Annotated in this window: 37 protein-coding genes, 2 tRNA genes, 2 rRNA genes and 2 pseudogenes; 21 read left to right on the top strand and 22 right to left on the bottom strand. The window is 64.4% G+C overall.

Annotated elements, in window-relative coordinates:
- The 5 genes and pseudogenes from KYX69_RS19355 to KYX69_RS19375 form a co-directional block, all read left to right on the top strand.
- Positions 1-317: ribosomal RNA gene (locus KYX69_RS19355) — 23S ribosomal RNA — on the top strand; the annotation flags it as partial.
- 123 nt (positions 318-440) lie between these two features.
- A 5S ribosomal RNA gene (rrf, locus tag KYX69_RS19360) occupies positions 441-555 on the top strand.
- Between the two features lie 120 nt (positions 556-675).
- Positions 676-752: transfer RNA gene (locus KYX69_RS19365), tRNA-Met, on the top strand.
- 99 nt (positions 753-851) lie between these two features.
- Positions 852-1,607 carry a class I SAM-dependent methyltransferase gene (locus KYX69_RS19370; protein WP_300500449.1) on the top strand — a complete coding sequence of 252 codons (756 nt, stop codon included), beginning with the start codon at positions 852-854 and terminating at the stop codon, positions 1,605-1,607.
- A 27-nt stretch (positions 1,608-1,634) separates the two neighbouring features.
- Positions 1,635-2,876: pseudogene (locus KYX69_RS19375) on the top strand (threonine synthase).
- On the opposite strand, the gene KYX69_RS19380 reads toward KYX69_RS19375, so the two are convergent.
- Both KYX69_RS19380 and KYX69_RS19385 read right to left on the bottom strand, forming a co-directional pair.
- Entirely contained in the window at positions 2,865-4,403 is a 1,539-nt protein-coding gene (locus KYX69_RS19380; RefSeq protein ID WP_300500452.1) for an MFS transporter, read from the bottom strand. The pseudogene KYX69_RS19375 and the gene KYX69_RS19380 sit on opposite strands and share 12 nt — an antisense overlap.
- A gap of 19 nt (positions 4,404-4,422) precedes the next feature.
- A complete protein-coding gene (locus KYX69_RS19385; RefSeq protein WP_300500454.1) occupies positions 4,423-5,451 on the bottom strand; it encodes a LacI family DNA-binding transcriptional regulator in 1,029 nt (342 codons plus the stop codon).
- Positions 5,452-5,686: 235 nt separating this feature from the next.
- Here KYX69_RS19385 and KYX69_RS19390 point away from each other — a divergent pair, with 235 nt between their 5' ends.
- The 8 genes from KYX69_RS19390 (at position 5,687) to KYX69_RS19425 (ending at position 18,805) form a co-directional block, all read left to right on the top strand.
- Positions 5,687-8,398: a TonB-dependent receptor gene (locus KYX69_RS19390; protein ID WP_300500457.1), complete on the top strand. Its 2,712-nt coding sequence runs from the start codon at positions 5,687-5,689 to the stop codon at positions 8,396-8,398.
- Between the two features lie 47 nt (positions 8,399-8,445).
- Positions 8,446-9,975: a tryptophan halogenase family protein gene (locus KYX69_RS19395; protein WP_300500460.1), complete on the top strand. Its 1,530-nt coding sequence runs from the start codon at positions 8,446-8,448 to the stop codon at positions 9,973-9,975.
- Positions 9,972-11,789, top strand: a complete 1,818-nt coding sequence (locus KYX69_RS19400) for an alpha-amylase family glycosyl hydrolase (RefSeq protein ID WP_300500463.1) — start codon at positions 9,972-9,974, stop codon at positions 11,787-11,789. The genes KYX69_RS19395 and KYX69_RS19400 overlap by 4 nt, the downstream gene beginning before the upstream one ends.
- Positions 11,786-13,411, top strand: coding sequence for an alpha-glucosidase (locus KYX69_RS19405; protein WP_300500465.1), 1,626 nt, complete (start codon positions 11,786-11,788; stop codon positions 13,409-13,411). Before KYX69_RS19400 ends, KYX69_RS19405 begins: the two co-directional genes overlap by 4 nt.
- A gap of 31 nt (positions 13,412-13,442) precedes the next feature.
- Positions 13,443-15,509 carry a glycoside hydrolase family 97 protein gene (locus tag KYX69_RS19410; protein ID WP_300500468.1) on the top strand — a complete coding sequence of 689 codons (2,067 nt, stop codon included), beginning with the start codon at positions 13,443-13,445 and terminating at the stop codon, positions 15,507-15,509.
- Positions 15,510-15,576: 67 nt separating this feature from the next.
- Positions 15,577-16,044, top strand: coding sequence for a (2Fe-2S)-binding protein (locus tag KYX69_RS19415; protein WP_300500470.1), 468 nt, complete (start codon positions 15,577-15,579; stop codon positions 16,042-16,044).
- Complete coding sequence (locus KYX69_RS19420) at positions 16,041-18,182, top strand: molybdopterin cofactor-binding domain-containing protein (RefSeq protein WP_300500472.1); 2,142 nt, start codon at positions 16,041-16,043, stop codon at positions 18,180-18,182. The genes KYX69_RS19415 and KYX69_RS19420 overlap by 4 nt, the downstream gene beginning before the upstream one ends.
- Positions 18,179-18,805, top strand: a complete 627-nt coding sequence (locus tag KYX69_RS19425; protein WP_300500475.1) for an Isoquinoline 1-oxidoreductase subunit — start codon at positions 18,179-18,181, stop codon at positions 18,803-18,805. The genes KYX69_RS19420 and KYX69_RS19425 overlap by 4 nt, the downstream gene beginning before the upstream one ends.
- A 127-nt stretch (positions 18,806-18,932) precedes the next feature.
- On the opposite strand, the gene KYX69_RS19430 is transcribed toward KYX69_RS19425, so the two are convergent.
- Positions 18,933-19,487, bottom strand: a complete 555-nt coding sequence (locus KYX69_RS19430; protein WP_300500478.1) for a rhodanese-like domain-containing protein — start codon at positions 19,485-19,487, stop codon at positions 18,933-18,935.
- A gap of 114 nt (positions 19,488-19,601) precedes the next feature.
- Here KYX69_RS19430 and KYX69_RS19435 point away from each other — a divergent pair, with 114 nt between their 5' ends.
- Both KYX69_RS19435 and KYX69_RS19440 read left to right on the top strand, forming a co-directional pair.
- A complete protein-coding gene (locus KYX69_RS19435) occupies positions 19,602-21,014 on the top strand; it encodes an amino acid permease (protein WP_300500480.1) in 1,413 nt (470 codons plus the stop codon).
- The gene (locus KYX69_RS19440; protein WP_300500483.1) at positions 21,011-21,877 is read left to right on the top strand and encodes an S-methyl-5'-thioadenosine phosphorylase; all 867 of its coding nucleotides are present in this window, start codon (positions 21,011-21,013) and stop codon (positions 21,875-21,877) included. The genes KYX69_RS19435 and KYX69_RS19440 overlap by 4 nt, the downstream gene beginning before the upstream one ends.
- 45 nt (positions 21,878-21,922) lie before the next feature.
- On the opposite strand, the gene KYX69_RS19445 is transcribed toward KYX69_RS19440, so the two are convergent.
- The 6 genes from KYX69_RS19445 to KYX69_RS19470 form a co-directional block, all read right to left on the bottom strand.
- A complete protein-coding gene (locus tag KYX69_RS19445; RefSeq protein ID WP_300500486.1) occupies positions 21,923-24,496 on the bottom strand; it encodes an HWE histidine kinase domain-containing protein in 2,574 nt (857 codons plus the stop codon).
- Positions 24,471-25,028, bottom strand: a complete 558-nt coding sequence (locus KYX69_RS19450) for a biliverdin-producing heme oxygenase (RefSeq protein WP_300500489.1) — start codon at positions 25,026-25,028, stop codon at positions 24,471-24,473. Before KYX69_RS19450 ends, KYX69_RS19445 begins: the two co-directional genes overlap by 26 nt.
- A 79-nt stretch (positions 25,029-25,107) precedes the next feature.
- The gene (locus tag KYX69_RS19455) at positions 25,108-26,913 is read right to left on the bottom strand and encodes a sensor domain-containing diguanylate cyclase (RefSeq protein ID WP_300500492.1); all 1,806 of its coding nucleotides are present in this window, start codon (positions 26,911-26,913) and stop codon (positions 25,108-25,110) included.
- A 55-nt stretch (positions 26,914-26,968) separates the two neighbouring features.
- Entirely contained in the window at positions 26,969-27,157 is a 189-nt protein-coding gene (locus tag KYX69_RS19460; RefSeq protein WP_300500495.1) for a DUF1289 domain-containing protein, read from the bottom strand.
- An 8-nt stretch (positions 27,158-27,165) separates the two neighbouring features.
- The gene (locus tag KYX69_RS19465; RefSeq protein WP_300500498.1) at positions 27,166-28,560 is read right to left on the bottom strand and encodes a DEAD/DEAH box helicase; all 1,395 of its coding nucleotides are present in this window, start codon (positions 28,558-28,560) and stop codon (positions 27,166-27,168) included.
- 89 nt (positions 28,561-28,649) lie between these two features.
- A complete protein-coding gene (locus KYX69_RS19470; RefSeq protein ID WP_300500500.1) occupies positions 28,650-29,129 on the bottom strand; it encodes a hypothetical protein in 480 nt (159 codons plus the stop codon).
- 78 nt (positions 29,130-29,207) lie between these two features.
- Between KYX69_RS19470 and KYX69_RS19475 the strand changes: the two genes are divergently transcribed.
- Together KYX69_RS19475 and KYX69_RS19480 are read left to right on the top strand one after the other, a co-directional pair.
- Positions 29,208-30,668: an FAD-binding oxidoreductase gene (locus KYX69_RS19475; RefSeq protein WP_300500503.1), complete on the top strand. Its 1,461-nt coding sequence runs from the start codon at positions 29,208-29,210 to the stop codon at positions 30,666-30,668.
- A gap of 30 nt (positions 30,669-30,698) precedes the next feature.
- Positions 30,699-31,481 carry a SapC family protein gene (locus tag KYX69_RS19480; protein WP_300500506.1) on the top strand — a complete coding sequence of 261 codons (783 nt, stop codon included), beginning with the start codon at positions 30,699-30,701 and terminating at the stop codon, positions 31,479-31,481.
- A gap of 374 nt (positions 31,482-31,855) precedes the next feature.
- Here the strand turns inward: KYX69_RS19480 and KYX69_RS19485 are convergent, their stop codons facing one another.
- On the bottom strand, positions 31,856-32,689 hold the full coding sequence (locus KYX69_RS19485; RefSeq protein WP_300500542.1) for an N-formylglutamate amidohydrolase: 834 nt from the start codon (positions 32,687-32,689) through the stop codon (positions 31,856-31,858).
- A gap of 126 nt (positions 32,690-32,815) precedes the next feature.
- Here KYX69_RS19485 and cpdR point away from each other — a divergent pair, with 126 nt between their 5' ends.
- Together cpdR and KYX69_RS19495 are read left to right on the top strand one after the other, a co-directional pair.
- Positions 32,816-33,193 (top strand): cell cycle two-component system response regulator CpdR, encoded by a 378-nt coding sequence (gene cpdR / locus KYX69_RS19490; protein WP_300500508.1) that lies wholly within the window; start codon positions 32,816-32,818, stop codon positions 33,191-33,193.
- Between the two features lie 69 nt (positions 33,194-33,262).
- A tRNA-Val gene (locus tag KYX69_RS19495) sits at positions 33,263-33,337 on the top strand.
- 25 nt (positions 33,338-33,362) lie between these two features.
- On the opposite strand, the gene KYX69_RS19500 is transcribed toward KYX69_RS19495, so the two are convergent.
- The 11 genes from KYX69_RS19500 to KYX69_RS19550 form a co-directional block, all read right to left on the bottom strand.
- Complete coding sequence (locus tag KYX69_RS19500; protein WP_300500511.1) at positions 33,363-33,656, bottom strand: hypothetical protein; 294 nt, start codon at positions 33,654-33,656, stop codon at positions 33,363-33,365.
- A 26-nt stretch (positions 33,657-33,682) separates the two neighbouring features.
- Positions 33,683-34,459, bottom strand: a complete 777-nt coding sequence (locus KYX69_RS19505) for an alpha/beta hydrolase (protein ID WP_300500514.1) — start codon at positions 34,457-34,459, stop codon at positions 33,683-33,685.
- Positions 34,460-34,587: 128 nt separating this feature from the next.
- Positions 34,588-35,391: a phosphatase PAP2 family protein gene (locus KYX69_RS19510; protein WP_300500516.1), complete on the bottom strand. Its 804-nt coding sequence runs from the start codon at positions 35,389-35,391 to the stop codon at positions 34,588-34,590.
- A 44-nt stretch (positions 35,392-35,435) separates the two neighbouring features.
- Complete coding sequence (fsa, locus tag KYX69_RS19515) at positions 35,436-36,089, bottom strand: fructose-6-phosphate aldolase (protein ID WP_300500519.1); 654 nt, start codon at positions 36,087-36,089, stop codon at positions 35,436-35,438.
- Between the two features lie 32 nt (positions 36,090-36,121).
- Entirely contained in the window at positions 36,122-37,378 is a 1,257-nt protein-coding gene (locus KYX69_RS19520; RefSeq protein ID WP_300500522.1) for a metallohydrolase, read from the bottom strand.
- A 30-nt stretch (positions 37,379-37,408) separates the two neighbouring features.
- Entirely contained in the window at positions 37,409-38,728 is a 1,320-nt protein-coding gene (locus KYX69_RS19525; protein ID WP_300500524.1) for an MFS transporter, read from the bottom strand.
- A 3-nt stretch (positions 38,729-38,731) separates the two neighbouring features.
- A complete protein-coding gene (locus tag KYX69_RS19530; protein WP_300500545.1) occupies positions 38,732-38,962 on the bottom strand; it encodes a DUF6385 domain-containing protein in 231 nt (76 codons plus the stop codon).
- A 131-nt stretch (positions 38,963-39,093) separates the two neighbouring features.
- On the bottom strand, positions 39,094-40,023 hold the full coding sequence (locus KYX69_RS19535) for a DUF6772 family protein (protein ID WP_300500526.1): 930 nt from the start codon (positions 40,021-40,023) through the stop codon (positions 39,094-39,096).
- An 84-nt stretch (positions 40,024-40,107) separates the two neighbouring features.
- Complete coding sequence (locus KYX69_RS19540; RefSeq protein WP_300500529.1) at positions 40,108-43,287, bottom strand: carboxypeptidase regulatory-like domain-containing protein; 3,180 nt, start codon at positions 43,285-43,287, stop codon at positions 40,108-40,110.
- Positions 43,288-43,653: 366 nt separating this feature from the next.
- Positions 43,654-45,105 (bottom strand): xylulokinase, encoded by a 1,452-nt coding sequence (xylB, locus tag KYX69_RS19545; protein WP_300500532.1) that lies wholly within the window; start codon positions 45,103-45,105, stop codon positions 43,654-43,656.
- Positions 45,106-45,184: 79 nt separating this feature from the next.
- A complete protein-coding gene (locus tag KYX69_RS19550) occupies positions 45,185-46,717 on the bottom strand; it encodes a mannitol dehydrogenase family protein (RefSeq protein WP_300500535.1) in 1,533 nt (510 codons plus the stop codon).
- A gap of 238 nt (positions 46,718-46,955) precedes the next feature.
- On the opposite strand from KYX69_RS19550, the gene KYX69_RS19555 reads away from it, so the two are divergent.
- Positions 46,956-48,014, top strand: a complete 1,059-nt coding sequence (locus KYX69_RS19555) for a LacI family DNA-binding transcriptional regulator (protein ID WP_300500538.1) — start codon at positions 46,956-46,958, stop codon at positions 48,012-48,014.
- A gap of 197 nt (positions 48,015-48,211) precedes the next feature.
- Positions 48,212-49,423, top strand: a complete 1,212-nt coding sequence (locus KYX69_RS19560; protein ID WP_300500539.1) for a DUF3644 domain-containing protein — start codon at positions 48,212-48,214, stop codon at positions 49,421-49,423.
- A 206-nt stretch (positions 49,424-49,629) separates the two neighbouring features.
- On the opposite strand, the pseudogene KYX69_RS19565 reads toward KYX69_RS19560, so the two are convergent.
- Positions 49,630-49,721, bottom strand: a pseudogene (locus KYX69_RS19565) (integrase catalytic subunit); the annotation flags it as partial.

The following is a 49,721-nucleotide window of genomic DNA, read 5'->3' on the forward strand; positions in this document are numbered from 1 at the left end:
AAGTGGTACGTGAGCTGGGTTCAGAACGTCGCGAGACAGTTTGGTCCCTATCTGCCGTGGGCGTCGAAATTTGAGAGGAGTTGACCCTAGTACGAGAGGACCGGGTTGAACATACCTCTGGTGTACCAGTCGTTCTGCCAAGAGCGCAGCTGGGTAGCTATGTATGGACGGGATAACCGCTGAAAGCATCTAAGCGGGAAGCCTCCCTCAAGATAAGATTTCTTAGGACGGTGGTAGACCACCACCTTGATAGACTGGATGTGGAAGCGCGGTAACGTGTGGAGCTAACCAGTACTAATTGTCCTATTCGCACTTGATGAGTCCCACCATCAATGACAGCTTTGGCTGCTCATTGCGGTTGTTGCCTCAAGCCTTAATTCCCTGAATATTCAGGTGCACGCATCGATTTGAAACCCAATCCACTGCCACCTGCTTCATTGCTTGGTGACCATAGCGTCAGTGACCCACCCGATCCCATCCCGAACTCGGCCGTGAAACCTGACTGCGCCGATGGTACTATTGCTCAAGCACTGGAAGAGTAGGTCGTCGCCAGGCATTGCAGCCGGTGGCCGTGGAAATTGGAAAAACCCATTCACAATGTCAGATACGCAAAACGCGCGTCGCGCTTCCGGCGCGGCGCGTTTTGCTTTTTGGGGCGATTTCGCCCGTTGATGGCGCGGGGTGGAGCAGCCCGGTAGCTCGTCAGGCTCATAACCTGAAGGTCGTTGGTTCAAATCCAACCCCCGCAACCATCACAAACAGCCGCCTTCGGGCGGCTTTTTTGCGTTTGGCGCAGATCGATCGGGCGCACGGCGGTTGTGCCAAGCGCGGCGCTCCGCCAGGTTGGCAGCATGAGCCTCCCCGTTTCCCGCCGAGGCCTGTTGATCGGGTCCGCATCTCTGCTCGCTATGCCGGCCAGCGCGCGGCGTACGAAAGACGTTCCCTATGTCCCAACGCCTCCCGAGGTGGTCGAGGGGATGCTGGATATGGCGGAACTCAAGGCCGGCGAGCGGCTGATCGATCTCGGATCCGGCGACGGGCGCATTCCGCGCGCGGCCGCACGACGCGGTGCGACCGCGCTCGGGGTCGAGATCGACAGCGATCTGGTTGCGCGGGCGCGGTCGCTGACGCGGCTTGAGGGTCTGGAAGAGCGGGCCCGGTTCGTGCGCGACGATTTGTTCACCGTGTCGGTGGGCGATGTCGATGTCGTCACGCTGTACCTGTTGCCGGCGCTGAACGAGCGGCTGAAACCCAAGCTTCTCAACGAGATGAAAGCGGGTGCGCGCGTGGTGAGCCATGCGTTCGACATGGGTGACTGGCCGCATGATGAATTTGGCGAGATCGCGGACAAGCGCGTCTATCGCTGGACCATTCCGGCGATTGCCGGAGGCGAATGGCAGCTGATCCGCGATGACGGCACGCTGGCGCGACTGGCGATCGATCAGCGCTACAGCAAGGTTTCGGGTGTGCTGAACGGCCGTGCGATCGGATCTGCGCACCTGTCCGGGGCAGCGCTGAGCTTTATCGGTGACGGCAAGGCCTATCGTGGATTGGTGGGCCCGCGCACGACTGCAGGTGAGGGCTGGCGCGCGGAGCGGATCGACTAACGCCACCCCCCGCTCTACATCCGCCCCATGCATTATAACGCCAATCTCACCGCCGACCGTCCGACATTCGTGACCCATCTCGAATGCGGGATGACCGGGGAGCGTTACGACGCAGATATGCTGCAGGGTCTGTCCCGGGTCGGTCGCCCGCTTCTGGTGCGCTACGATCTCGATGGGGTTCGAGCGGCGGTGAGCCCCGCGGATCTTTCGCAGCGGCCGGCCGATCTGTGGCGGTATCGCGAGCTGCTGCCGGTGCGGAAGGTGGAGAACATCGTTAGCCTGGGTGAGATCGCGACGCCGATTGTCTCGCTGCGCAAAATCGGCGCGGCGGCAGGCGCGGCGAAGCTTCTCGTCAAGGACGAGGGGCGCTTGCCTACGGGCTCGTTCAAGGCGCGCGGCCTCGTCATGGCGATCAGCATGGCGAAGGAACTGGGCGTCACCACCATCGCGATGCCGACCAACGGCAATGCCGGCGCGGCGGCCGCGGCCTATGCCGCGCAGGCGGGGATCGAGGCGGTGATCTTTTGCCCCGACGACACGCCCGAGATCAATGTCCGCGAGATCGCGGCACAGGGCGCGCGGGTCTATCGGGTCAACGGGCTGATCGACGATTGCGGCAAACTGGTCGCGGCGGGGAAGGAGGCCAATGGCTGGTTCGACCTGTCGACGCTCAAGGAGCCGTATCGGATCGAGGGCAAGAAAACGATGGGGCTGGAGCTGGCCGAACAGCTTCGCTGGGAATTGCCCGACGTGATCTTTTACCCCACTGGCGGCGGCACCGGCCTGATCGGGATGTGGAAGGCGTTTGCCGAGCTGGAGGCGCTGGGCTGGATCGGCTCGAAGCGCCCGCGCATGGTGGCAGTGCAGGCCGAGGGCTGCGCGCCGATGGTGCGCGCGTGGGAAGCGGGCGAGCGCCATGCGACGCGGTGAGAGGATGCCCACACCGTCGCGGCGGGCATTCGCGTGCCGCAGGCGGTGGGCGATTTCCTGATTCTCGACGCGGTGCGCGAGTCGAACGGGTTTGCTTGTGCCGTGAGCGACGCCGCGATCCTGGAGGCGGTCGAGGATGCGGCGCGGCTCGACGGGTTGCTGCTGTGCCCCGAGGGCGGCGCGACGCTGGCGGCGTGGCGCGCGGCTGTGGCCGATGGGCGGGTGTCGCCGGACGAGACGGCGTTACTGTTCAACTGCGCGACCGGGTTGAAGTACCCGATGGAGGATCGGTCGCGCCAGTTGGACCGGCATGGGCCGATCGATTTTTCAGCCATTTAGTTCCCCTCCCGCAAGCGGGAGGGGAGGTGGGGCCAGCTCTCCCTCGCTCTCCCTCACCCGGGTCATCGCAAGCGCCGCCAGCACCAGCGTCCCCGCCGCGAACGCCATCGTCCAGATCGGCTGATCGGGGAAGAACACCTTCATGATCGAGCCCATCACCGTCGCAACCAGCAGCTGCGGGACGACGACGAAGACGTTGAACAGGCCCATGAAAATGCCGAGCTTCGCCTGGGGCAGGTTCGAGGCGAGGATCGCATAGGGCATGGCGAGGATCGACGCCCAGGCAATGCCGATGCCGATTTCGCTGGCAATCAGCCAGTGCGGATCGCGGATCAGGAAGAAGCTGGCATAGCCCGCCGCGCCGCACAGCAAGCCGATGATGTGCGTGCGCACCTTGCCAAAGTGCGAGGCGAGCAGCGGGAGCAGCGTCAGTGCGGCGACCGCAGCGACGCCGTTATAGACAGTGAACAGCACGCCGACCCAGTTCGCGCCCTCCTGATAGCGCGGGTCCGCCGCGTCGGGTGCGCCGAAGAACACCTGTGCCACGACCGGCGTCGTGTTGATCCACATGATGAACAAAGCCGACCAGCTGAAAAATTGCACCACGGCCAGCCGCTTCATGATCGGCGGCATGCCCGCGAAATCGCCGACGATGCTGGCGAGCATGCTGGTGCCGCGCCCCGCTTTGGCCAATTGCACCGCGATCAGGCTGGCGATGCCATAGCCGGCGAGCAACCCGCCGAGCAGATAGACCTCTTTTTCAAGATCGAACCAGCCGACCGCCGCCGCGACCAGCGCGCCCGCGCCGATCCACGCCAGACTGGTGAGCGGGCCGCGCGCGGCAAGCACGCGCACGCTGTCCTGCGCCGCTTCCTCACGGGCGCCTTCGAACGCGGCGAGCTGTTCAGGGCTGTATTCGCGGGTGGTGAGGATCGTCCACAACACCGCGAGGAACAGCGCCGCGCCGCCGAACCAGAAGGCGTAGCGCACGGTGTCGGGAATGCTGCCCAGCGGCGCTTCGTTGGACACGCCGAGATGCTCCAGGCCCCAGGGGAAGATCGATCCGACCACCGCGCCCGCACCGATGAAGGCGGTCTGCACCGCATAGCCCGCGCTATGCTGATCCTTGCGCAACATGTCGCCGACGAAGGCGCGGAACGGCTCCATCGAGATGTTGAGCGATGCGTCGAGCACCCACAGCATCACCGCCGCGACCAGCAGCACCGGCGCGAGCGGCATCACGAACAGCGACAGCGCGGCGAGGATCGCGCCCGCGAGGAAATAGGGGCGGCGGCGGCCGAGGCGGCCGAGCCAGGTGCGGTCGCTCATATGGCCGATGATCGGCTGAACCAGCAGGCCGGTGAGCGGGGCGGCGATCCACAAGGCGGGCAGATCGTCGATGCTGGTGCCGAGCGACTGGAAGATGCGGCTCATATTCGCATTTTGCAGCGCGAAGCCGATCTGAATGCCGAAGAAGCCGAACGAGATATTCCACAGGCCCCAAAAGCCCTGGCGCGGTTTTTCCATCATAGGTCCTTGAAGGCGGTCAGGCCGGTTCGCCGCACGAGCGGCGGACGACGAGTTTGGCGGGCAGCAGCACGTCATGGACGCGCTCCTCACGGATCCGGCCGAGCAGGGTTTCGACCAGCATCCGCCCGGCGGCGCGGGTGTCCTGCATCACGGTGGTGAGCGGCGGATTGGTGAAGCTGGCTGCGGCGATATCGTCAAAGCCGACCACGGCGACATCTTCGGGCACGCGCAGGCCGCGCGCGGCAAGTGCGCGCATTGCGCCGATCGCGATCAGATCGCTGGCGGCGAGGATCGCGTCGAACTGCGCGCCGCGGTCGATCAGCGCCTCGGCGGCGGCGGCACCGGCTTCCTCCGATGTCAGCGCATCGACCTGCAGCGCCGGATCTGCGGCCAATCCGGCATCCTTCAGCGCCGCGACATGGCCGCGATAGCGGTCGTGAAATTCGGGATAATGGCTCGACGCATGGCCGAGAAAGGCGATGCGCTTGCGGCCAAGATCGATCAGATGCTGGGTCGCCGCGCGCCCGCCGCCGTGATTGTCGCACCCAACGGTCAGGCCCGCTCCCTCTGCCTCGACCGATCCCCAGCGCACGAAATGGGTATTCTGCGCGATCAGCTCGCTGATCTTGGCGCGGTAGAGTTCATAGTCGCCATAGCCGAGCAGGATCAGCCCGTCGGCGCGGCGCGAATCCTCATAATCCTGGTGCCAGTCGCTGCCGAGCTGCTGGAACGACACCAACATATCCTGCCCATGATCGGCGCAGGCACGCATGATCGAGCCGAGCATCGAGAGGAAGAACGGGTTGATCGCACTGTCGTCGGCGCTTTCGTCCTGAAAGATCAGTACCGCGAGCGTTTCGGCATGACGGCTGCGCAAATTGGATGCGGCCTTGTCCACGCGATAGTTCAGGCGGCGGGCGATCGCCTCGATCCGCATCCGCGTCGCTTCGTTGACGCCGCGTCCGCCGCGCAGCGCGCGCGACACGGTCGGCTGTGACACGCCGGCAAGATGCGCGATGTCGAACGATGTCGGCTTGCGTTGCATGGCCAGTGGCCCACTTCCCCTAAATGCCTGCGAATGTGCCCTCCGCTTGACCCGGTGACGTTGAGCGCGTTTCCGGGCGGCGTCAATGTTGCGCGGCGGACACGCAGCATGACCTTGCCCGTGAATACGTATGCCGTTCGCTGGCGCTCCGGACGACTTGCCCTGAATATTATGCACAACGCGCCGCAAGGGTGCGCCCCGGCCAGATTAGGGGGCCGGCATAGGGGAGGATATGATGCGTCACATGCTTGGCGGCCGCGCGGCCGCACGACTTTCCACCGGCACGAGCGGTGCAGCGCTGGCCGCCGCGATGCTTATCGCGGGCCTGGCGATGCCGGCCCATGCGCAGGAGGCGACCGAGCCCGCTGCAGAAGGCGAAGAGGTCGTCATCACGGGCTTCCGTGCAGCGCTGGAGAGCGCAGTTTCGACCAAGAAGGAATCGGAGCAGATCGTTGAATCGATCTCCGCTGAGGATATCGGCAAGCTGCCCGATGCCTCGATCGCGGAATCGATCGCACGCCTGCCCGGCCTGACGTCGCAGCGCATTTCGGGCCGCAGCTCGTTCATCTCGATCCGCGGCTTTGGCCCGGATTTCTCGGCGACGCTGCTCAACGGTCGTCCGCAGACCTCGACCAACGACAATCGCGGCATCGAGTTCGACCAATATCCCTCTGAAGTCGTCAATGGCGTCAACGTCTACAAGACCCCGAACGCGTCGCTGACGACCCAGGGTCTGGTCGGCACGGTCGATATCCGCACGATCCGCCCGCTCGATTATGGCAAGGAAGTCTTCGCGGTCGGTGCGCGTGGCATCTATACCGATATGGGCAAGCTCAACAGTGGGTCGAAGGACTGGGGTTATCGCCTCAACGCGACCTATGTCGGCAAGTTCATGGACGATCGCCTGGGCGTCGCGCTGGCTGCGGCCTATGTCGACGAGCCGTATCAGATCGAAGAGTTCGAAGCCTGGGGCTATGCCACCTTCGCGCCGAACACCAATCTGGTCGGCGGTGTGAAGCCGTTTGTGACTACGTCACAACTCAAGCGGCTCGGCATTTCGGGCACGATCCAGGCCGATCTCGGCAACAACTGGGAAATGACGCTCGACGGCTTCTACTCGAATTTCGACGACACCCAGATCAAGCGTGGCATCGAACTGCCGCTGGCATGGAGTGGCGCGACGCTGTCGCCGACCGGGCGCGAGACGCAGGACGGCGTGATCACTGCCGGCACCTTCACCGGCGTCGAGGGCGTGGTCAACAACCACAATTACCTGCGTCAGGCGGACCTGTATTCGGGTGGCTTCAACCTCAAGCACGAGGGTGATGACGGCTGGAACGTCAATTTCGATTTCGGCTGGTCGCGCACCGATCGTCGCGAGCTGATCCTTGAATCGAACGCCGGCACGGGGCCGGGCGGTGGCGTCGGCGCAACCGACACGCTGTCCTTCCGCACCACGCCGTCGGGCACCTATTTCACCTCGCATGTGCTGAACTACAGCGACCCGACGCTGATCGTGCTGACCGACCCGCTGGGCTGGGGCGGCGGTGCGCCGGGCGGGCGCCAGCATGGCTATTACAATGACCGCATCGTCGACGATGAGCTGTTCAGCTATCTCGCCGAGATCGAGAAGGAGTTTGACGGCGGCTTCATCAAGAGCGTGAAGCTGGGCGCAAACTATGTCGATCGCGAAAAGTCGCTGGTGCCGGACGAATATTTCCTCCAGCTTTCCGGTGGCGCGCTGCAGGCGCAGGTTCCGGCGCAGTATCGTCTGACGCCGACCAATCTCGACTATCTCGGCCTTGGCCCGATGCTGAGCTACAACCCGCTCGATCTGCTCAATGGCGGCGTATACACTCGTGTTGCCAACACCGCGCAGGACGTGCTGTTCAAGAGCTTCGCCGTCGAGGAAGAGGTGCTGAGCAGCTTTGCGATGCTCAACATCGATTCCGATCTGGGCGGCGCGCGGCTGACCGGCAATGTCGGTGTGCTGGCGCAGCATACCAACCAGAATTCGACCGGCTATATCCAGACGCCGACCGGGCCGCAGCTGCGCACGCTGGGCGATGATTACTGGGACATCCTGCCAAGCCTCAGCCTGTCGCTGCGCTTCGACAGCGATTTCGTGATCCGCTTTGGTGCGGCACGCGAGATTCAGCGGCCGCGTCTGGACGATATGCGCGTCAACATCGCCTATGGCGCCAACATCGCCGAGGGGATCGTCACTGGCAGCGGTGGCAACCCGTCGCTGCGACCCTATCGCGCCACCGCATTCGACCTGACGTTCGAGAAATATTGGGGGCGCAGCGGCTATGTGGCGCTGCAGCTGTTCCACAAGACGCTGCACAACTATATCTACACCGCCGAACGTCCGTTCGATTATTCGAGCTACCCGATCATTCAGCCGGTCCCGCCGGTCAGCACCCAGGGTCGCATCAGCCAGCCGTTCAACGGCGACGGCGGCAAGATTTACGGTGCGGAGTTTGCCGGGACGGTGCCGTTCGAGACCATCACCTCGGCACTGTCGGGCTTTGGCGTGACGGGCGGCGTGTCCTACACCAAGTCGCAGATCAGCCCCGAGCCGGGCCAGCCGCCGGAGAATATTCCGGGCTATTCGGACTGGGTCGCCAACGGCACGGCCTATTTCGAGAAATGGGGCTTTAACGTGCGCGGCAGCGTTCGCTATCGCTCGACCTTCCTGGGTGAGTTCTCGGGGCTCGGCGCGGTGCGCACCCGCCGTCGTGCGCTGGACGAGACGATCATCGACGCCCAGATCGGGTACGACTTCCAACCGGGCAGCGCGCTCGAAGGGCTGTCGCTGTTCCTGCAGGGGTCGAACCTGACCGACGAGCCGTTTGTCGCGATCAATCCGGGCCGTCCGCTGGAGGTGATGAACTATCAGCGCTTCGGTCGCCGGTTCCAGGCGGGCTTCACCTTCAAGTTCTGATCCGTGTATCCCCCGGCGGTGCAGCCGCCGGGGGGAAAGGCGAACCGATGTCTGAAATGTTGCGCAGCATCGTCGTCGCCGGTGGCGGAACCGCCGGCTGGATGACTGCAGCGGCGCTGGCGCGCTTCTGCGGCAAGGGCTGGCGGATCACGTTGGTCGAATCCGAAGAGATCGGCACCGTCGGGGTGGGCGAAGCCACCATCCCGATGATCCGTAACTTCAATCAGGCGCTGGGGATCGACGAGGCGCAGTTCCTGCGCGAGACCCACGGCACCTACAAGCTTGGCATCGAATTCGCCGGATGGGGCGGGTTCGATGACCGCTACATCCATGCCTTCGGGCTGGTCGGGCGCGGGCTGGGGCTGTTGCCCTTTCACCATTATTGGCTGCGCGGGCGTGCGGCGGGGAAGGCCGGGCCGCTCGGCGATTATGTGCTCAACGCCGTTGCCGCCTATGGCAACCGCTTTGCGCATGTGCAGCGGGCAGCCGACAGCGCGCTGCCGCCGATGCCCTATGCCTATCATTTCGACGCCGGGCTCTACGCCGCCTTCCTGCGCCGCTATGCCGAGGCGCGCGGCGTTGTGCGGGTCGAGGGGAAGATCGGCAACATCGAGCGCGATGGCGAGACTGGCGACGTTGCTGCGCTGGTCTTGAACAGTGGCGAGCGGATTGACGGCGAACTGTTCGTGGACTGCACCGGATTTCGCGGGCTGCTGATCGAAGGCACGCTGGCGACCGGCTATGAGGATTGGAGCCACTGGCTGCCCTGCGACCGCGCGGTTGCGGTGCCGTGTGCCGGGGTTCGTCCGCTCACCCCCTATACCCGCTCCACCGCGCGCACCGCCGGATGGCAGTGGCGAATCCCGCTGCAGCATCGCACCGGCAACGGTCATGTCTTTTGCTCGCGGCACATCAGTGAGGATGAAGCGACCGCGACGTTGCTGGCCAATCTGGATGGCGAGGCGCTGGCCGAACCGCGCATGTTGCGCTTCACCACGGGCAAGCGGAAGCAGTTCTGGAACCGCAATGTCGTGGCGATCGGGCTGTCGTCCGGCTTTATCGAGCCGCTGGAATCGACCTCGATCCACCTCATTCAGACGGGCATCAACCGGCTGCTCGACTTCCTGCCGAGCGGCCCTGTGGCGAGCGCCGATCGCGACGCATTCAACCGCCTGGCGGATGTCGAGATCGAGCGGATCCGCGATTTCGTGATCCTGCACTACACCGCCAATGGCCGCACCGGCGAACCCTTTTGGGACGCGCTGCGCACAATGGAACTGCCCGAGCCGCTGGCCAATCGCATCGCGATGTTCCGCGGCGATGGCCGGATCGTGCGTGAGCATGAGGAATTGTTCGACGTCCCCGGCTGGCTGCAGGTGATGGTGGGGCAGGGGATCGTGCCCGAGCGCTGGCACCCGCTGGCCGATCAGCTCGACGATGCGCAGCTCGACCAGTTCCTGTCGACCGTCGCCACCGCCTTTGCCCGCGATGCGGCACGCATGCCCGACCATGATGACTTCGTCGCGCGCTTGATCGCGACGCCCCAATCCCAGCCCCAGGAAGTGACCCGCGTATGAAGCTGTTGCCGCTGATCCTCGCCACCGCGCTTGCCAGCCCCGTGCTGGCCCAGACACCCGCGCCGCAGCCCGCGTTGCGCGAGCGGACGGCGGAGCAGGAAGTGCTGTATTTCATGCTGCCGGACCGGTTCGAGAATGGTGACCCGACGAATGACAAGGGCGGGTTCAAGGGCGACCGGCTGACCCATGGCTTTGATCCGACGCACAAGGGGTTCTTTCACGGCGGCGACCTGAAAGGGCTGATCGCGCGGCTCGATTACATTCAGGGGCTGGGGGCGACTGCGATCTGGCTGGGGCCGATCTACAAGAACAAGCCGGTGCAGGGCGGGCCGGGGCAGGAAAGCGCCGGCTATCACGGATACTGGATCACCGATTTCACCCAGGTCGACCCGCATTTCGGGACCAATGCGGAGATGAAGGCATTTGTCGACGCGGCGCACGCGCGCGGGATCAAGGTCTATCTCGACATCATCACGAACCACACGGCGGACGTGATCCAGTATCGCGAGTGTCCGGTCAGCGCGTGCGCCTATCGCAGCCGCGCCGACTATCCGTACCAGCGCAAAGGGGGCGTCACCGGCAAAGCCATCAATCCGGGCTTTGCCGGTGACGGCATCGGCACGGTGGAGAATTTCGCCAAGCTGACCGATCCCAACTATGCCTATACCCCGTTCGTGCCCGAAGCCGAGAAGTCGGTGAAGGTGCCGGCGTGGCTCAACGACCCGATCTTCTACCATAATCGCGGCAACACGACGTTCCGCAACGAAAGCTCGACCATGGGCGATTTCGTCGGGCTGGACGATCTGATGACCGAGAATCCGCGCGTCGTGCAGGGGTTCATCGACATTTATGGCGGCTGGATCGACCAGTTCGGGATCGACGGATTCCGCATCGATACCGCGCGGCACGTGAACCCGGAATTCTGGCAGGTGTTCGCCAAGGCGATGCAGGAACGCGCGGCGGCGAAGGGCATCCCGAACTTCCACATCTTTGGCGAAGTAGCGAATGAGGGCGATGCCGGCGATCTCGCGCTGCACACCCGCGTCCACCAGCTCCCCAGCGTGCTTGATTTCGGATTCCGCGCGGCGGTTCAGGCGACAGTGGCGGGGAGCAAGGGTACCGACACGCTCGCCGCCTTGTTCGACCGCGATGCATTGTACGAGGGCGGGGCGGCGACCGCGCTGCAGCTGCCGACCTTCATTTCCAACCACGATCATGGCCGCTTTTCGACCGATGTGCGCAAGGCGTTTCCCAAGGCGGACAATGCCGAGCTCTTGGCGCGGGTGAAGCTCGGCCATGCGATGCTGTTGCTGCTGCGCGGGGTGCCGACGGTCTATTCGGGCGATGAGCAGGGCTTCATCGGCGACGGCAACGATCAGGACGCGCGCGAAGATATGTTCCCGAGCAAGGTGGCGGTGTACAACGACAACAGGCTGATCGGCACGAACAAGACTACCGCGGACTCCAATTTCGACATGTCGCACCCGCTTTATGTCGAGATCGCCAAGCTTTCGGCGGCGCGGCGCGCGACCCCGGCGCTGAGCAGCGGGCGGCAGGTGACGCGCAACTATGACGAGACGCCGGGCCTGTTCGCGGTGTCGCGGTTCGACCCGGCGACCGGGGCCGAGGTGGTCGTCGCGTTTAACACCAGCGCCAGGCCGATCACGCGGCAGGTCGAGATCGGTGTCGGTTCGACGCACTTCACCTCCATCGTCGGCAGCTGTGCCGCCAGTGCCGCTGCGCCCGGTAGCCTGACCGTCACGCTCCCGGCGTTCGGCTATGTCGCCTGCGCCGCGACCGGAGGCGTCAAGTGAGCCAGGCTGCCCCCGCAATCGCCGTCGAGCCGCAGCAGGATTGGTGGCGCGGCGCGGTGATCTACCAGATCTATCCGCGCAGCTTTGCCGATTCCAACGGCGACGGGATCGGCGATCTGCCCGGCATCACCGCGCGGCTCGATCATGTCGCGAGCCTCGGGGTCGATGCGATCTGGCTGTCGCCCTTCTTCACCTCGCCCATGCGCGACTTCGGCTATGACATTGCCGACTATTGCGATGTCGATCCGATTTTCGGAACGCTGGCCGATTTCGACGCGCTGATTGCGCGCGCCCACGCGCTGGGGCTGAAGGTCATTATCGACCAAGTCTATTCACACACCTCCGACCAGCATGCCTGGTTCAAGGAAAGCCGGGCGAGCCGCGATAACCCGCGCGCCGACTGGTATGTCTGGGCTGACGCAAAAGCGGATGGGTCGCCGCCGACCAACTGGCAATCGGTGTTCGGTGGCCCGGCCTGGACGTGGGACGCGCGGCGCGGGCAATATTATCTGCACAATTTCCTGAGCGAACAGCCGGACCTGAACCTGCATAATCCGGAGGTGCAGGATGCGGCGCTGGCGGCGGCGCAATTCTGGCTGGAGCGCGGCGTCGATGGCTTTCGGGTCGATGCGATCAACTTCGCGATGCACGACCCGCAGCTGCGCGACAATCCGCCTGCGCCCGATGACGGACGCCCGCGCACGCGCCCGTTCGACTTCCAGAGCCATGTCTATAACCAGAGCCACCCGGATATCGTCCGTTTTCTGGAACGCCACCGCGCGCTGACCGATGCGCATGGCGGCGCGTTCACGGTGGCCGAAGTAGGCGGGCCGACGCCGGAAGCGGAGATGCACGCCTTCACGCGCGGCAGCACCCGCCTCAACAGCGCCTATGGCTTCGACTTTCTCTATGCGCCGCAGCTGACGCCGGCGCTGGTGAGGAAGGCTGTCGAGACCTGGCCGGACGAACCCGGCACAGGCTGGCCGAGCTGGGCGTTCGAAAATCACGATGCTCCGCGCGCCGTGTCGCGCTGGGTCGAGCCCGAGCATCGTGCGGCATTCGCGGCGATGAAGATGCTGTTGCTGCTGTGCCTGCGCGGCAATGCGATCCTGTTCCAGGGCGAGGAACTGGGGCTGACTCAGGTCGAGATCCCGTTCGACAAGCTGCAGGACCCGGAGGCGATCGCCAACTGGCCGCTGACGCTGAGCCGCGATGGCGTGCGCACCCCGATGCCGTGGCAGGCCGAGGCGGAGAATCTGGGCTTCGGCTCGGGCGAGCCGTGGTTGCCGGTGGGCACCGATCATGCCGCGCTGGCGGTGGATCGGCAGACGGCGGAGAATGGGTCGCTGCTCAACCTGACGCGCGGGCTGATCGCGACACGCGCGGCCAATCCGGCGCTGCGTGAGGGCGCGATGGCGGTGATTGCGGCGGAAGACAGCTTGTTGGTCTTTACCCGCGAACTGTCTGGCCAACGACTGACCTGCGCGTTCAATCTGGGCAAGACGCCGTTGGCGTGGCATCCCAAGGATATGGACCGGTTCCGCGTGATCGCCGCAGTCAACGGCGCAACGCCGGGTGATTTGCCTGCCTATTCGGGCATGGTCCTCGAACAGATAGACTGACGCGATCAGGCGTCGCCGACAGGAGAGTGAGATGCGTGGAACCTTGGCCCTGACAGCGTTGACGCTGCCGTTGCTGGCAATCTCCAGCCCGGCGCTGGCGCAGGATGTCGCGCAGGCGACGACGGCAAAGGCGGGTGGCGCGACTGCGGCATCGCCCGATGGCAGCATCCGCGTCACTGTCACCACCGATGGCGACGGGCGCCCCTATTACAGCGTGACGCGCAACGGAAAGCCGCTGATCCAGCCCTCACGCATGGGCTTCATGCTCGGCGACGCGCCCAAGCTGGAGCGCGGTTTCGCGATCGAAAGCCAGAGCGTGGCGAGCGCGGATTCGACCTGGGAACAGCCCTGGGGCGAATGGCAGAGTGTGCGCGACCGCCACACCCAGCTGCGCGTGCGGCTGAAAGAGACGACCGCACTTGGCCGGGTGATGGACGTGGTGTTCCGCGTGTTCGATGACGGATTCGGCTTTCGCTATGAACTGCCCGCACCTGCCGATGGCAAGCCGACCCGGATCATCGAGGAGCTGACCGAATTTGCGCTGGCGAGCGACGGCACCGCCTGGTGGACCCCGGCGGGCGAGTGGAATCGCTACGAATATCCCCACAACAAGACGCCGGTCAGCAGCATGACGCAGGCGCATACGCCGGTGACGATGAAGCTGGCCGACGGGACGCATGTCGCGTTCCATGAGGCGGCACTGGTCGATTATGCCGGCATGTGGCTGCGCCGGGTTGAGGGCACGCGCTTCCGCGCGGCGCTGTCGCCGTCGTCGCAGGGGGCGGCGGTGGTACGCGAGGGCGCATTCGTCACGCCATGGCGGACGCTGCGCGTCGCCGACAGCGCGGCGAAGCTGTACATGTCGCAGCTTGAGCTGAACCTCAACGAACCCAACAAGCTGGGCGATGTCAGCTGGTTCAAGCCCAGCAAATATGTCGGCGTGTGGTGGGAAATGCACCTCGACGCCGCGACCTGGGGCACCGGCGACCGCCTGGGCGCGAAGACCGAGAATGTGAAGCGCTATATCGATTTCGCAGCACGGAACGGGTTCCGTGGCGTGCTGGTCGAGGGGTGGAATGTCGGCTGGGACGGCAACTGGTTCGACAATGGCGATGGCTGGGACTTCGACGAGCCGGTGGCGCAGTTCGATATGGCGGCGCTGTCGGCCTATGCGAAGAAAAAGGGCGTGCATCTCGTCGGTCATCACGAGACCGGTGGCGGCGCGGGGCAGTATGAGGCGCAGTCCGACGACGCCTATCGCTATGCCGCCGCGAACGGGATCGAAGTGGTGAAGACCGGCTATGTCACGGATGCCGGGCAGATCGACCGCATCTGGGCCGATGGCCGGGTGACGCAGGAATGGCATGACGGGCAGTACATGTCGCGCCACCATCTCAACATCGTCAAGACGGCCGCCAAGTACAAGGTCGCGGTCAATCCGCACGAGCCGATCAAGGATACGGGGCTCCGTCGCACCTATCCCAATTGGGTCAGCCGTGAGGGCGCGCGCGGGCAGGAATATAATGCCTGGGGCGAGCCGAAGAATCCGCCCGAGCATGAGGCGAACCTGTTCTTCACGCGGATGCTGGCAGGGCCATTCGACTTTACCCCGGGCGTGCTGAGCCTGACCGGCAAGGGCGGGACGCCGTTCATGTCGACGCTGTCCAAACAGCTGGCGCAGTATATCGTGCTCTATTCGCCCATCCAGATGGCGGCCGACCTGCCCGAGAATTACGCGAAATATCCCGGCGCGTTTCAGTTCATCAAGGATGTCGCGGTCGACTGGACCGACACGCGCGTGCTGAACGGCGAGGTGGGCGAGTTCGTCACCGTGGCGCGCAAGGCCAAGGGGTCGGGCGAGTGGTTCCTGGGCGCGGTGACCGACGGCACCGCGCGGACGACGACGGTGAAGCTCGACTTCCTCGATCCGGGCAAGCGCTATGAGGCGCAGATCTATCGCGACGGCGAAGGCGCGGATTATCGCACCGACAAGCGCCATGCGATCGTGATCGAGAAGAAGGTGGTGACGTCCGGCGATACGCTGTCGATCTGGATGGGGCCGGGTGGCGGCGCGGCGGTGCGCTTCGTCGCGAAGTGATCCGATAATTTCACTTCGCGAATGGCCGGTGGTGGCCTAGCCTGCGCATCAGACAGGAGGCGCACCGATGGCCACCACTTTCCAATTGAACGGCAAATCCCAAGTCTTCGACGGCGATCCTGAAACGCCTTTGCTGTGGGTGTTGCGTGACCATCTTGGCCTGACCGGCACCAAATATGGCTGCGGCGTCGCGCAATGCGGGGCGTGCACCGTGCATCTCGACGGCAAGAACCGGCGGTCGTGCGTGACCCCGGTCGGCATGGTCGCGGGCAAGAGCGTGACGACGATCGAGGGCGCGAGCGGCAAGGTTGCCGATGCGGTCAAGGCCGCATGGGTCCAGATCGACGTGCCGCAATGCGGCTTCTGTCAGTCGGGGCAGGTGATGTCGGCGATCGGCCTGCTCACCGCCAAGCCCAAGCCGACCGATGCCGATATCGACGCGGCGATGGCGGGCAATCTCTGCCGCTGCGCCACCTATGTCCGCATTCGGCAGGCGATCAAGGATGCCGCGGGCGTGAAGGGGGAGCGGGCATGAACGCCATAGCCAACCGCCGCGCTTTCCTGACCGGAAGCGCCGCGCTCACCATCGGGGTCACGCTGCCGGGCAAGGCAGCAAAGGCGCGGGCTGCCACCGCGACACTGGCCCCCAATGCGTTCGTGCGCATCGGGGCCGACAGCCGCGTGACGATCATCGCCAAGCATGTCGAGTTCGGGCAGGGGCCGGCGACGGGCGTGACCACGATCATCGCCGATGAGCTGGATGCCGCCTGGGATCAGGTGGATGTGGTGTTCGCCCCGGCCAACGACCCGCTCTACAAGAACTTGATGTTCGGCACGATGGGCGTGGGCGGATCGACCGCGATGCGCGAAAGCTGGGACCAGATGCGCATGGCGGGCGCTGCGGCGCGGGCGATGCTGGTCGAAGCGGCGGCGAAGCGCTGGGGCGTCGAACCGGGCGCGGTCACTGTGTCTCAGGGCGTGGTCAGCGCCGGGAACCGCAAGGCAAGCTTCGGCGAACTGGTGGCGGATGCGGCGAAGCTGCCGGTCCCGCAAAAGCCGGTGCCCAAGACCCCGGACCGCTATGTCTATATCGGCAAGCATGTGTCGAAGGTCGACAGCAAGGCCAAGACCGACGGGTCGGCGCTGTTCACCCAGGACGTGCGCCTGCCTGGCATGGTCCATGCCGCGGTGCGCCGCCCGCCCGCATTCGGCGCGACGGTCAAGAAGGTCGAGGATGGCGCCGCGCGCGCAATCCCCGGCGTGCTCGACGTCAAGCCAATCCCAAGCGGGGTTGCGGTCTATGCCCGCGACACCTGGACCGCGCAGCGTGGCGCGGCTGCGCTCGAGGTCGACTGGGATATGGCGAAGGCGGAGACGCGCTCGTCGGACCAGATGCTCGCCGAATATAGCGCCGCCGCGCGCACGCCGGGCAAACAGGTCGAGGCGGCGGGCGATGCCGCTGCGGCGCTGGCCCGCGCGGCCCAGACGATCGATGCGACCTATTACTTCCCGTTCCTCGCGCACGCGCCGATGGAAACGATGGACTATGTGATCGAGAAGAAAGGCGAGGGCATCTCAGTCCATGCCGGCAGCCAGTTTCAGGTCGGCGAAATGGGTGCGATGTGCGGCGTTGCCGGGGTGCCGTTCGACAAGAGCGCGCTAGTCCAGCATTATGCCGGGGGCAGCTTCGGCCGTCGCGCGACGCCGGTGATGTTCGACGGCACCGAGGCTGCGGCCTGCGCGCGCGCCTATGGCTTTGCCGCGCCGGTGAAGGTCGTGGCGAGCCGCGAGAACGACCTGACCGGCGGGTTCTACCGCCCGATGACGGTGCATCGCGTGCGCGCCGGGATCGACGCCAATGGCGCGATCAGCGGCTGGGATCAGGTGTGCGCCGCCAAGTCGATCATGAAGGATACCCCGTTCGAGGCGATGGGCATCCGCGACGGCGTCGACGGCAACATGATCGAGGGCGCGAACGACACCAACCAGTACAAGATCGGCGACTTCCGGCTGGGCCAGCATCTGATGAAGGGCGGCGTGCCGGTGCTGTGGTGGCGATCGGTCGGCCACACGCACACCGCGTTCGTCAAGGAAACGATGATCGACGAGCTGCTCGAACTGGGCGGCAAGGATCTGGTCGCGGGGCGGATGGAGTTGCTCAAGCATGACCGCGCCAAGGCGGTGCTGGCCAAGGTCGCGGAGATGGCGGCGTTCGGCAAGCCGGCCACGAAGGGCCGGGCCAAGGGCATCGCGGTGCATGAGAGTTTCGACAGCTTCGTGGCTCAGGTCGCCGAAGTGTCGAAGGGGGCGGATGGCCTGCCCAAGGTGCACAAGGTGTGGTGCGCGGTCGATTGCGGCATCGCGATCAACCCCGACATCATCCGCGCGCAGATGGAGGGCGGCATCGGCTATGGCCTGGGTCACGCGCTCTATGCCGAACTGACCCTGGGTGAGGGCGGCGTGGTGCAGCAGACCAATTTCGACAGCTATCGCTCGCTGCGGATCGGAGAGATGCCGGATGTCGAGGTGGCGATCCTCCCCTCGACCGAAAAGCCGAGCGGGGTGGGTGAACCGGGGCTGCCGCCGATCGCCCCCGCCGTCGCCAATGCCTGGCGCAAGCTGACCGGCAAGGCGGTGCGCCGCCTGCCCTTCGCGCATGGAGACAATGCATGAGCGTGCAACGTTACGGCCTGATCGCGCTGGGCCTGGCCGCGGTCGCGCTGCCCGCCGCGGTCGTCGCTTCGAGCCAGTCGGCGGCGCCGGTCGGGCTAAAGCCGGTCGCGGCGTTCGCGACCATTTCCGACCCGGCGGTGCGATCGGCGGCGATCTTCACCGAGATGGGCAAGGTGCTGACCCACCCGCGCTGCATCAACTGTCACCCGCGCACCGACAGCCCGTTGCAGGGCGACGACATGCGCTTCCACATGCCCCCGGTCGAGCGCGGGCCGAAGGGCATGGGGATTGCCGGGATGGAATGCTCGACCTGCCACGGCCCGCGCAACGTCGCCTTCGCCGATGGCAAGGGCAGCATTCCGGGCCATCCTTTGTGGCACCTCGCCCCCAAGTCGATGGCGTGGGAGGGCAAGTCGCTGCGCGAGATTTGCGAGCAACTGAAGGATCGCAAGCGCAATGGCGGCAAGACCCTGGCCCAGATTCATGAGCATAATGCGAGCGATACGCTGGTCGGCTGGGGCTGGAACCCCGGGCCGGGGCGCACGCCCGCGCCGGGGACTCAGGCCGAGTTCGGCGCGCTGACCAAGGCGTGGATCGACAGCGGGGCAAAGTGTCCGGCATGACCTATTCCTCCCCTGAGCTCGTCTCAGGGGAGGGGGACCGCCCGCTAAGCGGGAGGTGGAGGGGCGGCCGCGCAGACGGCCGGGACGGCTCGGCAAGATTCCGCCCTCTGCGAGGGCGGCCCCTCCGTCAGCGCTGCGCGCTGCCACCTCCCCTGCGGGGCAGGGGAGGAATTGAGGCCGTCACCCACTCCACTTTCGGATCGTTGAAATCCACCACGTCGACCAGTTCCCAGACATTGGTGTAGCCATAGCCGACGAGGTTGATGAACGTCTGGATGTTCAGCGCGAGCGGGGCGGCCTTGATCGGGACCGGGCGCTGGTGGTTCGAGAAATTATTGTTGCAGTAGATCAGGATCATCCGCCCCGGCGCGCCGATCGTCGCGTGGAGCGACTCCGCGTTGAAGTCGGGCAGCGGCAGATTGATCGCACCCCTGATATGCCCGTCCCGAAACGCCGTTTCCGAGCGGGCGTCGAGCAGCAGCGTACCGTCTGACGCGGCCAGTTGCCGGAAGCGGGCGAAGGGCAGCAGCCGTCCCGCGCGCAAGCGGCGGACGTCACCGGTCAGCCGCTCAAACCCGCCATAGTCGATCTGCGGATTGGGCTCGGACGGTCGCTTGTGCTGGGCCAGCGCTGGCGCGGCTGCAGTCGCGCCGATGGTTGTCAGGAACAGGCGGCGATGCATGGCCGAACCTCCGTTGTGCTGGCGCAACGCTGCGCCTTGTCGCATGTCCGCGGCATGAACCGTTGACCTGAACGCGTCTCCGTCGCACCCCTTGGGCATAAACAGGGGGATCGCATGGCCAACGGACTATTTCGCACGAAAAGCGTGAAGGGCGTCGAGGATCACGCGCCGGAACATCGTCTGGCCGCGACCCTGTCCTGGCCGCATCTGATTGCGCTCGGCATCGGCGCGATCGTCGGCACCGGCATCCTGACGCTGATCGGCGTCGGCGCGGGCAAGGCCGGGCCGGCGGTGATCCTGTCCTTTGTGATTGCGGGCGCGATCTGCGCCGCCGCGGCGCTTGCCTATGCCGAGATGTCGACAATGATGCCGGCGTCGGGCAGCGCCTATAGCTACAGCTATGCCGTGCTGGGCGAGATCATTGCCTGGGTCGTTGGCTGGTCGCTGATCCTGGAATATTCGCTGGTGGTCAGCGCGGTAGCGGTCGGTTGGTCGGGCTATGCTGCGCCGCTGCTGCAAAGCTGGGCAGGGGTGCCGATGGAGCTGATGGCCGGGCCGCATGCGGGCGGAATCGTCAATATCCCCGCGATCGTGATCATCGCCATCGTCGCCGGGCTGCTGTGCCTCGGCACGCGCGAGAGCGCGACGCTCAATGCGGGACTGGTGATCGTCAAAATCGTGGCGCTGGCAGTGTTCGTCGCAGTTGCGTTGCCCTATTTCAACGGCGCAAATTTCGAACCGTTCGCGCCGTTCGGCTTCGCCAAGAGCGTCTCGCCGGACGGGGTCGAGCGCGGCGTGATGGCGGCGGCGGCGATCATCTTCTTCGCATTCTACGGCTTCGACGCGATCTCGACCGCGGCGGAGGAGACGAAGAACCCCGGCCGCGATCTGGCGATCGGCATTGTCGGGTCGATGGTGGCGTGCGTTGCGATCTATATGCTGGTCGCGGTCGCTGCGGTGGGGGCACTGTCCTATACGCAATTCGCCAACAGCCCGGAGCCGCTGGCGCTGATCCTGCGCGAACTGGGTCAGGACGGCTTTGCCACCTTCCTTGCGGTATCGGCGATCATCGCACTTCCGACGGTGTTGCTCGGCTTTCTGTTCGGGCAAAGCCGCATCTTCTTCACCATGGCACGCGACGGGATGCTGCCGATTGCGCTGGCGAAGGTGTCATCGCGCGGCGCACCGGTGCGGATTACGATCTTCACCGCGATCATCGTCAGCGTGATTGCGGGTCTGCTGCCAATCGACGAGATTGCGGCGCTTGCCAATGCCGGGACGCTGGTCGCGTTTGCGGCGGTTGCGATCTGTATGATGGTGCTGCGCCGCCGCGCGCCCGACATGCCGCGCAAGTTCCGCACGCCGTTGTGGGCGCTGGTCGGGGCGATCGCGGTGCTGGGCTGCGCCTATCTGTTCTTCAGCCTGCCGGCCAAAACCCAGCTTTATTTCCTGTATTGGAACGTGCTCGGGGTTGTCATCTACTTCGCCTATGCCCGCCCGAAAGTGAGCAAACAGGGGTTGGCATGAGCGGTTGGCATATCGGGATTATCGGCGGGTCGGGACTCTACGACGTTGCGGGGATTGAGGATGGCGCATGGGTCGAGGTCGACTCGCCCTGGGGTGCGCCGTCCGATGCGATCTTCACCGGGCGGCTGGGCCATGTGCGCGTGTCGTTCCTGCCCCGCCACGGTCGCGGCCACCGGATCAGCCCGTCTGAGCTGAACGCGCGCGCCAATATCGACTGCCTCAAGCGGCTGGGCGTCACCGATGTGCTGTCGGTGTCGTCGGTAGGCGGGCTGCAGGAGGGACGCGCGCCCGGGACCTTTACGATCGTCGACCAGTTCATCGACCGCACCAAAGGGCGGCCGTCGAGCTTTTTCGGCACCGGCATGGTCGCGCATGTCTCGATGGCCGATCCCGTATGCCCGCGCCTCTCGTCATTCGCGGGGGAGGCAGCGGAGGCGGCGGGCGCCATCGTCCATCGCGGCGGCACCTGTCTGGTCATGGAGGGTCCGCAATTCTCGACCCGCGCTGAAAGCCTTCTCTACCGCAGCTGGGGCTGCCATGTCATCGGCATGACCGCGATGCCCGAAGCCAAGCTGGCGCGCGAGGCGGAGCTGCCCTTTGCGATGGTGGCGATGGTCACCGACTATGATTGCTGGCGCGCGGAAGAAGCGGCGGTCGATGTCGCGCAAGTGATCGCGCAGCTGTCGAGCAACGCGGAAAAGGCGCGCGCGATGGTGCTCAACCTGCTGCGTGCGCTGCCGGCGGAGCGGGCGGCGTCGCCAATCGACACCTGCCTTGATACCGCGCTGATCACCGCGCCGCAGGTGCGCGATCCGGAAGTGCTGGCGCGGCTCGATGCGGTGGCGGGGCGGGTGCTGGGTTAGCTAATCCTCCCTTTGGCGGGGGAGGATTATTTGGTTTCGCCGATCCTAATCCAGCATGTCCGCCAGCGCGCGGGCGACGTTCTCGATCGTATAGGGTTTCTGCACCACCGGGCGTCCGCGATGCTGGTCGGGAAACTGCGCTTGCTCGCCATAGCCGGTGGCAAACATGAACGGGATCCGCCGTTCGAGCAGCGCGTCGGCAATGGCGAAGCTGGTCGTGCTGCCCAGGTTGATGTCGAGGATGGCGACCGTCGGCGGCTGCGCGGCGATCAGGTCGAGTGCAGCGTCGACCGATGCGGCGGTCATGACGTCGAGCGCGCCGAGCCGGGTCGCAATATCCTCGGCATCCAGCGCGATGATCAGGCTGTCCTCGACCAGCAGCACCCGCTGCCCGTCGAGCAGATCGGCGGGCGGCTCCTGGCGCTGCTCGTGCGGTGCGCGGGGGAAGCGGATCATCGGGGCGCCACCCTCGCGCGGCTTGGACACGTGACGGGCGGGAATGCAGAAATCGGCCTCGAACCCGGTCTCGGCATAGCGCGTCTGCGCATCGCCGCCGAGATCATAGGGCACGGACCGTTCAATGATCGTGGTGCCAAAGCCTTTGCGCGACGGCGCTTTGACCGCTGGGCCGTCAATGTCCCGCCAATACAGCAACAGGTCGCCGCGCGCGTTGCACTCCCAGCTGAGCTTCACCGTCCCGCCGGGCACCGACAGGCTGCCATATTTGCTGGAGTTGGTGACCAGTTCGTGCAGAACCAGCGCCATGGTGGAATAGGCCTGGGGGTTGAGCATCACCGGCTCGCCCTCACTGACGATGCGGTCGCCCTCTTCGACAAAGGCAGCGGATTCGGCGTCGATCAGCGCCTGAAGCCAGGCCGGGCCCCAATGATCCTCGGTAATCTGATTGTGCGCCCGCGCCAGCGCGTGGATGCGGCCATCGACGACCTTGACGAAGTTGCGCACCGCCTCTTCCTCGGGCTGCGCCTGGCGGATCAGGCCGCGGATCAGGCCCAGGATGTTGCGGACGCGGTGGTTGAGTTCCGCGATCAGCACTTCCTGCCGCGCGCCCGCGCGCTGGCGTTCGGCCGATGCTTCGTCGGCCAGACGCAGCACCACCTCGATCAGCGTCGCGCGCAGTGTTTCTGCAACCCGCAGTTCGGACGCGGTGAACGGCTTTGACCGCCCACGCACCAGTTCCTTCCACTCGTCGAAACTCGCGCGCGGGGTCAGGCGCGCGCCGTTAGGGCCATATTCGACCGGCTTGTGCGGATCGCCACCCCAGCGGATGGAGCGAACCATTTCGCTGCGGAACAGGATGACATAATCGCGGGGTGAACGGGAAATGGGAATGGCGAGCAGTCCGGCAGCGCTGTCGGCAAAAAGCTCGGCATCGACGACCAGCGATCCGATATGGTCGGTCGCGAACACCTTGCCCGCCGCCGTCGCGTTGAGCGCGCGTACGATCCGCCGGAAATCATCCGTCGGCGGGGTAATGCCCGAAAAGGCGTAGCTGCCGTTGAGCCATACCCCGACGCCATCGGCGGGGATGGCGTTGGTCAGAATATCGGCGAGCCAGTCGGGATCGCGCAGCAGCGTCTCGTCCGAAGCAACTGCGCCGAGCAGCTGGTCGGAAATGTCGCGCGCGCGCCGCTCGAACTCGACCGTCTGCTGCCGCTCCCGGCTTTCGAGCCGCATCGAAAACATCTGCGCAAACAGCTCGGAGGTGGACCGCCGCTCAAAACTGGGGTGGCGCGGGGCATAATGGTGGCAGGCGAACAGGCCCCACAGCTTGCCGTCGACGATGATCGAGATCGACATGGACGCATCGACGCCCATGTTGCGCAGATATTCGATATGGATCGGCGAGACCGAGCGTAGCAGCGAGAGCGACAGGTCAAGTGGTTCGCCCATTTCATCGAGCTGGGGAACGATGGGAACGGGCGTAGCGTTGATGTCCGCGATGACGCGCAGCAGGTTGCGGGTGTAAAGCACCCGCGCCTGGGCGGGAATATCGCTCGCCGGATAGTGTAGCCCCTGAAAGCGGCCGATCCCCGGCTTGCACGCTTCCGCCACCACTTCGCCGGAGCCATCTGCCGCGAAGCGATAGACCATGACGCGGTCGTAGCCGGTCAGCGCGCGCACCTGTCGCGCACCTTCCCGGTAGAAGGACAGCATATCCCCGCACTGGTCCAGCCGGACGATCATGGACCGCACCATGCCGGTGACGTCCCCGACTTCGCCGGTGGAGCGCTGCCCTTCGATCACGATCTGTCCGCCGGACATGTGAACCGCCACGTCGAACGATCCCGCACCCGGTACCAGTTCGGTGTCGAACAGACGCTCGACCGAATCCGGCCCACGCAGCATCGCGGTGCGGTTGCGCAGATCATGAATGATCGGTGCCGGCAAAAACTCGGCCAGCGGATGGCCGACGATCTGCTCGGGATAAAATCCCAGAAACTCCGGCAGATTCGCTGAGCCGCGCGCGACGATCCAGTCGGCGGTCAACGCGATCAGAAACCCGATCGGCTGGATCGCGCCGAGGATGTGGATGGGCTCGCGATCGCAATTGGTGAGATCGACGGGGTGCGGATCATTCAACGACAAACATCCTTCCATGCTGCCGCGCGCTTCGCCAGAACAGGTCGAAGACGGCGCGTGCAGCGTCTGCTGCGACCGCATGCTGATCGGGCGTGACGAGGTGGCGGTCCAGCACCTTGATCAGTTCCTGCCAGCGTTTTGGCTCGGGGGCGCAACGAATGAACCGGGCGGGAAGGTCCATCGGAACGTTGCGGGCGAGCATCGCGCCGCCTAACCGCGACCCTTCGAGCACGTAGATTACGCCCAGTGCGGCCGCGTCGGATCGCACGTCAAACGGCTCTGGTTTCGGGGCGGGAGCATCCAGATCGGCAAGATCCGCACGGATCAGTGCCGCACGGCTGCGCTCCGGCCAATCGGGCAGCAGCGCGGCGGGCGCAAACGCGTCGATTGCTGCCTCCGCCGTCAGCAAGGGGCCTGCCTGCGCCATCAGGAAGCTGCGGTACCCGTCGCGGTCATCCAGGTCGAAGCCCCCGAATGCGTCGTCAACCCGCGCATGCGCGGAGGCGGTCGCGGTGCGCAACAGGCTCCGGGCAGATGCGGCTTTCGTCATGCCCGGCGGTTGTGGCGAAACCGGAACTGCACCACAAGCCATTGTTTCCTGCTCGAAATGACCTTTTTTCAGGCTGCGCTCATGCCGCGCGGCGACTGCTCGGCCGGGCGACCTCGACCCGGTTGCGGCCCTGTCGCTTGGCGCGCAACAGAGCGGCGTCGGCGGTAGCGATGAGCTGATCGACGGCGCCATGTTCGGGCGTTGCAGCCACGCCGATCGAGATCGTGACCGGGCCGAGTGCTTTCCCCTCATGGCGGACGTCCAGCTCGGCAATCCGTGTGCGGATCGCTTCGGCGCGCGCGACTGCCTGATGCACTGGAACGGAAAGCAGCACCGTGAATTCCTCACCGCCAAACCGGTACGCATCGCCCGCGCCGCGCGTGCTGTCGGCCAGCGCCTGTCCGACCGCGCGGAGCACCACATCCCCCGCATCATGGCCAAATTCGTCGTTGAACCGCTTGAAGTGATCGACGTCTAGCATCAGGCAGGCAATCGACGCGTGCGCAGGTGCCGCAGTCGCGCGCAGGGTGGCCAGCCGTTCGTCGAGCTGACGACGATTGGGCAAGCCGGTCAGCGCATCGGCCATGGCCAAGGCCTGCAGCGCTTCGCGCAGGCGCAGATTGGCCAGCGCCAGTCCGATATTCTCGGCCAGCATCCCGAGATAAGGCGAGGGCGTGCCCTCGTGTTCGGGCGCTGTCCCGGCGCGCGGTTCGAGGTAGAGCAGGCCGAGTATCTCGCCATGCGCGGTCAGTGGCAGGCACAGTGTATCGGGAAGTTGCCCATCCACCGGGTGCAGGTGCGCACAGGGAATATCGACCGCGCGCCCGGCCGGGCGGTGCGGCTGACTGCGGCGCAGCGCCCAGCACGCCGAGGGGGCAAACGCATCGACCGATCCTTTTGGACCGAACCATTCGCACGCCGCGCCCAGCGCTCCCGAACCGGAATCGAGCAGATAGAGCCGACCTGCCAGCGTCGGCGCGATCTGTGGTGCAAACCGGCGCGCAATGGCGAGCAGGTCGGCGAGATTGTCGCACGCCTGCATCCGCTGCGTCATGCGTGCCAACAGGTCGCGCATTGCCAAATCCCGATCCCGCTCCGCTTCCAGCCGTTGCCGTTCAAGCCCGTTGGTACGGAAAATGTCGATCGCTGCCGCCATATCGCCAATCTCGTCGATCTGACTCAACTGCGGGGGAATGGCGGAAAAATCCTGCGCTGCCAGCCGTGTGACGACATCGCTCAGGCGGATCACGGGCCGCAGGACGCGCTGCTTGAAGATGAAATAAAGCACGGCCAGGAACAGCAATGCCGTTATCGCGATCACGGCTTCGGAAATGCTGCGCCACAGCCGGGCAAAGCGGGTTGCCTGCTCGATCTGGCCGGCGGTACGGGTTTCGATCTGTGCCTGCAGCTGCTCGAGCATCGTCTTGGCGCGATCGAGTTCGCGTTCGTGCGCGCCGCCGAACAACAGGGTTCGTGCCGTGGTAAAATCGCCCCGCTGATAGGCAAGGATCGCCGCGCGTTGCTGTCCGTCCATCGTCTGCGACAGCCGGATTGCTTCGCGCAGGAGGTGCAGTTCGTCCGGCATCGCCCCGGCTTGCGCGACCGGTGCGATGCGCGCATCGACATCGACGCGCGAATCGCGGTCGCTCTCATGGAGCAGCCGATAGACCGGGTCGCCTGTAACGACGAACTGACGCGCATGGTCTGCCGACAGGAACATCGTCTTTCCGAGCGCGGTCGTCGCGCGATCCAGGGCGTAACGGTGCGCGACTGCTGCACGCTCGCGTTCATGCGCGTCGGATGCCAGCAGCATCGTCACCCCCGACGTCAACGTCAGGACGAGCGTGGCACCATAGGCCCAGTTGGTGATCGTCGCGAGGCGCATGTCCGCCGTATAGAGGCGGGACGCGCGATCCGGGTCGCGACGGGGTAAAAGACCCTTAGCGGTCGGCGATCCGCTTCAGGATTGCGCGACGCCGATCATCGCTGACCGATGACCATTCCGCAATCTCGTCGAGCGTGCGGTGGCAGCCTTTGCAGACATCGTCCCCGTCCAGGTGGCACACGCCGATGCACGGGCTGGTGACGCCCGGGACCGGGGTGAAGGCGAGGAAATCATCCTCGTCCATCAATGCCGTCACGCAGGGATCGTGAAGTTCAGGAAGTCCGGGATCGGGCCGTTCCAGCCGCCATCGTCCTGCGCATCGGGACCCGTGTCGCGGGCCTCGTAACGCTGGTCGCGGCGCGGCCGATCGTCGCGGCGGGCGCGGGGCCGGTCTTCGCGGGGCCGGTCGTCGCGCGGCCGCGGCGCACGCGCTTCTTCGCGGGGTGCCTCAGCAACGGGGGGCGAGTCCTGATCGGGCTTGGCCTTGCGGCCGCGTGGCTTCTTCGCTTCTTCCGGCTCTGCGGCAGGCAGCTCGCCGATCCGCTCGATCTTCTGCCCCTGCAGCTTTTCGATATTCTCGATCGCCTCGGCGTCCGCGCTGGTCACCAGCGTATAGGCGGTGCCGGTCGCGCCCGCGCGGCCGGTGCGACCGATGCGGTGGACATAATCGTCCGGGTGCCACGGCGCGTCGAAGTTGAAGACGTGGCTCACGCCCTTGATGTCCAGCCCGCGTGCGGCGACGTCGGATGCGACCAGGATGTTAACGGTCCCGGCCTTGAACCGGTCCAGTTCGGCGATGCGCGAAGACTGGTCCATGTCGCCATGGATTTCAGCCGAGCGGAAGCCGTGCTTTTGCAGGCTCTTGTTCAGTTCGCGAACGGTCGTCTTGCGGTTGCAGAAGATGATCGCGGTGCGCACGTCCTCGGCAGCCAGCAGGCGGCGCAGCAGGTCGCGCTTGGCGAACGCGCTCGACGGGGCCGGGACCAGCCGCTGCGTGATATTGAGGTTGGTCGATGCCGGACGCGCGACTTCGATCGTTTTGGGGTTCGACAGGAACTTGTCCGCCAGCTTCTTGATCGGCGGCGGCATCGTCGCCGAGAACAGCAAGGTCTGACGGTTCGCGGGCAGCTTGGTGCAGATTTCCTCGATATCGGGGATGAACCCCATGTCGAGCATCCGGTCGGCCTCGTCGATCACCAGCAGGTTGCAATCGTTCAGCATAATCTTGCCGCGACCGAACAGGTCCATCAGGCGGCCGGGAGTGGCGATCAGCACATCGACGCCCTTTTCCAGCGCCTTGACCTGATCGCCCATCTGCACGCCGCCGATGAGCAGCGCCATGCTGAGCTTGTGATAGGTGCCGTATTTCTCGAAATTCTCGGCCACCTGCGCCGCGAGTTCGCGCGTCGGTTCAAGGATCAGGCTGCGCGGCATGCGCGCGCGGCTGCGCCCTGCGGCGAGCACGTCGATCATCGGCAGCACGAAGCTGGCGGTCTTGCCGGTGCCGGTTTGCGCGATCCCGATCAGGTCGCGCATCATCAGCACCGAGGGGATCGCCTGGCGCTGGATCGGAGTCGGTTCGGAATAGCCAGCCTCTGTGACGGCCTTCAGCAATTCGTCGGAGAGGCCGAGATCGGCAAAGCTCATTCAGATGTCCGGAAAAACAGGGGCTCGCCCCTCAAAGTAAACTCAGGCGCTCTCCGGGAAACGGCGCGAAAAGTCAAGGTAAACGGCGATCAGCGTTCAGGGGTCAGCGTGCGGAACGACCGGATTCGGCATTCGCCACCTGAGCGCGAGCGGAACGCGTCGCGTTTGGCGCATACCTTCCCGTCCTTGTTGGGCTTGACGTAAAAGCCGGCATAGAAATCGAGCGCGGGACATTCATTGCCCAGCTTCGCACGGATCCGGCGCCCGCCCGACAGGACCAGATCGACGCTGTCGGACCGGATGATCGCGGCACCGGACAGCGATTCCACCGGCACACAGTCATCGGCGCGCTTCTCGACCCAGGCGATCGGGGGCAGTGGCGCTGGAGCCGGGGCGGCGGTGCGGCGGACCGCTTCGGGGCGCGGCACGCGGATCACGATATGCTGCTGAATGCGGACCTGCGCCAGCCGTGTCGGCGGCGCGTACGCTGGCGACGGCTTGCTCTGCCCCGACGCGGCGAGGGGCAGCAAAAGTGCAGCGAACACGGGGGCGATCAACAGCTTCACCATATGGTCATGCCCTATACCGGACCGGGTTGAACAGTGGATGAATTGCCCGCCGGTGTCCCGCCATGGTAGCGCGGGGTCATGACTGCGCCTGACCCCGCCGCTGCCCTGAACGCATTTGCCGCCGCCGTGGCGGCGCGCATTGGCGCGGACGCGGTGGTGACCGATCCGGACGCGATTGCGCCGTGGCTGGCCGATTGGCGCGGGCGCTATCATGGCGCTTCGACGCTGCTGCTGCAGCCGCGCACGACGCCGGACGTGGCGACGGTCGTCGCCCTGGCCGCGGCGCATCACGTGCCGCTGGTGCCACAGGGCGGCAATACCTCGATGGTCGGCGGGGCGACGCCGCCCGCCGATGGCAGCGCGGCGATCCTGTCGCTGCGCAGAATGAATGCGATTCGCCGGGTTGATGCCGATGCGGGGCTGGCGGTGGCGGAGGCCGGGGTGATCCTGTCCGATCTGCATGACGCCGCATTGGCGAAGGGTCGGCGCTTCCCGCTTACGCTTGGCGCCAAGGGCAGCGCGACCATCGGCGGCCTCACGTCAACCAATGCAGGCGGCACCCAGGTGCTGCGCTTCGGTACGATGCGCGCGCTGGTTCTCGGGGTCGAGGCGGTGTTGCCCGATGGCAGCATGCATGACGGACTTGCCCCGCTCAAAAAGGACAATCGCGGCTATGACCTCAACCAGTTGCTGGTCGGGGCGGAGGGGACGCTGGGCGTCATCACCGCCGCGACGCTGAAGCTGGTCCCGGCGGTGGCAGCGCGCGCGGTCGGCTGGGTCGGGGTCGATTCGCCGCACGCAGCCCTGGACCTACTGCGGCTCTGCGAGGCGGCGAGCGATTCGATCGAGAGCTTCGAGATCGTGCCGGCGCATTCGCTGGCGCTGGTGCTGGAGCATATCCCGGGCACGCGCGATCCGTTGGCGGGGCCGCATCCCTGGCATGTGCTGATCGAATCGGTGGCGAGCGATGCCGGGGCCGAACCGCCCGCCCAGACGCTGGAGCGGCTGCTCGCCATTGGACTCGATCGCGGATTGATTCGCGACGCGGCGATTGCTGCGAGCGAAGCGCAGGCCGAGGCATTGTGGAAGCTGCGCGATTCGATTTCCGAAGCTGAGCGCGCGAGCGGGCCGGCGCTTCAGCACGATATTTCGGTGCCCGTGGCGGGGATGCCGGACTTCATGATCGATGGCGCAGCGGCGGTGGAGGCGGCGTTTCCGGGGACCAGTGCGGGTGCATTCGGGCATCTGGGCGACGGCAATGTCCATTTCCATGTGCGCGCGCCCGCCGGGGCCGATCCCGGCTGGGTTGCGGAGAATTCGGCGCGAATCAGCCCCTTCGTCCATGATCTGGTGGTCGCAGCGGGCGGTTCGATCTCGGCTGAGCATGGGATCGGCCAAATGAAGCGCGACGAACTGGCACGGTTGTCCTCGCCTGCCCGCATGCATGCACTCGCCGCGATCAAGCGCGCATTCGATCCGGACAATCTGTTCAATCCGGGGAAACTGGTTACGCTTGCGCCCGCGCGCGCCGACCAATAGACCGCGCACACCTAAATCCAGGAGAATTTCATGGCCAGCGCGCCGCAAGCACAGGGTCTTCCCGTTTTCTACAACGACCTGCTCCCGCTCTCGAGCGAGATGCATGGCAATTTCCGTATTCGTCCCGCGTCGGTCGCGCCGTTCCTGGGCAAGCAGCACGCCGTGCCGCTAACCGTCGAGGAATTCCCGCTGGTGCAGCGTTATATGCCGATCGTGTTCTCGGCGGGTGACGAGCCGGTGCCGCTGGCGCTGATGGGCCTCAATGAGGGCGTCAACGTGTTCTTTGACGAAGACGGCAAGCCCCGCGGGACCGAGCCGATGTACATCCCGGCCTATATCCGCCGCTACCCCTTCCTGCTCGCGCGCCTACGCCCCGATGCGGAAGAGCTCTCGCTGTGCTTCGACCCGACCACCGAGACGATCGGTGCGTTCGAGGATGGCGACGCGCTGTTCGAGGATGGCAAGCCGAGCGAGCTGGTCCAGCAGATCCTGAAGTTCAACGAGGAGTTCGAGATTGCGGGCCAGAAGACCGGCGCGTTCCTCAAGGAACTCAACGATATGGGCCTGCTGATGGATGGCGAGGTCGCAATTCAGCCGGAAGGCGCGGCGCAGCCCTATATCTATCGCGGTTTCCGCATGGTCGATGAGGCGAAGCTCAACGATATGCGCGGCGATCAGCTGCGCAAGATTCAGCAGAACGGCATGCTGCCGCTGATCTACGCCCATCTCTTCTCGCTCGGCTTGGTCCGCGAGATTTTCGGTCGCCAGATGGCGCTGGGCGCGGTTGCGCCGCAGATCGCTCCGGCTGTCTGACCGTTTCCCTCCGGGGCTGCAGGTGCGGCCCCGGAGGTGATTTCCGCCGATTTCGGCCGGAACTGACGGGCCTGGTCCCGCCCCAACCCTCCATTCGTCGCATTTCCGGCTGTGGCCTTGAAGCCACGGTCAAGCATTACTATACTGTGTTTAGCGCGGTTTCGTGTCCCCCCTTTCGCGGACCCGCGCGGCACGCCTTCGGGCGTGTCTCCTCCCTGAACCTTGGCCGCCCGGTGGTAACACCGGGCGGTTTTTTTGTGAGTTGTTGGATCAGCTTTGCTGATGCGGTGCCGGCCCGCTCCCCCACCCGGCCACCCATTGAAGATACCTTGTGGGTGGCTGGGTGGGGGAGCGGGCCGGCACCGCCAACCAATCTATTGCGCGGCTTCGGCGAGGGGTAGGGCCTCGTCGGCGACGGCATCGATGATTGCGCGCAGCAGGCGTGCGGTGGCCTCAAGGCCGGACCCGGGCTGGTCGCGGCGACGATCGAGATACAGGCTGCGGTCGAACTCCAGCTGGATCGCATGGATGTTGTTGGCCGGATCGGCATGGCGCTCCAGCACATGGCCGCCGGCATAGGGCGTGTTGATCGCGCTGCGCACTCGCGCGGCATGGGCCACCCCCTCGATCCGGGCGACGAACCGCGCGGCGCTCGACCGGCCGAACCGGTCGCCAATGACCAGACGCGCTCCGCCGGGCGCGAGCGGGGGCATCGAGTGGATGTCGATCAGCACCGCCACGCCGAACCGCGCCCGCGCCGCCGTAAGTGCTGCAGCCAGCGCGGCATGATAGGGGCGGTGATCCTGTTCGATCCGCGCGCGCACTTCCTCGGCAGCGAAGCGGCGGCGCCAAAGGTCGGTGCCCCCAGCGCGGCGCGGGATGAGGCCGAGGCCGCTGCGCAGTTTGAGCGACTGTGCAGCCTCGGGCACCGGCTCGGCACCCTCGTCGATGCGGTGGTCGCGCTCATGCTCGGCGCGGTTGAGGTCGATCCAGGCGCGCGGCCGCGTTGCCACCAGCATCGTCTCGATGCCCCGCGCCGCGAGCGCCAGCGTATCGGCATGGCGATCCTCGAGCGGGAGCAGGCTGTGCAGCGGCACGCGCAGCGCCGCGCGCAGCGGCAGCGGATAATCGCGCCCGGCATGCGGCACCGAAAGCACGACCGGCGACACCGGAAGCTCGGGACCATGACGGTCGAAGGAGGGCGATATGCGCACCGGCCAACTCTATGCACCGGCCGTATCTGCCGCAACGCCGCATGGCTGGAATTTCTTAAGGGCTTCGCGCATAGTATCGCGGCGGGCACCGCGCCGCCATCGGCCGCAGACGAGGGGTGAATGATCAGGATCTTGTTGGCCGAGGACGATCAGGTGATGCGTGAGTATCTCGCGCGCGCGCTGGAAAAGTCCGGCTATGCCGTCACCGCCGTCGATCGCGGCACCGCCGCGCTGCCGCTGATCGAAGCCGAGCGCTTCGATCTGCTGCTCAGCGACATTGTCATGCCGGAAATGGACGGGATCGAGCTGGCGCAGCGCGCCGCCGAGATCGCGCCCGACATGCGCATCATGTTCATCACCGGCTTTGCAGCGGTGACGCTGAAGGCCGGGAAACAGGTGCCGCAGGCGCGGGTGCTGTCGAAGCCCTTCCACCTGCGCGATCTGGTGCTGGAGGTCGATCGCCTGTTCGAAGCCGGGCAAATCCCCAGCCTGAATTGAAACGGGCGCTTGCATCGGGGGGCGACCCCCGCTAGAGCGCCGCTTCCCGAGATTCGCCGCAAGGCGAGTGGGCGTGTAGCTCAGTGGTAGAGCACTGTGTTGACATCGCAGGGGTCGCAAGTTCAATCCTTGCCACGCCCACCATGATTAAGCCCGCTAGGTCAACGACTTAGCGGGCTTTTTCGCGCCCAGTCTCGCGGTTTGACAAGGTGCGCTCCGGTGTTTCTCCGGTGAAACCTCCGAACGAACGCCGAACATTCAGGTAACGCCAAGGGTTTTCCCGATCAGCAAGGTTGTCGGTTAGTGAACTCGAGCAGCGTGGATTGGGCCGCGCCGATCCTGTATAGCAGCTCGGCATTCGCTTGACGCCTCGGCAGCTTTGCGCCCCAATAGCCGCCGTTCGATTGGCTGGCAGATGTTCCCGAAAGCCGCCGCCATTGCTCACGTCGCGGTCGATCAGCATTTGGCACAGTCATGGTGGCAAAGCCTTCATTCGCTGCCGAGGAGGCTTTGTGCCAGAAAACGGAAACTTGCTTCCGAAATGTCGAGATCGGGCATCGTTAGAAAGCCATGGAAGCCGTCGGCGACACAGCGGTAATAGACGTCAATCCTTGCCTCCTTGAGCTTTTCTGAAAAGCGACCGGCCTCGTCGCGCAAGGGGTCGAGACCCGCGGCGAGGATGGTGGTGGGGGGCAGGCCAGATACATCGACCCGCGCTGGCACTGCGGATTTAGCCGCGACCGCGGCGCCAAGATATTGATCCCAGAACCAGCGCATGGCGTTGGTGGTGAGCAGATAGCCGGTGCCATATTCCCGGTAAGAGGCGGTTTCGAAATCGGTATCGAGAACGGGATAGATTAGCAGCAGATGTGCGAGCGCGACGGTCTTGCATGCCCTTGATGCGACCACCGCGGCAATCGCGCCGCCGGCGCTGTCTCCGCCGAGCGCGATCGCACCTATGTCCAGACCGCGCGCTGCCGCGCCTCCGGCGGACAGCCAGGCGACGACGGCAAGCCCATCATCGACCGCCGCCGGATACGGGTGTTCCGGGGCCAGGCGATAGTCCACCGATACAATGATCCAGCCGGTATCGCGTGCCAGGCGTCGGCAGATGCTGTCGTGGGTATCGAGGGTTCCGCTGACGAACCCGCCGCCATGGAAGTAGATCAACGTCGGCTGCGCGTCGATGGAGCTTCCATGGCGATAGTAGCGGACGGGTATCACATTCTGTCCGGTCGAAACATGATCGTCGAATACGAAATCCACGGCCTGTTTCGACGATTGCCGGGGACGTGCTGCAACGGCTTCGCGATAGGCTATCACATCCGTGTCGTGCCCTGCGGGCGGAACTTGGTCGCCTAGCGACCTGATCAATTGCAGGATGTCGGGGTTGGTCAATGGAAGAGGTTCAGCGTAATGAGCTTCTTCTCCTCGTCGCACTCAGCCCTAGTCGGTGCTGCGCCCTTGATCTTGAGAGCCGCGACCTCCTCCCGAGCCCCTGCCAGGGCCGATTGGTATGTCGATTTGGAGGAGATGATCGCCATCGTCGCCGATGCGGATTGAAAGCCGGCCTCGACCGCGCTCTTGTTATGCGCTCCGCAAACGAACCGGCTTTCACCATAAGCGCGCCCGCGCGCGAGAATCTGCTGCCCACGCTCGGGCATGACCGCGGTTAGCACGAGCGCCCACGTCCAGCCGAGGGTCGTGTGACCGGAAGGATAGTCGTAGCTCATCCGGTTGTGCTTGCGATCCAGCAGTTCCTGGACCGGCTGGCAGACCGGACCGCGGTCGATCAGGAACGGGCGTGCCCGGGCGAATACCCCCTTCGCCAGAGATGTTTGTCCCACAGTATCCAGGCTGGCTCTGCGAACCAGCTCGGCCAGTTTGGGCGCAGCCTGCGGCGTCAACTCGATGCCCGCCGCGCAGCTGAAGTTTTGCATCATCGCGGCTGCGCTGGTCTTGGTATCATTGGTCGCCAACTGCCAGCGTGGCGTGCCTTGCAGCGCCCGTGTGGCACGAAAGATTTTGCGGTCCGCCCCGTATCGCGGATCCGCGCGACGCGGTGCTGGCTCGAGCACAGTGGCGACATCGAACTCGCCCGGCGAGAGAAATCCATCGCGATCATCGGATGCGCCACCCGTGATCAGCCATGCTAAGGATAGCACCATGCAACTCAGCAGAGGGCGGGATTTGACCATCTTCTTCTCCGTCGATTTGCTTTGAGCGCCTGAGCGATCAACGTTCAGGCGATCGTCTGCCCGGTCTTCGCCCAGTCGGACAGGAAGCCCTCGATCCCCGTGTCGGTCAGCGGATGCTTGACCAACTGACGGATCACCGACGGCGGTGCGGTCATCACATCGGCGCCCAGCTTCGCGGCCTCGAGAATGTGGATCGGATGGCGCACGCTGGCGACCAGGATTTCGGTCTCGAACGCATAATTGTCATAGATCAGGCGAATGTCGCCGATCAGGTCCATCCCGTCGAACCCGATATCGTCATGCCGCCCCACGAAGGGCGAGATGAAGGTCGCCCCGGCCTTCGCCGCCAGCAGCGCCTGATTGGCCGAGAAGCACAAAGTCACATTGACCATCGTCCCGTCGCTGGTCAGCGCCTTGCACGCCTTCAGCCCCTCGATCGTCAGCGGCAGCTTGACCGCGACATTGTCGGCGATCTTCCGCACGATCTCCGCCTCGCGCATCATGCCGTCATAGTCGAGCGCGACCACTTCGGCCGACACCGGCCCATCGACGATGCCGCAGATTTCCGCGACGACCTCCAGGAAGTTGCGCCCCGCCTTGTGGATCAGCGACGGGTTGGTGGTCACCCCGTCGAGCAGGCCGGCATCCGCCAGCTCGCGAATGTCGTTGGTGTCGGCGGTGTCGGCTAAGAATTTCATGGCTGGCTCTCGGAGTTAGGTGTGAGAGCGGCTCAACGCGACGGATAAGGCCCGAATTCAGCCTTCACGCGCAGCGATTCATCGCCATCCTCCAGCACGAACACGCGATAGCTGGCGCCGCCCGGCGCGACGCGGACGACGACATGGCCTTGCGCGCTCTTGGCGTGCTTGCTGTCATAGGTCGTGGCGCGCGTAGACGGCGACAGGTTGGTAATGAAGATATCGCGGTCGCCCGGCCATATCCGTTTGGATGTCATCCGCTCATAGGTGTTCTGAGCGGGATGACCGTCGGCGCGCGCAGTGACAAGGATCACGCGCGGACGAAGCCGCGAGAGTAGCCCTGAACTGTTCGCGTCCCAGCTGGCGTGATGGTTCGCCTTCATCACATCGACCGGGCCGGTGGCCTGGCCGACGGCGCTTTCGATATCCTTCCAGGCGGCGGGTTCGAACTCGGTTTCCCCCGGCTTACTGGAGAGGTCGCCGCCCGTGTAATAATCGAATGGGCCATAGCTGATCCGGAACACCAGGCTCAGATTGTTCTCAAGCGGGGAATCCGATCGCTTGAGCGACGTCAGCGGCGGCACGGTGTTGCGCGACGCCGAACCCTTGCCGGTCCACACCACGCCGTTCGCGGCGATGTTGCGCACCTCGAACTCCGGGAACCGCTTCGGGTCACGCAGCATGGTGAGCTGGTCGTTATGGCCGGGTTTGAACTGCTCGACGCGCAGGCCGTTATGCGCCGTCTGCCAGTCGAGGAACTTGCGATAATTGGCCATCGTCGCATTCTCGATGGTCACCGGATAATTGTAGTTCGGCCAGCCGCGATCGACGATCTTGGCGATCGGCACGAACTCGGGAACCTCGGTGATACCGCTCAGCTGATAGGCGCGGTTCTTCGACAGCGGCGAATCCGGGACGATGATGCCCATATGGTCGCCATGGAAATGCGAGAGCACCGCATAGTCGATCTTCTGGTTATCCCGCGGCGCAACCTGCTTGATGAAGCGCGCCACCCATTCGGCCGGCGGTCGCGAGCCGTTCGGTTTGCTGGGTATTAGGAAGGGCGCCGGTCCGACTTTCGTGCCGCCGCTGGCGTCCTCCAGCATCGTGGTGCCGTCGGGAAAGATGAAGAACTGAGCGTCACCGCGCCCGGTGTTGATGGCATAGATATCCAGCTCGCCCGGGGTCCAGGCGGGCAGACGCAGGCCCACGGTCTTTTGCTGAGCGGCGCTGGTTCCGCCGGACGCGACAAGCGCGGAAGCGACGGCGAGTTGCAATAGTGCCTTCATCTCTTTTCTCTTTCTGTTGTCCGGTCGCGGTCAGCGGTCCGATGGCGGAGCAAGATCGGGGACCGCCTTGAGCCCGCGTGAGAGGTAGGCGCCGAGGATGGCGATGAGCATCAGCACCAGGCTCAGCAGGCCGATCAACCACGTCCCGTTGACGGCGCTGGTCAATGCGGTGGCGATGATCGGCAGCGTGCCGCCGACCAGCCCGCTCGCCAGTTCGCGCGAGATCGCGACGCCGCTGAACCGGACTTCGGTCGGGAACTGGTCGGCGAGGAACGATGCCTGCGCGCCGAGCATGATGCCGCCGGAAAAGGTGAACAGCAGCAGATAGGCGAGCAGGATCAGCGGCGGCTGGCCGCTCTCGAGAAACCAGAAGAAGGGAAACGCCGAGGCAGCGCCCAGCATGGCCCCGCCGATGAATACCCGCCGACCGCCGACCCGGTCCGCCAGCAACCCCGCCAGGGGTTGCACCGCAAGCAGGACGAAATTGGAAATGGCGAAGATGGTGACCCCGACGCTCGGCGGGAATTTGAGCGTCGCGGTCATGTACGCCAGACCGAACGCAGCGGGCAGGTACCCGGTGACGTTCGGGCCGCCATTGAGCATCAGCGCCTTCACGAACGGGCCGCGATGGTTGCGAAACAGCTCGCCCATCCCGGTCCGCGCGGCGGGACGCTCCAGCTTGGCTTTTTCGAAGGCGGGAGATTCCTCGACCCGAGACCGGATATAGAGGCCAATCACGAACAATAGCGCGCTCAGTAGGAACGGGATGCGCCAGCCCCAGCTCATGAAGTCGTCGGTCGGCAGCATCGCCACCGCGCCGAACACCGCGGACGCCAGCAGCATGCCGAGCGGATTGCCGGTCGCGGGGATCGCAGCCAACAACCCGCGGCGATGCTTCGGCGCATACTCGAACGCCATCAGCGTCGCACCGGCATATTCCGAACCGGCACCCAGCCCCTGAAGGATACGCAGCACCACCAGGATCGCCGGCGCCCAGTACCCGATCGTGTCGAACGTCGGCAGGCACCCGATCAGGAAGGTCGACACGCTCATCAGGATCAGCGTGATGACCAGGATCTTCTGGCGACCCAGCTTGTCGCCCATATTCCCGAAAAAGAAGCTGCCGAACGGGCGCGCGAACAGGCCGACGCCGTAGCTGGCGAGAGCGCCGAGCAGCGAAAACAGCGGATCTTCCGACGGAAAGAACAGCGGCGCCAGAACGACAGCGCTGGCGATGCCGTAAAGGGTGAAGTCATACCATTCGAGCGCCGCGCCGATCGTGGTCGCAAAGAGCACTCGGCGGCGCTGTTTTTCCGTGGGTTGGGTCACGGTTTCCGCTGCTTCGGTCACGCCTCAGCCTTTGAGCGAGAGATGGATCAGGATGGTCGACGGCGAAGCCTCGCTCGCGCCATCGATCGCAAAGCGCAGCCAGCCACCGAACGTCGTCAGGCGCAACGCGGCGAGTGGCTGCTCCGGCGGAACCGAGATCGGCTCTTCGATGTCGATCCAGTGCAACCCGTCAGGCGAGATTTGCGCCTGGACGGACAAGGTGCATGTTGTGTGCTCGGTCTGCAGAAAGAACACCGCTTCCCGCGCCCATGACGCCTCGTACGGGTGCGTCGTGTGGGGACCGAAAATCGGCAGGCGTCGTTCGAGTACGGATGTAACGGATGTGAGCAACTCACGAACTCCCAAATATCGATCGAGAATGTTGGCTATTCGATCGAATAAACCACGGAATCGAGGAACAGGTTGACGCTGCGGTTCGTGTCCGTCTCGATATAGAAGATTGGATTGATGAGGTTATCGATGCCCTTGTATCCGGGCGTCGCGGTCGGCGCGATTCCACGCAGATCGAAGATCCGGTCCTGACTTTGCAGCTCGATATATTCTCGCTTGTTATAATCGATCAGCAGCCGGAAATAATTCCAGTTCAGCTTGTCCGGACTCTCGTTATAGACCAGCTCCTGCGCGCCGTCCGGGACCCATTGATACCCGTCGGACGAGCCGTCGGGATAGCGCCGGCCGTAAAAGTGATTGTCGATACCGGGCAGGTACCAGCCGTCTTCCAGACCGCACCATTCCTCGGTCGTCACGCCTTCGGCCGCCTGCCAATATTGCCATTTCTTGACCAGCTGGCCGTTGATCGAATTGACGTAGCGAACGCCCGGCTTGTAGCGGAATTCGGAATCCTGAACGTCGAAATAGAAACCGAACGCGCGAATATCCTCTTCGCCGAGCCCTTCGCGGTCCTGCTGCGGCGTGTAGGTGTACCACGCCTCGATCTGCAACTTGTTCGGGTTGCCGAAGCGCGACAGGCGCTTGATCGCACAACCCATGCTGCCCGGCGCGACAGGCTCCTCCCACCGGTTCGCGACCGGCTTGGTGCTCAGCTTGAGTGAATAGGTCCCCTCCATCGAGCCGTGCGACGATGCGAACCGCATCGGTGCCGAGCTCAACATCGTCGGCGCCCAGCTTGCGACGTCGATCGGACCCGGCGCCTGCTGAAAATCAGGATAGACGAAGTTGGGCGTCAGATCCATCCAGCCGTTAAAGCCGCGATCGAAATCGTCATAGGTGATGATGCGGTCGAGTGGATTGAACTTCTCAAGTCCGCGCTCTCGAAGAAAAACGTGTTTTTGCATTGGCGGCGCTATCCCGGTGAACGATGGAGTTAAAAGGCTATTCTTGGATGAGAGTTCGGCTGGCGACCGTGGTCGCCAGCAATCTTAGAAACGCGCCCGCAGACCGAAGCTTGCAGTGCGGCCGTTATAAACGGTGAGCGGCGAGAAGTTGGGGAAGTCCGATACCGCGGTCACGTTCGATCCGGGCTGCATCACGATCAGGCCCGAGTTGAGCAGGTTGGTGACCGTAAAATAGGTTTCGAACGTCTTGGTGAGCTTGACCCGTCCCGAGACGTTGATCTGCGTCATCGCCTGGAACCATGTTGCCAGCGTCTCACCATCGGCGGCCAGCGTGCGCGGTTTGTCGTCGTTCCACAGCAGATTGACGTTCAGCTTCACCGGACCCTTTTCGTAGCTCATCGCGAGCGAACCGATATTGCGACCCCAGCGGATCAGCGGGCGGTTGGGGGTGTTGTGCGTGAACGCGCCGCGCAGCGAGAAGCCGTCGAACGGCGCGGGCAGCCAGGTGAAGCTGTGCTGGAACGCCGCCTCGAGACCCCAGATCGACACGACATCGACTTGCTGCGCGATGGCGTAGCGGAAGCCGGCCCCGGCGAACACGGGATCGCTGGCATAGGGTGCAAGCTCCGGTATCTCGAGCGCTTCCTCGCGCGAGAATTCCAGTGTCTGCGGCAGGCCCCGGATCTTGTTGTAGTAGATGCCGAGATTCACCATCCCGACCGTCTTGAAATAATGCGACAGGCGGGCCGACACATTGTCGGAATAGGCCGGCGTGAGGTTCGGGTTGGGCACCGTCAGCAATGGCCCGCCCAGATCGCTGCCAGTCAGGCTCTCGCTGGGCTGGCTGGCATAGGAATCGATGCCGGAGCGGAGGACGGAACGGCTATAGCCGACCTGAAGATCGTAATCGTCAAATAGCGTGGCCTTCATCTGCGCACTGGGGAACAGGTTGAAGAAGCCGCCACTCAGCCGGGTCTGTCCCCCGCTATACTGATAGTCGATACACGGAATGGTGGTGGCGACACCGGTCGTTGCCGTAATCGCGCAATTGGCGGTGGCGCCGGGCGGTCGATAGGCGAGGATCTGGGCGCGCGGCAGCGACTGATAGACATCGGCCCGACTGTCGGTCCATTCGCCGCGCAACCCGACGCGCAAGCTCAGCGCTTCGGACGGCTTGACCGTGACCATGCCGTACAGCGCCTTGATCATCTCGCCATAATCGGTCGTGCCGTAATTGGTGGCGCGATATTGCGCGGCGGTGGCTGTGCTGCTCCAGTTGCCGGGATTGCTGTTGTAATCCTGCCAAAGCCTCCCGAGGTCGAGTGCGGGGATGTACCGCGAGCCGGAGAGCGAGGTGATCGAGAACCCGCTCTTGTTGGTGACATTGTGCGTGTACGGGCTGACGAACGCGGCGAGGAACTCCGCGTTGCTCATGGGACCGACATATTGGAACGGCGTCGCCGCGGTCGTCCCGAAATCATAGAGCGTGTCGGTGATCTTGAACCCGGTCTGGAACTCGACCGGAACGTTTCCGAAATCGGCGGCATAGCGGATATTCATCGCGCCCGAATGCTGCGCCAGCTTGCCATAGGCATTGCTCGACAGCGTGATCGTCGGCCTGCCGGTGGGCAGCGTCCAGTTCGCGGGATTGGACCAGTCCGCGCCGCTGACCTGCGTGATCGCGAAATCGAGATCGGTCAGGCCGGGGCTGCCCTTGATCGCCGAGAAATTGCCGCGCGAGCTGATCGACGACGAGTTGGTCACCTGCCCCTTGGCCGGGGAGTCATAATAGGAGTGCGTGTCCGAATAGGCATAATAGCCGTCGATGTGCCAGCCATTGTGCTTCCAGTCGAAGTTCAACGCGGCGATGTTGCCCTTGTTGATCTTGTTCGCATTGGTGGAGCCCGAGGTGATGGTCGTCGTCGTCGCAGGTTGCCGCGTGACGAATGCCGACAGCGCGTCCTCGGCGGTGGCCGGACCGCCTTGGAGGTTCAGCAGGCCGCGGGCACCCGTGCTGGTGTCAGCAATGACCTCGACCGTGGTTGCACGCTGGAACACGTCGCCGCGCGACATGATGCCGATGGCGCCGAGCGTCAGGTTCGGCGCCGCCTTGAAGTCGAGGACCAGAGTGGCGTTCTTGCGGGTCACCAGCCGATGATAGGAACCCTGCTCGAAGGCGTAGAGCTCCAGCGGATAGGGGGCGTTGACCGAATTGCGGAAATTCCGGCTTGAGACGATCTGCTCACGCTCGAAATATTGCTGGTTGATCGAAGCGGAGAAGCTGACGCCAAGGCGACGGCCGAAGAAGCTGTCCCGGTACAGGATGCTGGCATTCGGCAGAAACTTCTGCCCGTTGAAGCCGCCGTCCGCCTGGGGGCCGGTGTTGTTGTACCGATCCCACATGTTTTCATGTGTCATGCCCTCGATGCTCAGCACCAGCGAAGGCTTCCGGCGACTTGCTGCGCGCCGAGTCTCGAGATTGATGATACCAGCGGGCGCATCGGCATTCTGATCGGCGCCCGTGGTCTTGTAGACCGTCACGGATTCGATCGCCGACAGACCCATGGATTCATAGCTGAAGACGCGCGCCGCCTGTGCCGCGCTGCTATATCCGGTCGCCGCGTTGGCGTTGGCCGACACGATGTCCATGCCGTTGAGCTGGGTGCGGGTGAACCCGGCCGGGAGGCCGCGCAGGCCGACATAGACCGCGGTGCCGTTCGACCCGTCGACGTCGATTCCCGGCATATATTTTAGGAACTCGCCCGGATTGCCGCCGGCGATATCGCCATAGGTTTCGGTCTGCAGCACGTCCGCGATCTGAAGCTCGCTGCGCTGCGCCATGATCGAACGCTGCTGACCTTCGCGTTCGCCGCGGATGACGATTTCGTCGGCCGATGCGGCCTCGTCGACGCGGCGGCCGGCCTGGTTGAGCTCAAAATTGAGTGTTGTTACGCCATCGGTACCAATTGTGACCGGTTGCGAGATTTCGACATAGCCGATGAATTCGACGCGCACGGTCGCGTCGCCGCTCGGCAAACCGTCGATGCTGTAGCTGCCATCTTCGGCCGTGCGCGCGACATAACGCCGCCCGTCGATCTCGACGGTGACGATCGCATTGCGGAGCGTGTCCTGGCTGAACGCGTCCGAGACGACGCCCTCTACCGTCCCGCTGGTTGCGGGTGAAACCTGTGCCGACGCGGTGGCCGGGATGGTCAGAGCCGGCAGCATGGCGGCCGCCGAGCACAACAGAAATGCCTTTTTCATGGCCATCACTCCCCCTTTGCCGTCGTGGCACGATGGCCGCGTCGTTCATGCGAGCCGCTCATCGAAATAATATCGTTAATAGTGCTAGCATGCGCGTATCTGATGGTCAAGATTTCCATATAATATTGAAAAATAGTCATTATATTCTCCTGCTCCGAGCCCTGATAGCCCACGCTCGTTACAGAAATGCGACTTTAGAGATAACGATAATGTATGATTCGCGACGACGGCCGGATGATGCCGCTGTCGATGTCGGAGTTGCAGCAGTGTGAGGCGCGGGGTCGCCTACACGCGCGATATGACAATTCGCCGGACAGTCGCGTTATAGAGCGCGACGGCTTGCGCGCATCGCACCAGCGCCGGATACTATTGGAGCCCAACGCCACGTATGGCTGCAGAGGCCGCCTGATACCTGCCGCGCTTCTGCGCGAGAATGGCTTGCAGATCGGCGTCGGGCTCCGCGACGGCTATGACGCGCGGACGTCCGCAGATCTCTTCGGGGGAACCAGGGTCGATACCGAGTTGGGCCAGCTTCGCTGCGCCGAGCGCGGGACCGATATCGCCCCCTTCGACATAGATCAGCCGAACCTGCAGCACTGACGCAATGATCCGTCCCCACGCTGTCGAACGCGCGCCGCCGCCGACCATGACCAGTTCGTCGACATGGCTCCCGGCCTCGCGCAGGGCATCCAGGCCATCGGCCAGGCCAAAGGCGACCCCTTCGAGCACTGCCGCCGCCAGCCGCGCCGGGTCGGTGTCGTTGTCGAGGCCGAACCATCCGGCACGAACATGCGGATCGTTGAACGGCGTTCGTTCCCCGGAGAGGTAGGGGAGAAAGACTTCCGGACCTGTCCCCGGCGCAGCACCGTCGGCGATGCGCAGCACGTCGGCAGGTCCCGACAGTCCCAACTGACGCGCCGCCCAGTCGATGCAAGCTGCCGCCGACAGATGCACCGCCATCTGATGCCACATGCCGGGCAGGCTGTGGCAAAAGCCATGAACCGCCCGCGCTGGATTGGGCCTGAAGTCGCGCGTCGCGACGAAGGTGACGCCGGAGGTTCCCAGCGAGAGCAAGGCATCGCCTTCTCCGATGACGCCCACTCCCGCAGCCGCTGCAGCATTGTCCCCGCCGCCAGCGACCACAGGAACGCGGTTCATCCCCCACCGCTCGGCCATTTCCCGCTGCAGGCGACCGGTGACCGCGTTTCCTTCGACCAGATCAGGCATGGTCCACCGGTCGAGCCCGGATGCTGCCAGCATGCGATCGCTCCAGCCGCGTCGTGCGACGTCGAGCCAGAGCGTGCCCGCCGCATCGCTCATCTCGGACACCTTCTCCCCGGTCAGCTTTAATCGCAGATAGTCCTTGGGAAGCAGCACAGTTCGCAAGCGCCGGAATACGTCCGGTTCGTGGCGCCGCACCCACAGCAGCTTCGGGGCGGTAAAGCCGGGCATTGCGATGTTGCCAGTGATCCCGCGCGCGTTCGGCTCTGCGCTTTCGAGTTCCGCACATTCGGCGAAGCTTCGCCCGTCATTCCACAGGATCGCGGGGCGCAGCGGCATGTCGTCCGCACCGAGCAGGACTGCACCATGCATCTGACCGGCAAGACCCATCCCGCGGACCTGATCGCGCAACTCGGGACGAAGCTGCATCACCGCGCGATCGGTTGCCGTCCACCAATTCTCGGGATTTTGCTCGGACCACAGCGGGCGTGGCCGATCGACGGACAGGGGGGCGGTGGACTGGGCCAGCACTTCGCCGGTCGGCGACAGGACGACCGCCTTGACGCCGGACGTGCCGAGATCGATGCCCAGAAACATGCGGCGCTCTCCTGTCGCGATGGGCCGACATGCGTGCGCCGGCCTTGAGATGCGGCAAGCACCACGCTTGCCGCCTGACCTAATTGGCGGCGTGGATCGCCGCAGTAGCGGTCGGGCCCATCCCATGGGGCCGCGTGTCGAACAGCCCTCGCGCTGCGGCCTGCTCGATCGTTGCTCGCGTCCCGATATCGTAGATCGACCCGAGCCATTCGCCCACGGCGGCGAGCACACGCGGATCCTGCCCCAGATTGCCGAAGAGCGCGGTGATGGAGAGCAGCGGCGCCGGATCGCCACCACCGGCTTCGGCCTGTTCGGCGAGCATCGCGGCCATCGGGTGGACGACATGGATCGCGGCGCCCTGCTCGTCGATCCCGCGCACACGGCGTAGCCATGCAGCCAATCCCAGCGCCAGAAGATCAATCGGCTCGTTCGCGGCGAGACGATCGCGCAACGGATCGAGCAGCACGTTGACCGGCGCGTCCGTATTCACGCGCTGCGTCGTATCCTTGATCGCCGTGTTGGCGAACCGCGCGACCAGTCGACGCTTGTACGCCGCCAGATCGATCCCCGGGACCGGCATCAGCGTCGGGGTCAGCTCCTCATCCATCAGGGCAATCATGTAACGCCGGATCAAATCGTCGCCGACCGCCTCGCTTACCAGCCTGTGACCCGACAGCTGACCCAAGCCGGAAACCCCAAGATGGCTGGCATTGAGCAGGCGAAGTTTCATGAACTCGTACGGCGTCACGTCCTCGACGAATTGGGCTCCGACCTTTTCCCATGCCGGCCTCCCGGCCACGAACTCATCCTCGATCACCCATTGGCGAAACAACTCGGCGCTGAGCGAGGCGCGGTCGTCGATCCCGGTCTCCGCTGCGAGGGCTGCGATATCCTCCGCCGTCGGCACCGGTGTGATCCGATCCACCATCGAATTGGGAAAGCGCGCATGGGTCTCGATCCAGTCGGCCAGATCGTCATCCTGCTGGTGCGCCAGCTTCAGCACCGCGGACTTAAGGACGTTTCCATTATGCTGGATGTTGTCGCACGACAGCGCGGTGAACGCAGACTCGCCGCGCGCGCGGCGGCGGCGATAAGCTTCGACGAGGATTCCGGGAAGCGTGCGCGGGGAGCGCGGCTGCGCGACATCGTGGCGGATTTCATCGCTGTGCAGATTTAGTTGTTTGGTCGCGCGATCGAGATGATAGCCGTTCTCGGTGACCGTCGCGCTGACGATCCGGGTTCGGGGATCGTCGATCACCGCCAGCAGCGCCGCGGTCGCGCCTGAAGCATCGATCGTCTCCACGATCGATCCGATCAGCACACGATTCTCGGCGTCGCCTTCTCGTTCGACAAGCGTGTAAACGCCGTCCTGCGCGCCAAGCGCTTTAAGAAGCGGCGAATCCGCCGCGCGGAGTCCAGCCCCGCGAATGCCCCAGCCGCGCGCCTCGGGGTCGATCCCCATCAGGTCATGCGTGTATCGCGCCATATGCGCCCTATGAAAGCCACCCAATCCGATATGAACGATGCCCGGGGTGACCTCCGCCAGCTCGTAATCGACGGGCTCATATCCCGACGACAGCGCCGGAAGTGCGCATCGAGAGAGTTTGTTCATGGCGCACCCGCTCCAAACAGCAATTCAACCTTTGAGATAACGATAATGATCGTGGCACACCTTCCGGAGTTTCGCAATCATCCTCATAATTTGAGGTTTCAATAGGCCGCTCCGACCAGAACTGCGGGTCAGCCACACCATCTGAACAAGATCGTTAATCTATCATGCGCGACACCGTTGCCTGTTGGCAGGCCTGGTGGTGCCCGTTACGGTTCGGCATGACTTCCGGAGGCTTCGCATGGCGGATATAGGCAACGGGCGGCGACCGCCGACTTTGCATGACATTGCCGACCGGCTGGGCCTGACCGCCAACACGATATCGCGCGCATTGAACGAACGGCCGGGCGTTAGCGCAGCGACCCGCGCGCTGATCAAGGCGGAGGCCGAACGCCAGGGCTATGTGCCCAACGTCCATGCCCGTTCGTTGGTACTGGGCTCGCGAAAGACGATCGGGGTGATCGTCGCCAATATCTCCAATCCCTTTTTCTCCGATCTCGTCAGCGAGGTCGAGCTGCGCGCGCAGCAGGAGGGATATACGACGATGTTGCTGCTGACTTACGAGTCCGCCGAGCGCGAGCGTCAGGCGATCAACCGCGCGCTGCGCTCAGGCCTCGACGGGCTGATCGCCGCCCCGGTGCATGATCGCTCGAATGCATGGACCCCGGTGCTGAAAGCGGAAATCCCGCTCGTCCTCGTCAGCCGCGAGTTGCCCGAGCTCGAGGTCGATTTCTTCTCGACCGATAACGAGGCGGGCATTCGCCTGACGGCCGAAGCGGTATTCGCGCGGGGCGCGAAGGACATCGTGCTGATCGACGAGGACATGCCCTTCTCCACCATCCGTCTGCGGATCGAGGGTTTTCGCGCGTCGATGGAGGCACATGGCGTGAAGTTCGATCCGCGAATGCATCTGGCACTGGTGCCTCCCGCGCGGTCGTTCCGGGTGTCGCGGTCCTGGAATGCCGACGATGCCTATCGCGTCGCCAGCGACCTGCTCGATCGCGGTCGTCGGCCGGACGCATTCCTGGTAGGCGACGACTATTATGCGCTGGGCCTGTATCGCGCGTTGAGCGAGCGCGGGATCCGCGTGCCGAACGACGTACTGGTGATGGGTTGGGGCAATCACCCGTTCACCCGCTATATGGAGCCGCCGCTTTCGACACTTGTGTTGCCGTTTCAGGAAGTCGCCCAGCGCGCGACGGAGCGCCTGTTGGCGCGAATTGCGGGCACCGCTGAAACGCCGATTGTCCGCGAACGCATTGTGCCGGAACTCGTGATCCGGGCTTCTGCGTCGCGGTAGGCCGCTATTGCCACAACCGGCCGATCGGGAATGCGCCCCAACTACGGGCCTTCCTGTTGTAAGGTATCGGTCCTGCAAGCGGCCATCCGTAGTCTAGCCCAGAGCGCGAATTGTATTGGCTTTTCCCGCTACCCTTACGGCTCGGTTTGGCGGTTTCGCCGGATTCGCCGTATTAGGGACGAGAAGGGGGCTGCTTTATGCCAGAGCGAAAGCGTGGTCATCGGCTCGAGCGATGGGAAGTCGCGCTGGTCAAGGCGATGCTTGCGACTAAGAAATACAATGACCAAGACGTCCTAGCGTATTTCACTCGTCCGACGCGCTCGATCAATCACCGCGCAATCTCGGAAATTCGGTCAGAAACGAAGCAGAAGGCCGTGAAAGCTGCCACCGCTGAGCAGCTGAATGAATTTCTCAGCTGCTGGCCCGATGTCGACGGAGAGACCGGGCTGAGTCTGCGCGGTGACGAACTGCTCGTGAAGTCACGAGAAGCAATGATCGCAGCCGTGCACAATTTCAATGCAGCGGGCATCCACTTTCGTGCGGAGATATTCATCACGACGGCGATGATCGGCTGGACCTACCTTTGCCACGCTTGGTTTAAGCGGGAGGGCATAGACTTTCGTTATAAGGAAAACGGTGCGGTAAAGCTGCTCAAGAGTGGTGCAGAGGCCTACTGGGAGCTCGGTAAGTGCCTCCGCAACGATAAGATCCCGGTCTCAAAAGCAGTCAGGCAAAACCTGGAGTTGCTGCTCGAAATCCGACACGAGATTGAACACCGATCCACCAATCGGATCGATGACGCTCTTGGGCCGCTGATGCAGGCGTGCTGCATCAACTTTAATGATGCCATTCGATCTTGGTTCGGGGTCCAGTTCGGTCTTGAGCGGCGGCTGCCGATCGCGCTCCAGTTTGTCACATTCGATGCGGCTCAAGCGACGGGGCTGAAGAGCGCGAGCACGCTGCCCGCGACGATCGCTTCAACCATGGATGCTTTTCACGAGAGCATGACGGATGACGAACTCAAGGATCCAGCATTCACGTATCGCGTTGCATTCGTGCCTAAGGTGGGCAGCAAGGCGAGCAAGTCCGACACCGCAATTGAATTCATCAAGCCGGATTCGGAAGAGGCGAAGGCGATTAACGCGGTTCTGCTCAAGGAGGTGGACAAAGCGCGCTATACTGCAACGCAGGTTGTCGAGGCGATGCATGCCGAGGGCTATCCACGTTTCAACCAATCCCAGCATACAGCTCTTTGGAAAGAGTTGGGCGCAAAGGATCCTGCAAAAGGCTTCGGTAAGGCCGGCGACTACCAGAACACGTGGGTGTGGTTCGAAAGTTGGATCGCACGCGTTCGGGCGCATTGTCAGGAAAATGCTGCGAAATACATCGCGGCCCCAACAGTCTCATAGAGGGCGATCGCTGGCCGCGGGGGACATCAATGGGCGTCCGCAATGTCAGCCTTTCACGGTCGCTTAGACGATCTCGAACGCGGTCGTTCATTCGTCAATTCGGCGACGACATTTATCACGGTCGTGAAGCCGCGACGCATTGGCGGCGACATAGCTCCGCCGATCGGCAATGTGATCTGCCCCCACCGAGTGGACCGATAGGTTTGTTAGTGGATTAAGCCCATCGCCGCCATATCCGGACGGAGGTGGAGCGAAGCGGAACCGGAGGCCGGATATGGCGGTGTCGCCGTTTCCGGTG

The sequence above is a fragment of the Sphingomonas sp. genome (genome assembly GCF_030145815.1).
In the GTDB taxonomy this organism is placed as follows: domain Bacteria; phylum Pseudomonadota; class Alphaproteobacteria; order Sphingomonadales; family Sphingomonadaceae; genus Sphingomonas.

Excerpts from the sequence above, each read along its gene's own strand:
- KYX69_RS19370 (WP_300500449.1), top strand. The coding sequence starts at position 852 with ATGAGCCTCCCCGTTTCCCGCCGAGGCCTGTTGATCGGGTCCGCATCT.
- KYX69_RS19380 (WP_300500452.1), bottom strand. The coding sequence starts at position 4,403 with ATGGAAAAACCGCGCCAGGGCTTTTGGGGCCTGTGGAATATCTCGTTC.
- KYX69_RS19385 (WP_300500454.1), bottom strand. The coding sequence starts at position 5,451 with ATGCAACGCAAGCCGACATCGTTCGACATCGCGCATCTTGCCGGCGTG.
- KYX69_RS19390 (WP_300500457.1), top strand. The coding sequence starts at position 5,687 with ATGCGTCACATGCTTGGCGGCCGCGCGGCCGCACGACTTTCCACCGGC.
- KYX69_RS19395 (WP_300500460.1), top strand. The coding sequence starts at position 8,446 with ATGTCTGAAATGTTGCGCAGCATCGTCGTCGCCGGTGGCGGAACCGCC.
- KYX69_RS19400 (WP_300500463.1), top strand. The coding sequence starts at position 9,972 with ATGAAGCTGTTGCCGCTGATCCTCGCCACCGCGCTTGCCAGCCCCGTG.
- KYX69_RS19410 (WP_300500468.1), top strand. The coding sequence starts at position 13,443 with ATGCGTGGAACCTTGGCCCTGACAGCGTTGACGCTGCCGTTGCTGGCA.
- KYX69_RS19415 (WP_300500470.1), top strand. The coding sequence starts at position 15,577 with ATGGCCACCACTTTCCAATTGAACGGCAAATCCCAAGTCTTCGACGGC.
- KYX69_RS19420 (WP_300500472.1), top strand. The coding sequence starts at position 16,041 with ATGAACGCCATAGCCAACCGCCGCGCTTTCCTGACCGGAAGCGCCGCG.
- KYX69_RS19425 (WP_300500475.1), top strand. The coding sequence starts at position 18,179 with ATGAGCGTGCAACGTTACGGCCTGATCGCGCTGGGCCTGGCCGCGGTC.
- KYX69_RS19430 (WP_300500478.1), bottom strand. The coding sequence starts at position 19,487 with ATGCATCGCCGCCTGTTCCTGACAACCATCGGCGCGACTGCAGCCGCG.
- KYX69_RS19435 (WP_300500480.1), top strand. The coding sequence starts at position 19,602 with ATGGCCAACGGACTATTTCGCACGAAAAGCGTGAAGGGCGTCGAGGAT.
- KYX69_RS19440 (WP_300500483.1), top strand. The coding sequence starts at position 21,011 with ATGAGCGGTTGGCATATCGGGATTATCGGCGGGTCGGGACTCTACGAC.
- KYX69_RS19445 (WP_300500486.1), bottom strand. The coding sequence starts at position 24,496 with ATGGAAGGATGTTTGTCGTTGAATGATCCGCACCCCGTCGATCTCACC.
- KYX69_RS19450 (WP_300500489.1), bottom strand. The coding sequence starts at position 25,028 with ATGACGAAAGCCGCATCTGCCCGGAGCCTGTTGCGCACCGCGACCGCC.
- KYX69_RS19455 (WP_300500492.1), bottom strand. The coding sequence starts at position 26,913 with ATGCGCCTCGCGACGATCACCAACTGGGCCTATGGTGCCACGCTCGTC.
- KYX69_RS19460 (WP_300500495.1), bottom strand. The coding sequence starts at position 27,157 with ATGGACGAGGATGATTTCCTCGCCTTCACCCCGGTCCCGGGCGTCACC.
- KYX69_RS19465 (WP_300500498.1), bottom strand. The coding sequence starts at position 28,560 with ATGAGCTTTGCCGATCTCGGCCTCTCCGACGAATTGCTGAAGGCCGTC.
- KYX69_RS19470 (WP_300500500.1), bottom strand. The coding sequence starts at position 29,129 with ATGGTGAAGCTGTTGATCGCCCCCGTGTTCGCTGCACTTTTGCTGCCC.
- KYX69_RS19475 (WP_300500503.1), top strand. The coding sequence starts at position 29,208 with ATGACTGCGCCTGACCCCGCCGCTGCCCTGAACGCATTTGCCGCCGCC.
- KYX69_RS19480 (WP_300500506.1), top strand. The coding sequence starts at position 30,699 with ATGGCCAGCGCGCCGCAAGCACAGGGTCTTCCCGTTTTCTACAACGAC.
- cpdR (WP_300500508.1), top strand. The coding sequence starts at position 32,816 with ATGATCAGGATCTTGTTGGCCGAGGACGATCAGGTGATGCGTGAGTAT.
- KYX69_RS19500 (WP_300500511.1), bottom strand. The coding sequence starts at position 33,656 with ATGCTGATCGACCGCGACGTGAGCAATGGCGGCGGCTTTCGGGAACAT.
- KYX69_RS19510 (WP_300500516.1), bottom strand. The coding sequence starts at position 35,391 with ATGGTCAAATCCCGCCCTCTGCTGAGTTGCATGGTGCTATCCTTAGCA.
- fsa (WP_300500519.1), bottom strand. The coding sequence starts at position 36,089 with ATGAAATTCTTAGCCGACACCGCCGACACCAACGACATTCGCGAGCTG.
- KYX69_RS19520 (WP_300500522.1), bottom strand. The coding sequence starts at position 37,378 with ATGAAGGCACTATTGCAACTCGCCGTCGCTTCCGCGCTTGTCGCGTCC.
- KYX69_RS19535 (WP_300500526.1), bottom strand. The coding sequence starts at position 40,023 with ATGCAAAAACACGTTTTTCTTCGAGAGCGCGGACTTGAGAAGTTCAAT.
- KYX69_RS19540 (WP_300500529.1), bottom strand. The coding sequence starts at position 43,287 with ATGAAAAAGGCATTTCTGTTGTGCTCGGCGGCCGCCATGCTGCCGGCT.
- xylB (WP_300500532.1), bottom strand. The coding sequence starts at position 45,105 with ATGTTTCTGGGCATCGATCTCGGCACGTCCGGCGTCAAGGCGGTCGTC.
- KYX69_RS19550 (WP_300500535.1), bottom strand. The coding sequence starts at position 46,717 with ATGAACAAACTCTCTCGATGCGCACTTCCGGCGCTGTCGTCGGGATAT.
- KYX69_RS19555 (WP_300500538.1), top strand. The coding sequence starts at position 46,956 with ATGGCGGATATAGGCAACGGGCGGCGACCGCCGACTTTGCATGACATT.
- KYX69_RS19560 (WP_300500539.1), top strand. The coding sequence starts at position 48,212 with ATGCCAGAGCGAAAGCGTGGTCATCGGCTCGAGCGATGGGAAGTCGCG.